Origin of the sequence: Mycolicibacterium xanthum (assembly GCF_019710635.1) — a bacterium.
Taxonomy (GTDB): domain Bacteria; phylum Actinomycetota; class Actinomycetes; order Mycobacteriales; family Mycobacteriaceae; genus Mycobacterium; species Mycobacterium xanthum.
Map to the genome: position 1 here is coordinate 1 of NZ_JAIFZS010000023.1, position 57671 is coordinate 57671.

Here is a 57671-nt window from a genome sequence, read left to right on the forward strand (position 1 = left end):
GACCCAGATCCGCCACAGGTACAACGCGACCGCGCCGGACACCAGCAGGGCGACCAGCCCGTCGAGCCTCGTCGCGTTGACCCCGAGCATGATGGCGACCAGCACCGCCGCGACCACGTTGAGCACCAGCGCGACACGTCGGCCGTCGCGGTAGGACAGGCGCGCGCAGGCCAGCGTCGCCGCCAGGAAGCTGGCGAACACGGCCACCGCGTAGAAGCCGACCAGTCGCTGTTCCCGCCCCCCGGCGGCGACCAGCATCCCGGCGGCCACCAACACCAGGGCCACACCCCACTCGGGAATCAGGAAGCGGTTGATCCGCCCGAAGCGGCTGGACACCAGCCCCTGCCGGCCGTCGCCGAGGGTCGCCAGCGCCTTGAGCACACCCGACCCGGCCAGATACGACGACGCCGCAGCCGACAGCAGCAGCAGGGCGCTGCACGCCTGGAAGGCCGCGAACAAGACCCCGTTCCCGGTCGCCTGCCGAGCGACTTCGGCGATGAACGTCGAATCCGCGGGCGGAAGGTTGGTCCCGAGGCGGACCGACACGGCCGAGAAGGCGATCGTCAGCACGCCCACGATCCCGACCATCAACCAGAGCGTCAGCCGCCCGAGCCGCCGCCGGCCACGATCGCCGAGCTGTGGCAGCTGGGCGATCGCGTTGGAGGGTGCCTCGACTCCCGTCGCGAGGGCCATCCCGAGCGGGATCGCGAGCAGCATCGCGCCCAGCCCGGGACCGAAGATCAGCGGGCCGCCCGCGTCGACGGGTGCGCGCTCGGCGGCCGAAGGAACCGCCGGGGAAACGAACGCGACCACGATCACGCACACCGAGACCGCGATGAACACCTGGGTGGCGATCGCGAAGACCACGCGGCCGCCCTGGCCGAGCAGCACGCCCGCGGCGACCAGAACGACCAGGCCCAGACCGATCGGCGTCCTCAGCGACTCCAGAGACGGCACATAGGCGATCAGCGCCGACGCCCCCGCGGCGCAGCTGACCGCGACGGTCAGCGTGAAGTCGACCAGCAGCGCGCCCAACGGGATGAACGCCCAGCCCTCGCCGAACGCGTGGGCGACGGCCTCGGGGCCGCCGCCGCCCCTCGGGAAGCGGCCGATCAATTGGTGATAGGTCGCCGCGATCACGCCGATGATCGCGATGACCGCCGCCATCGTGGGAACCAGACCCGAGATGTCACCGTCGAGCGCACGCAGCGTGGACTCGATCGCGTAGGCGACCGAGGACACCGGATCGGCCATGACGGTGAACGCGAAGGCCACCGGCAGCACCGTTCGCGCCATCCTCATGTGCGAGAGCGTAGCCAGCCGCCGGACCGCCCAGCACCGGGCGCCGCGACCGCCCGGAGCAGCGATGCCCTGACACGGGCTCGCAGGACCGGGGCATTTTTCGGCCCGCGCCGTTGCGCCGTGACATTCTTGAGGCGTGACAACCGATGACCGCGACGCGATGGGGCTCGGCGAGTACAGCGTCGACGAGGATGACCAACTTCAGCCGCAGGACACCCTCGTCGACCGCGGTGTCGACGACGTCCTCGACGAGGGCTATTCCCCGCCGGAACGGCCATACGGCCGCGCCGCCTTCGACCATGACGGGCGCGAAAGCCTGGACGAACTGCTCGCCGAGGAAGAACCCGACCCGCTGTCGCGCCTCAACCACCCGCTGGACCCGGAGGAACGGGAACGGTCCGACGAGGCCGAGCGCGAGGACGAGTTCCCGGCCCGAGACGAGGTCGGACGCGTGCGGTCGGGTCGGCTGGTCGCACCGGACCAGGGTTTCGGCGAGGACACCGACGCGGAGTTGTTCGCCAGCGATGTCGGTATCGACGGCAGCGCAGCCTCCGCCGAGGAGGCCGCCATGCACATCATCGACGACGAAAGCTAGCGTCGCGGGTCCATCATGATCGCGCGGATGTGGCGGGGCTGGGTCCGGACCGAACAGGCCGGCGGCTACGTCGCCTACATCAGCGGCACCGGCCTGCGCGAGTATGCGGAGACACCGGGCAACCTGGGCTGCCAGATGTGGACGCGCGACCTGGGCGACGGCCGGACCGAGGTCGTGACGGTCAGCTGGTGGGCGTCGCTCGACGACATCACCGGGTTCGCCGGACCCGACATCGACGCCGCGGTGTTCTACCCCGAAGACGATCGGTACCTGGTCGACCGCGAGACCCGGGTGTCGCACTTCGAGGTCGCCGCCGACCTCGACGGGTGACGGTCCCGGCGGTCAGGCTTTCACGCAGTCGAGCAACACGAACACCGGGCGCGCCAGCAGCTCGTCCCAGAAACCCGGTTCGTGGTCGGCCCCGGCGTCCGGTGGCAGCGCCGGCCCGTACACCCCGACGTCGGTGAATCCGGCCGACTGCAGTTCGCTGCGGTAGGCCTCCACCGGCAGGTAGTAGTTCTCGATCTCGAGCTCGGCGTCGGGAAGCCGCAACGTGAAGTTGATCGGCGCACCCTCGTAGACGTGGTCGGCAAGCCGCAGGCCCAGCCCGTACCTGCCGTAGTCGGGGGCCGGGCCGAAGTGGTAGAGGTCGGGGTTGACGGTGATGGTGACGAAGCGTCCACCCGTGCGCACCCGGCTGGCCAGGCCGCGGCACATCTCGGCCAGCTCGGCCCGGCTTCGTGCGTAGACCAACAGGAACGCCGCCGCCGCGAGGTCGAACTGCTGCGCTGGATCGATTACCCGGCGGGCGTCCTCGACGACGTAGTCGATGCCCAGCGGGTCGGCGGCCTCCTGTTCGCGGGCCAATCGGATCATCTCCTCGGAGACATCCAGCCCGACCACCCGCGCGGCGCCGGCCCGGCGCAGCAGGCGGGTGAAATGCCCATCGCCGCAGGCGACGTCGAGGACCGCGAGGCCCGAGACATCGCCGATGCGCTGCATCAGCGAGTAGGTGTCGACCTGGAAGATCGGCAGGGTGTTCTTGGCCCGCCGGTACAGCTCGGCGGTATCGCCCTCGTCGTAGTCGGTGACCATTTCGCCGAGCCTAGGCCGCCGGCGTCACGGCATGCCCTGAACCCGCCGACCGGCGGTGGGATCGGCGGGCGTCAGCGCAATGCGTGCTCCACCATCGGCCGCACCTGCTGCCCGAGCAGCTCGATGGTCCGGCACACGGTCCGCTGATCCATGCCCATCCACTGCACCCGGGCCACCAAGCGGGTGCAACCGGTCGCCCGGGCCAGCGCCACCAACTGTTCGGCACAGTCCTCGGGCGAGCCGATCACCACCCGGCCGGCCAGCAGCTCGGGGACGTCGTCGGCGGCGTCGGGATCGCCGACCACGTCGGTGAACAGCCCCCACCGGTCGAACACCCGGTAGCTGGCCTGCAGATAGGGCACCGCGTCGCGCAGCGCGGTGGCCCGGTCCTCGGCGACCACGATGTTGCGCAGCAACGGGAAGTCGGCCGGGCGGGGCTTACCCAGGGCCGCGAGTCGATTCCAGAACACCTCGGTCTGCTCGACGATCACCGGTTCGACGAGGTGTGAGGACGCCACCCAGGTGTCGCCGACGGCGGTGTCGGCCTGCTCGGCGGCGCGTTCGACCGAGCGGTTCACGCTGCCGCCCAGCCACAGCGGCGGCCGCGGCTTCCGCACCGGTCGCAACGCCAGGGCGGCGTCGCGCACCTGGTAGTGGTGACCGTCGAAGCTGACCCGCTCCTGCGTCCACAACCGCGTGATCAGGTCCAGCGATTCGGCGAAGCGCCCGACCCGTTCCCGGCGGTCCAGGCCCAGCAGCGCGAACTCGTCGTGCGCCCAGCCGGCCGACACGCCCAGGGTGAACCGGCCGCCGGTGAGCACGTCGAGGAACGCCGCCTCGGTCGCCACATGCACCGGGTGGTGGTACGGCAGCACCAGCATGCAGGTCGACAGCGTCATGCCCGCGGCCGCCGGTGCCAGGTGCGCAAGCGTCGGGAACGGCGGGAACCACGCCGCCGAGCCGTAGTTCATGTGCGTGCCGATCGTCACGCCGTCGTAGCCCGCCGCACGGGCGAGCGAAACCTGCTCGACGTGCTCGGCCAGCCGGGTGGCGAGCGGGTCGGTCGGGGGATGCTCGGGATTGACGAACAGCGTCAACTGCATGGAACCAACCTAGGTAGACCCGGCCGCACCTCACACCGTTACGCTGCAACTCCGGGCGCGCGCGGCGCCGCGACGCCACCTGCCGACGACGGAGGGTCATGCCGAGCTGGATAGCCGACCTGGTACAGCTCGACGGTGATGGCGAGACCTTCCGCAGCGCAGCGTCTTTCGGCACCGCCGGCCGTCTGTTCGGCGGGTTGATCGCCGCGCAGGCACTGGCCGCCGCCGGCGCAACCGTCGAACCCGAGCGGTTGCCCCAGTCGCTGCACGCGTACTTCATCAGGGGCGGCCGCGTCGGCGTCGATGTGCAGTACGTGGTCGAGCGCACCCGCGACGGCAGGTCGTTCAACACCCGCCGGGTGACCGCGAGCCAGGACGGTGCCGCCATCTTCGAGATGCTGGCCTCCTTTCACCGCCCCGAACCGACCACCGACTGGCAGCGGTCCGAGCAGCCGAGCCTGCCGTGGTCGGCCGCCGGCACGGCGACCCGGCTGCCGGAAGGCTGGGCCGACCACTTCGAGATCCGCGCCGGCGCCGGCGGCATGGACGACTGGCCGGTCCAGCCGATGTGGTTCCGCAGCCGCCACCCCATCGAGGACGATCCACTGCTGCGGGCGTGCGCGATGACGTTCATCTCCGACGTCGGCCTGGTGGCGGTGGCCCGGCCGCCGCGCGAGGCACAGCTCCCCCGCGGTGGCGCCGCCAGCCTCGACCACGCGGTGTGGTTTCACCGGCCCATCGATCCGCACCGGTGGCATCGCTACGAGGCGGTACCGGTCAGCCACCACGACGCCCGCGGCCTGGCCCGGGGATCGATCCTCGCCGAGGACGGCACCCTGGTGGCCAGCGTGGCGCAGGAGTCGCTGTGGCGGATCTGACCGCGCCCTAACACCGTTGCGTTCAGACTGCAGTCAGGGCGGATTCGTGCGAGTGGAGCCCGCCGCCAACGCAGTGCCAACGGGCCAGGGGGTGGGCCAACGGGCCAGAGGGCGGGACGGCGCTACCGTGGAGTCATGCGCTGGCGGGGAGTGCACCACATCGAGATCAATGTCCGCGACTACGACAGCTCGATCGAGTTCTACGACGCGATGTTCGGCTGGCTGGGCTATCGCAGCTTCTGGACCCTGGACATCGAGTACCGCTCGACCTACTACATGGCCCGCTTCCCGGCACCGCACAGCTACATCGGCGTCCAGCCCGCCGCCGGCGGGGAGACGCTGCGCCACACCGATCAGGCGGTCGGCATCAACCACATCGCCCTGTGGGCGCGAAGCCGCCGCGAGATCGACCGGTTCCACGACGAGTTCCTGGTGCCCAACGAAGTTCCGGTGGTGTACGCGCCCCGGGAGTACCCGGAGTACTCGCCCGGGTACTACGCGGTGTTCTTCGACGATCCCATCAGCGGCATCCAGTGGGAGCTGGCCCGGCTGCCCACCATCCCGTCGCCGACCGCCCTGTGGCGAACCTGGCGGGCGGTGCGTCCCTATCAGCGGGCCCACCCGGAATGGACGCATTCGGCGCCGCGGCAGGCGATGCGACCGCTTCCCGGACGCGCCGCCAGCAGCTGAGGTGACCCACCGCACGGGCAGGACCGGGCGCCGGGCAGGGCCCCCACCAGCAGTGATGCGATGGCGTCACTTCTGTTGATGCTATGCTGTCACCATGCGCACGACGGTGACCTTGGACGACGACACCGTCGCCGCGGTCCACCGCTTGATGCGTGAGCGCGGGGTGTCCTTCAAGAAGGCGCTCAACGACGCGATACGAGAAGGCGCCCGGCACCGTCCGGCGCCGGTACGGTTCGAAACCACGACCGCCGATCTCGGTGTGCCAACGGTCAATCTCGACAAGGCGCTACAGACCGTCGCCGAACTGGAAGACGAGGAACTGCTCCGCCGTCAGCGCCGTGGCGCATGAAGATCGTCGACGCCAATGTGCTGTTGTATGCCGTCAATTCGGCCAGCGAACACCACCGCGCAAGCCGGCGCTGGCTCGACGACGCCCTCTCGGGAAGCGACACCGTCGGCCTGGCGTGGGTTCCGATGCTGGCCTTCGTCCGGCTCACCACGAAGATCGGCCTCTTCCCGCGCCCGCTGCAACCCGGGGATGCACTGGCACAGGTGTCCGAGTGGTGCAGCGCGCCGGGTGCGGTGATCGTTGCGCCGACACCGCGGCATGGTGATGTGCTCGGAGCCCTGCTCGGCCGGGTCGGCACCGGCGGAAACCTGGTCGACGACGCACATCTGGCCGCCCTGGCGCTCGAGCACCGGGCCACGATCGTGAGCTACGACAGCGATTTCAGCCGCTTCGACGGCCTGCGCTGGAGCCGTCCCGAGGACCTGCTGTAGTGACCGGCCGCGCGCCGAGCACCAAGTCCTGGCGCGAGGCCGACGTCAAAACGGGAAGACGGACCGGCAATTCGATGACACGGCGCGGTCGCTGCCCGGCGAGCCGAATCCGGCAAGCCCTCAACCAAAACTCCGATGCAGCTGCGATGATCGTCCGGTGACCCCGCCACCGTCGATGGCGACCGGTCCCGTTCGAACACCCGACCGGTCCACGCCGATCCGACAGCCGGACCCGCTGTCCGGCCCACCCGCAGGTCTGCGGCGCCTGGTGCCCTCGGCGGCGCGCACCCGGATCATCGGCTGGATGCTGCTGCTGGTGATGGCCGCACTCGGCATCGCGACGTTCGTGACGTGGCGGCTGCTGGTGTCGGCCGTCAACCACCGGATGGACGAAGCGCTGCGCATCGAGGTGGAGGAATTCGCCGAGCTGACCGGCCCCGGCATCGACCCGGCCACCGGCACCCCGTTCACCAGCGTGGACAAACTCATCCGCGACGCCATCGCCTTCAACATCGCCCGGCCCAACGAGAAGTTCCTCGGCTACCTCGACGGCGACTTCCTGGTCAGGAGCCGTCAGCAGCCCGAAACCCCCGACGCGTTGTCCGACGACCCGGCGTTCACGCGCCGCGTCGCGACGGTCACCGAACCCATCGAGGGCACCTACCACGATCCTCAGTTCGGCGAGATCCGCTACCTGGCCATGCCGGTCACGCTGGCCGACGACCCGCACCGCGGCGTCATCGTCTCGGCGTTCTTCGGCGACATCGAACGCGCCGAGGCCGATCGGGCGGCCCGGCTGATGCTGGCGGTGGGCGGGGCCACCATCGCGGGCGCCGCGGTGGCGGCCTGGCTGATCGCCGGGCGCATTCTGCGCCCGCTGCGCGACGTCGCCGACACCGCCCAGCGAATCACCGACACCGACCTGTCGGCCCGCATCCCGGCCCGTGGCGGCGACGAACTGGGCAGCCTGGTGCGCACCGTCAACGGGATGCTCGACCGGCTGGAAGCCGCGCTGTCGGAGCAGCGTCGGTTCACCGACGACGCCGGCCACGAGCTGCGCACCCCGATCACCATCGTCCGCGGTCACCTCGACGTGATGGATCCAGCGGATCCCGATGACGTGGCCTCGACGGTGGCCCTGGTCGACGACGAACTAGACCGGATGAACCGGATGGTCTCCGACCTGTTGCTGCTGGCCCGTTCCGAGCAGCCGACGTTCCTGCGCTTGTCGACCGTCGACGTGGGCGCACTGACCCGGGACGTGTTCGAGAAGGTCAGCCGGCTGGGCGCGCACGTGTTCACCCTGGAGGGCGTCGCCGAGATGCCCGCCGTGCTCGACCCACAACGCATCACCCAGGCCCTGATCGCATTGGCCGACAACGCGTGTCGCTACACCCCCGACGGCGGGCGGATCGGCATCGGGTCGGCGGCACACGACGGCTGGCTGCGGTTCTGGGTCACCGATTCCGGGCCGGGCATCGCCGAGGCCGACCGCGACCGCATCTTCGGCCGGTTCTCCCGCGGCGGTGCGGGGGCCAGGCAATCCGAGGGCGCCGGTCTCGGATTGGCCATCGTCCGCGCGATCGCGGGGGCCCACGGCGGCACGGTGGAGCTGGACAGCGCCGGGCCCGGCGCCACCTTCGTCATCCGCATTCCCGTGAAAGGTGATCCATGGCCCGAATCCTGATCGCCGAGGACGAGCCCCGAATCTCGAGCTTCATCAACAAGGGGCTGTCCGCCAACGGATTCGCGGTGACCGTGGTCGCCGATGGCCGTTCGGCCTACGACTACGCGACCTCCGGTGACTTCGACCTGATGGTGCTCGACATCGGCCTGCCCGAGCTGGACGGCTTCGAGGTGCTGCGCAAGCTGCGAGCCGACGGGAACGCGATACCGGTGGTGGTGTTGACCGCGCGCGACAGCGTGCAGGACACCGTCGCGGGCCTCGAGGGCGGCGCCGACGACTACATGGCCAAACCGTTCCGGTTCGAGGAGCTGCTGGCCCGGGTGCGCCGCCGCCTGGTCACCGAGCGCGCCCCCGAGTCGATGGTATTGACCTGCGGCGGGCTGCAATTGGACCTGCGTACCCGGCGGGCCGTGGTCGACGGAAAGACCGTCGACCTCTCGGCGCGGGAGTTCGCCCTGGCCGAGACGTTTCTGCGGCATCCCGGCCAGGTACTCTCCCGTGAGCAGTTGCTCAGCCACGTCTGGGGCTATGACTTCGACCCCGGCTCCAATGTCGTCGACGTCTACGTGCGCTATCTGCGACGCAAACTCGGCGCCGACCGGTTCGTGACGTTGCGGCGGATGGGCTACCGGCTCGACGAGATCCCCTGACCCACCGCAACGCTCGATGCCCGCCACCGCTGGATGCGGTGGCGGGCATCTGGCGCCTCGCCGGCGTCAGCCGTTGGGTTCGGCGCCCGGCTCGCCCACGTGCACCGACAGCGTGGCGGTCCGGGTGGTGGGCGGCAGCTTCGTGGTGTCGACCACCAGGAACGCACCCGCATCCTGGGCCCCGTTGGCCAGCGTCTTGGGCGTGAGCGCGAACGGCGGTGTGTCGTTGTCGATCCCGACCAGCCCGTAGTCGCTGTCGTTGGAGATGATCAGCGTCTGTCCGCCGTCGGGCGTGACGACCCCTTCCACCTTGTCGTGGCCGAAGAACTTGCCGTCGGGATTGAGCTCGGTCAGCAGTTCGCCCAGATCCAGCTTCAGCGTCTTGGCCGCCACCTGGATGCCGGCGGCGTCGAGCTTGGCGACGGCCTGTGCGTCGGTGCTCACGCCGACATAGGCCTCGATCGGCGTGCCGTCGATCAGCAGACCGCCCGCGGCGGCGTCGTACCGGGCGCCCGGAACCGTCGAGTTGGGCCCGACGTCGGTGGCCCCGGAGATGTCGGCGACGTAGATCTTCTTGTTGCCGTCGGGGGCCAGCGCGGTGTCGCGCTCGTCGATCAGGAACTCGGTGTCGCTGAGCGCGGTGATCTCGGAGACGAGCACCTTGCTGTCCTGCGGATCGGCCAGCGGCAGCAGGTACATCCGGGATTCCCGGGTGTCCAGGTCGACGGTGACGATCCGGGTCAGCGGCACCTCCCTGGGCCGGCCGTCGATCCCGGGGGTGGCCAGCGCCGACTGCATGACGCCCACCAGCGTCGAGCCGTCCGGGGTGATGGTCAGCCCCTCCATTCCGCGGTTGGGGTCGCGCATAGCCAGCTCGCCGGGCAGCGAGCCGTCGTAGGGTGAGAGCCGTTCCAGCTCGGTGCCGTTGGCATCGAAGTGGATGACGAACGGGCCGTACTCGTCGGCCACCCAGAACGTGCCGTCGTCAAGCGCGACCAGGCCCTCGCTGTCCAGGCCGCGGTCGGAGTTGGGCATCGGGTTGCCGTGGATGTCGACCATGGTCTCCCCGCCGGTGTCACCGACGGCGGCGACCAGGCCGTTGAGCGGATGGCCGTCCGGGTCCTTGAGGACGATGGCCCGCTCCTCGGTGGCGACCCCGTCGGCCAGCGTGTACTTGATGATCTGCGGGGAGTAGTCGGTGACCGGCAGCACCTTCTCGTTGTCGATGCGGCCGTCCACGTTCGGGCCGCGGTCGGTGAGCCCGTAGATCTGGTTGGGGCTGCCGGGCACCGCGGCGATCGCCGAGCCGGCACCGCTGCTCTGTACCGGCACCCCGCCGACCACCGCCATCGGCGGGCTGGGAACCGAGAACACCTGCACCGCGTCGGTGGTCGTCACCGTCAGCTCGTCGGTGCCGGTGAAACCCTCGTTCGGGGTGTAGACGATGCTGCCGTCGCTCTGGTAGCTGATCTGCCCGTTGGCGGGCTGTTCGAACGCCACCGGCGTCAGCCCGCCGGTGGCGGCCAGCAACTGCGACGGCGTGATGGTCAGCGGTCGGCCCTTTTCGGTGCTGAGCCGCTGCTGCTCGCCGGCCACCTTGGCGGGCTCGCGTACGTCGGCGGCGGTCGGGTCGGTCGAGCACGCGACCACCGTGACCGCGAGGGCAACAGCCCCCGCGCTCCCCAGCAACTTTCGCCCGATGCGACGCTCCATGATGTCCTCCTCTTGGTGATGATCTGTGGGCCGGGATCGGTTCGCCCCGTCCGTCCCTTTCAGGGTCTCGTCACAACGTGAGAACCCCGGGAGCCGCAGATGAGCGATCTCTCATCGGACGCATCAGCCAGCGCTGGGCCAGCTCGAGCCGCTGAGCGGTGTGAATATGCCAGTCCGGGAGCCGGTTTCGGAACGGACCGGTGGACAGGCCGAGCACCACTGCGGCGATGCGGTGGCACAACCCGGTCGGTTCGACGCGTCGCCGGGCGTGCTCGAACGCGATCGCGCAGTATTCGCGCGCGCCGGGATGGCCGATACCCAGCACCGACAGATGGCCGATCAGCGTCGCCCATTCGTCGACGCGCTCGCCCGGGCCGGCGGTGTCGACGTCCAGCAGTGCGGTGATCTCACCGTGTCGTGCCAGCAGCTGGGCATGGTAGAAGTCGCCGTGCGCCGGAACCGTCGGCTCCGGCACGGTCTGCGACAACACCCCGTCCACGATGCGGTCCGCAGCATCGATGAGTTCGGCCGCGAACGCCACCGGTAGCTCGGGATCGGCTGTCGCACAGATACGCAACACCTGGGCGCTGCCCTCCACCCGCTGCAGCACCGAGCGCTGTGGCGCCAGTTCGAGTAGCTCGTCGGGCAGAGCGTCGAGCAGCTCCTCCAGATCCCCCGGGGTCGGTGCGGACCCGAAATCTCCTGTACCCGTGAGTGACTCGCGGACCATGACGCCGGGCGCCTCGGGAAGTACGACTATTCCGTCGGCGCGGTGGCCCAGCACGGGCGGCACCGGCAGTCGGCCGGCCAGCAGCCGGTGCCGCACGCACAGATCCGCCACGGCGGCGGGGCGTACCGCCTTGAGGAAGTAGCAGTGGGTGCCGTCGTCGACCTGCAGCACCGCCCGCTGGGCCGGCCGGTAGGCCCGCACCGCCAGGCGCGGTCGTGCCGAGATCGGCAGGCCGAGATCGGCCAGCAACGCGGCCACCATCGTCGGGTCTTCGGCGACCTGCAGCGCCGGCAGCGCCGGATCCTGCGGCCACCGCCACACCCCGACGTCGATCGGCTCGCCGCGGTACTCGCCGGCGACGACGGCGGCGCCGGCCGGGATGGTGCTTCCGCCGACCGCCACCAACGCCTCGCGGCCGCGGCCGCCGTCGGCGCGGCGCACATCGGCCACGTAGCGCGCACGCACCGCCCCGGCGGGTTGCACCCGGACGTCGGCCAGGGCGAGATCGAGCAGTTCGGCGTCGTACTCTCCCAGGGCTGCACCGAGCACGTCAGCGGCCTGCGGCCCCGACAACAACGTCAGGGCGCCCGTGTCTGTCTTCGTCATCGCGGTCACGGCCTTTCTCAACCGAAGGAAACGGCTCGACGCCCGCCAACCGCTGATGCGAATGGCGGGCGCCGGACCCTGCCTCATCGGGTCAGTCCCAGGAGTCGTCCCACGAGGTGTCATCCCAGGCCAGCACCGTCTGCGTGCCGCCGGAGAACCCGCGGTCGCCGAGGTCGGCGTTTGCGATGCCGGCTCCCAGCAGGGCGAAGCCGGTGAGGGCCGCGCCCGCGGTGACGACCTTCCAGGTGGCTGGGCTTTCCATGATCGATCTCCTTTGCTTCGTGTTGGGCGGGACCCGTTGTCCTGCCCGTCCTTCACAGGATTTCGTCCGTACGTGAAAGCGTGGGGAGGCGCGGATGAGCGCCTTCTCATCTGCTTCGAGGAGTTGATCCCTGCTGCTCGCTGACCGAGAACCCTCACGAGTCCACGACCGTCAAGGGCGACGAGGCGGTGAAACTCATCGACAGCATGCGCACCGACGGCTCGTACTAAGCCGCCCGGCAACGACTCACCGCCAAGTAGTCCGTCGCCGTTGCCATCGTCCGTGACGAGGCCGCGGAGTACGGCGCCGCCGAGGAGTCGTCGTCGTTCAACGAACAGCAGCGGCGCGACCACGACGTCGGCGGCGGCTACGAGTTCACTTTGGACCAGGCCGAGGTCGACACCCTCAACATCACCGGCAAGTGCTTCCTCATGCAGTCCGTGGCGGATCTCCCACCGGTGGCCGGTGCAGGACTGAACCTGCGTAGGCGTGAGCCGACGGGATCTGCGGTCCATCCTCCGCATCGGGCTCGATTTTCAGCAAATCTTGCAGGGATGCTGATAGCGATGCCTGCACATGGAGGATAATTCCAGCTGTAAGCAGCTTTCGAGCACCTTCAGCAAAATTCTTGGTGCGCCGTATATCGCCTACTCCCGGTTTCGCCCGGACCGGGCAGCCCCCAGGGTGCTGGGGTGAAATGTGCGCCCACAGCAACGTCGGTTGGGCCCTGAAGGGCGATCCAAAGGTGGTGGCCTGGCCTTGCGGCACTCCCGGTCACGCGGTGTCGGGCGAGCGTTCGATACACACGCCGTCAACCGGCCAGCACGGTCCCGGTGCAGACCCTTCCAAGAGGGCGCACAATGGGTTGGTCTATCAGGGAGCATAGATACGAGGGCTGGTTCATGGTCTCCGAGGATCTAACTGTGGCGCGCCTCCTAATCGCCGGGCTACCACGCACGACCCCGATGACGTCGGCTTGCCGCAAGTCGAGGGTCCATCGAGATAGTCGATTTCCCCGAACGTGGTTCAACAGCGGCCCGCCCGCCGGTGTACTCGGGACCGGGGGTGCCCGCTGTGGGCTGACCCCGCCAGGAAAGCTCGCCGAGTTCGAGCCGACCCGCGCTCCCCGCGGGTCATCGCCTACCGCCACGCCCACCGGGCCCTGGGCGGACCAAATCGTTCTTGTGGCCCGTTAGCGTGGAGATCGACGATGGCCCACTTGTCGCAAACGGACAACGTGTCGGCACACTTTCGCTGTTCGGCGGATTCACGCTCGAGGTGGCGGGCAGACAGGTCTGGCTGCCCAGACACTCCCGGCGGGTGCTCGCGTATCTGGCGCTAGCCACCAAACACCCCGCCGGCATCGACCGGAAACTCCTCGCCGAACGACTGTGGCCGGACTCTCCAGGGGACAGGTCTATGGCGAGCCTTCGGACAGCGCTGTGGCGCATCCGTAGGGAAGCACCGAATATCGTGCGCAGCGACCGTGAACACATCGCTCTCGATCACGGCGTCGTCGTCGATCTCGACCAGTTCCGGTGCCTGGCATCACGGCTCCTCAACACCGATTGTCAACCGCACCGCGACGAACTCCAGGGCCTGATCGACACACTCGACCTGTTGCCGGCGTGGGATGAGGACTGGCTCGTCGCGGCGCGCGGACAACTCAGACAGCAGCGTTTGATGGCACTCGAGTCCGCTGCCCAGAGGCTGTCGGCGCAGGGCAGTTACATGCAGGCCATCGAGCTGATACTGGTGGTGGTCGCCGCAGAACCGCTCCGGGAGAGCGCCCAGCGGATACTGATCGACGCCCACATGAGCCAGGGAAACATCGCCGCTGCGTCCACGCAACTGCTCGAATTCGCCCGTGAACTCTGGTTCGCGCTCGAGCTGTTCCCATCACCCGAGCTGCTCGGCAAATTGGGACTCAGCACCGGGCGTCTGGAGCATTTTCTGTCCGCGTGATCGACCAGTTACCAAGCACATCAAAATGTTGACGGTGCTGCATACGGCGGTTCCACACAATGGGCCACATGCGCCAGGACCTGCTGCCCATGCGCACACAGCGGTACGCCGAAGAACGGCCGAACGAGTGTGTGCTGTCGTTTCTCGACGCACAGTTGCGGGTGGCCGACTCACTGACCTATCGCGAGTTGGATCATCGAGCGCGAGCAATCGGCGCGGTTCTGCTCGAGCGCGGACTCAGCGGTGCGCAGGTCGTGCTGTCCTATCCCGCCGGTCTGGACTTCGCCACTGCGTTTTGCGGGTGCCTGTACGCCGGCGCGGTCGCAGTGCCCGCACCGCTGCCGCGCAGGAGTCGCGCGGACCAGCGGATGGCCGGGATTCTGGCGGACAGCGACGCGCGGTGCATACTGACGGATGCCGAGCACACTGCCGAGCTCGGCCAACAGGCAAGCGCCGCTGCAGGAACGATCGACGTCGTCGCCACCGACATGATCGCACCGCTGCCCGACGGCGGGGAGACCGGACTCGACGCAGACCGGCTCGCTTTCCTCCAGTACACCTCGGGGTCGACACGATCACCGCTCGGTGTGATGGTCCGACACGGTGACCTGGCGGCGAACCTCGACTCACTTCGCGAAGTGCTGGCGCCCGACCGCGAGTCGGTGGGGGTCAGTTGGTTGCCGTCGTTTCACGACATGGGGCTGATCGCTGGACTCCTGCTGCCGGTCTGGCTGGGCTACCCCGCCTTCCTCATGGCACCGACAACCTTCATCAAGAATCCGATGAGCTGGCTGCAGTCGATTTCCCGACACCGCGGAACACACAGTGGTGGACCGAATTTCGCTTATCAGGCATGCATCGACGCGGTCTGCGACACCCAGCTCGACGGGCTCGACCTGTCGAGCTGGAAAGTGGCATGGAACGGTGCCGAACCGATCCGCCCGGAGACCGTGGACCTCTTCCGTGCGCGGTTCGCAGCAACCGGCTTTCGTCCGCAGAGCATCGCACCCGGCTACGGATTGGCGGAGGCGACTCTCGTGGTGAGCGGCAGCGACGGCACAAATCATGCGGTGGAGTTGGCCGTCGACGAATCCGAACTGCGGGTCGGACAGGTCCGGCCACGGGACCCCGGAGATCCAGGAGTCAAGAGGCTGTCCGGGTCCGGCCGGCCGCCGAGCGGAGTGGAGGTGCGGATCGTCCGTCCCGATGCCCGACGGGTCATCGACGAAAACTCGCTCGGCGAGATATGGGTACGTAGTTCCAGTGTGGCACAAGGATATTGGTGCAAACCCCAGGATACCGCAGAGTTTTTCGACGCATACCTGGCGACAGGTGAGGGCCCATACCTGCGCACGGGCGACCTCGGCTTCCTACGCGATGGCGAGTTGTTCGTCATCGGCAGGCTCAAGGACACGATCGTCATCCGAGGGGTCAATTACTTTCCCCACGACGTCGAGGGCTGCGTCGATCACAGCCACCCGGCGCTCCAGCGGGACGCCGGTGCGGTCTTCGATGACGAGGCGTCCGGCCGAACGTCTGTCGTGGCAGTGCAGGAGATACGACGTGACGCCCTCGGCGCGATCGATCCAGATGAAGCGGTGGAGGCGATCAGGCGAGCGGTGGCCCGCGAGCACCAGCTCGCTCTGCAACGAGTGGTGCTGCTGCTTCCCGGCGGCATTCCCAAGACGTCGAGCGGGAAGATCCAGCGATCGCTGTGCCGGGACAAGTTGCACCGCAAGGAGCTACCCATCCTGACGGACTGGCGGATGCCGGAGCCGGGTCGCGTGTCGGTCGACATCGGCATGGAGTCACTCAGCCAACCCGGAATATTGGAGCGGCAACTCGTCGAGTGGTTGCAGAAAGAGCTGGCGTTGTCCGACCTGACATGGCGTAGCCCGCTCACCGACATGGGCATCGACTCGCTCAAGGGGGTGGAACTGGCCAACGCCCTGTCCACCGCGTTCGACCACAGCTTCCCCGCCACCTCGATCCTCGACCATCCGACCGTCGCCTCGTTGGCCACTCTCATCCGAAGAGTCAAACTGGGCGCCGACACGGATCTGCGGGATCGCACCGACGGCTGCTACACCGCCGAGCAGATCGACGCATTGGACGCGGATGAGCTGGCCAAGGTCTTGCAAGAGCGTGTCGACACCGTCCTCGACGGAGGCGGAGCATGACAGTGCCATCCGGGTTCGCGGTGATTGGATATGCCGCAAGATTTCCCGGCGCCGGCAATATCGATGAATTCTGGAACGTACTGACCGAGGCACGTGATGCGGTATCCGAGGTGCCGGCCGACCGATGGGACGCCGACGAGTTCTACGACACCGATCCGGATGCCGTGGGCAAAATGGTGGCCCGCCGCGCGGGATTCATCGACGATGTGACCGCGTTCGATGCGCCCTTCTTCGGGGTATCGGCGCGCGAGGCGATGTTCATGGACCCCCAACACCGGCTCATGCTCGAGACGGCCTGGTGGGCGCTGGAACACGCGGGGATCGCGCCCGCGGGACTGGCGGGCACGCGCACCGGTGTCTTCATGGGATTGTCCACCCATGAGTTCCTGGGAATGCTGATCCGCTACGGCGGCTACCAGGACGTCGACATCTACTCCGGCACCGGTACCTCCCCGGCCGCAGGAGCGGGACGGATCAGCTACCGACTGGGCCTGCAGGGACCATCCGTGGTGATCGACACCGCCTGCAGTTCGTCGCTGGTTGCCGTGCATCAGGCGTGCCGGGCCATCGAGGCCGGCGACTGCGACATGGCACTCGTCGGCGGCGTCAACGTGATACTGACCCCGATTCCGATGATCAACCTGACCAAGGCCCGAATGTTGGCTCCAGATGGTCGGTGCAAGACCTTCGACGCGACCGCGGACGGCTACGTGCGCGGCGAGGGGTGCGGCGTGCTGGTGCTCAAGCGCACCGACGACGCAGCACGTGACGGCGACCGGGTCCGCGCGGTCATCCGTAGCAGCGCCGTCAACCAGGACGGTGCCTCCGGGGGCCTGACCGTCCCGAACGGCATCGCGCAGCAGCGGGTCATCGCCGAAGCTCTGCGACGCGCCGGGGTCTCCGCAGCGGACATCGACTACCTGGAGGCACACGGGACCGGAACCTCTCTCGGGGATCCCATCGAGGTACAGGCCGCTGCCGCGGTGCTGGGCGAGGAGCGAGATCCCCTTCGCCCGTTGCTGATCGGCTCGGCGAAGACGAATATCGGGCATCTGGAAGCGGCATCCGGGATCGCCGGGCTGATCAAGGTCATTCTCTCGCTGGAACACCAGATGCTGCCGCGCCATCTGCACTTCAGGGAGCCCTCACCTTATATCCCGTGGGACCGTCTGCCGGTTCGGGTGGTGGAGCAGACCACCCCCTGGCCGCGCGGCAGCCGGCCGCGGCGGGCCGGAGTGAGTTCCTTCGGCTTCTCCGGAACGAATGCCCACGTGATCGTCGAGGAGTCTCCCCTCGCGGATCCGGCACCGTCGGTTGAGTCGCGAAAGCACCGCTACCAACTGCTTCCGCTGTCTGCGCGCACACCAGAAGCTCTGATGCAGTTGGCTTCTCGCTATGGCGACTGGCTCGCCGGCAATCCCGATGCAGAGTTGACCGACATCTGCCGTACGGCAGGCGCCGGGCGCTCACACTTCGAACTCCGGGCAGCGCTGGTGGCGGATTCGCAGACCAGGGCCCGTCGGCTACTCCGTGCACTGCACGAGGATCGCCCCGCCCCCGGCTTGCACCGTGGCGTGTGCGGTGACAGACCGAAGACGGCATGGCTGTTCCCGGGCCAGGGGTGCCAATACCCGGGAATGGCGCAGGCGTTGGTCGACAGCGAACCGTTGTTCGCTCAGACGGTGGCCCGGTGCGCGGCAGTGGTCGACGAGTTGCTGCCACGTCCGCTGCTGGAGGTGCTCTGCGACCCGCAGATCGACCCGGAAACCCTCCGCGATACCTCTCTCGCGCAGCCGGCGCTCTTCACGGTGGAGGTGGGGCTGGCGCGGCTGATGCAATCATGGGGTCTCCGGCCGGACGTGGTGCTGGGCCACAGCGTCGGCCAGTACTCGGCGGCGTACGTCGCGGGGATCATCAGCCTGGAAGACGGCGCCCGACTAGTCGCCGAACGCGGCAGGCTGTTCGGCCTGCTGCCCCGCACGGGCGGCATGCTGGCTGTCTTCGCCGACGCCGAGTTGGTCGAAGGATGCGCCGCGGAATTCCCACGGCTGTCGGTCGCGGCCTACAACGGCGCCAACACGGTGCTGTCCGGTCCCGGTGACGACCTCGCACAGATACAGGCCTCGTTGTCGACGGCCGGAATCCGTTGCGAACGACTGGCAACCAGCCATGCGTTTCACTCGGCATCGCTCGATCCCGCCCTCGATGAGTTCGAATCCTGCGCTGCTGGGTTCGACTTCGCACCGCCCGAGGTGGCGCTGATCTGCAACAGGACGGGTGAAGTGCTGCCGCGGAGCGCGGCACTGGATGCGCGCTACTGGCGTAGCCACGCCCGTCAACCGGTCCGGTTCGCCGACAGCGTCGGCACACTGGCCCAACTCGGTTGCTCGGTCCTGATGGAGTTGGGTCCGCAACCGATTCTTACCGCAGCCGCGATGCGGATCTGGCCGGACGGCGTATCCACACCGCAGACCATCGCGGCCATGCGCATCGATGCCGACGCCCACCGCTGCGTCACCGAGGCCCTTGCCAGCGCCTACACAATGGGTCACCAGCTCGATTTCGCCAGCCGGTGCAGCGATCGGCGCCCACCACTGGACCTTCCCACATACCCGTTTCAGAAACATCACTACTGGTTCACCACCGCCGGAGCTCCGGCGCCGTCGTCCACCCTGGACGCCGATGCACCCCAACCTTCGTCTACCGAACCCAGAACCGGGGACCGGCTCGCCGGTGTGCCGCCCGAGCAACGGCAGGAGCACGTCGTCGCGCTCATCCAAACCGAACTCGGCAATGCGCTCAGGATGCCGGCTGCCGATATCCCGCCGTCCGCGGAGTTCATGGCGCTGGGAATGGATTCGCTCATCGCGATGGAGCTGCGCCGCCGTCTGCAGCTCAACCTCGGCGCCGCAGTGCCCGCCTCGTTGTTCTTCAGCCACCCGACCGTGTCCTCGCTCGCCGAGGGCCTGCTCACCTTGTGGTCGACCGCCGACGCCGATCCGCGCACCATGCAACAACCCATATCCGCGGCGCCTCGTCCCGTTGCTCTGCCCGGCCCGCTTCCTCTGTCCCATGCCCAGGAACAGCTGTGGTTCCTGCACGAACTGCTCCCGTCCTCGAGTGCATACAACGTAGCGGTCCGTGTGGACGTCCCCGGACGGCTCGACCACGACCTGCTGCGGCGCAGCCTCGAAGCGGTGGTGGCCCGCCATGAAGTACTCCGGACGGCGTTCCGCAGCGAAAACGGCGTACCGCAAGCGATCCTCCTCTCTCCCCTGCCATTCGAGATGCCCGTCCTTCGATTCGACAACGATGACGAGGCCAGGGCAGCGGCGCAGCGGGAGGCGAGCACGCCCTTCGACATCACGACGGGACCATTGATCCGAGCGCGGTTGTTGGAGGTCGGCGACCAACGAAGTGCGCTTGTGGTCACGATGCACCATATCGTCACCGACGGCTGGTCGTTCCGCGTCCTGTTGCGAGATCTGGGCCTCATCTATCAGGCGCTCGAGCGTGGCGATCCCACAACACTTCCGGACCTGCACATCCAATACGCCGACTATGCGCAATGGCAACGCGACAGATTGCACGGCAAGGATCTCGACGCGAACATCGAGTACTGGCGCAACCACCTGGCGGGTGCTTCGCCCCTGGAACTCGATACCGACCGTCCACGCCCGAAGACGCCGACGTTCCGCGGCAACCGGATACGGTTCGATCTCGGTCAGGAACGTGCGCGCGCACTACGCGACCTGTGCCGCTCCGAGAACGTCACGCTCGCCGTCCCGCTGCTTGCCGCGTTCGCCATCCTCCTGCAGCGTTATTCGGGCCAAGACGATCTCGTGATCGGCACCCTGACAGCCAACCGCGACAGGATGGAGACCGAGGATCTGATCGGGTTGTTCGTCAACGCGCTACCGGTGCGGATCCACCTCGGCGGCGAACCCGATGTCGCCGAACTCGTCGACAGGGTCCGGCAGCGAACAGTCGACGCGCTCGCACACCAGGACGTGCCCTTCGATCTGATCGTCAATGCGACCGCGCCGGACCGCGACGCGAACCGTAACCCTCTCTTCAACACCCAGCTGGTGGTCCAACCGGACACCGGGGCTGCAGAACTCAGCGGTTTGGGCATCGACGTCACCGAGATCGACACGCAGACCGCAAAGCGCGATCTGACCCTGACCTTCTTCGATGATGATCTGCTCTCCGGCCACATCGAATACGCAACCGAACTTTTCGACGCCGTTCGCGTCGAACAACTGATCGCTCATCTCGAGAAGATCGTCGACGCCATGGTGGCGGATCGCCGACAGCGCATCTCGGCTATCTCCATCTTGACCGAACCCGAGCAGGCGCACTACCGCGTGGAAACTTCGGCACCCACCACCGATGCGCGGTCGATAACCGAGCTGTTCGAATCGACCGTCGACCGCGTACCGGAGGCGATCGCCGTAACCGCCGTGGACGGCTCACTGACCTACCGGCAACTCGACGACGCGGCCAACAGACTGGCGAGACGGCTGCAGCACCTCGGTGTCCGAACGGGCGCGGCGGTCGGACTATGTGTGGGACGAACGTCCTCGATGGCGATCGGGATGCTCGGAATCCTCAAAGCCGGCGGCGTCTACGTCCCCGTCGATCCTTCCTATCCCCAGGACCGGATCGAACACATGCTTGCCGATGCCGGCGTCGGACTCTCGTTGGACGAGGACGGCATCGACGGTGCCGATGTCGGGCGATACCCCGCCGACCGCCTCGACATCCGCACCGCAACAAACGATCTCGCCTACATCATGTTCACCTCCGGATCCACCGGACGGCCCAAAGGGGTCGCGATCAGCCACGGCAGCGTCGTCGAGTACGCCGAAACCCTCGGCCGAGAGGTCGGCATCCGACCGGACGACGTCTACCTGGAGACCGCATCGGTCTCCTTCTCGTCGTCCATCCGCCAGTTGCTCTTGCCGTTCGCAGTCGGCGCGCAGGTGGTGATCGCCACCACCGGGGAACGGCGCGACCCCGCCGCGCTGCTTCGCCGCATTCGCGGATCCCGGGTGACGGTCGCCGACCTGGTCCCGACGGTCGTACGCGGTGTCGTCGAGACGATGGCGGCCACCGTCCCCGAGGACAGGGCCGACCTCATCCCCGATTCGCTGCGGCTGTTACTCACCGCGAGCGAACCGCTCAGGGCTGCGGTCGTGCGCGGCTGGCGCGATCTGATGGGCCCCGCGGCGACGTGGATCAACATGTACGGGCAAACCGAGACCACCGGAATCGTCAGCCTGCACCGAGTGGGCGATCCCGACGGTCACGACCAGAGCATCGTTCCGATCGGGCGCCCCCGGGGCAACACCGGTATGTACGTCCTCGACCGCAGGCTTCGGCCGCTCCCGCCGGGGATCGACGGAGAGTTGTACATCGCCGGTCCGGCGTTGGCACGTGGATATCTCGGCCCACCCGAGATCACCGCGGCGAAGTTCGTCACCGCCCCATGGGACTATTTCGAGCGCTTGTACGCCAGCGGCGACATGGTCCGGCTGCGCTGGGACGGCACCATCGAGTTCCGCAACCGGACCGATCGGCAGGTGAAGATCCGCGGACTGCGAGTCGAACCGGCCGAAATCGACAGCGTGCTTCTGGCGCACCCCGGAGTACGGGAAGCCGTCAGCGCGGCCCAGCAGACAGCAGACGCCTCGAGTGTGCTCGTGGCCTACTACGTCCCCGAACACGCTCCAGTCCCGCTGGCCGAGCTGCGGGCCCACGTGCGTCGACACCTGCCCGAACACATGGTCCCGTCCACCTTCGTCGACCTGGAGAGGCTGCCCCAGACGCCCAACGGAAAACTCGACCGGACGGCGTTGCCGGTGGTCGTCGTCTCCCGCGACCGCGACGTGGAATTCGTCGCGCCACGCGACGGTGTCGAGGAATCGCTGGCCGAGATCTGGCGCACTACCCTGCACGTCGACCAGATCGGAGCCGCCGACAACTTCTTCGAACTCGGCGGACATTCGCTGCTGGCAGCGCAGGTGCGCGCACAGATCCACCGGGTGCTCGGGATCGAGCTGCCGTTGGAGGCGTTGTTCGAGGATCAGACCCTCTCGGATCTCGCCCGCCGCATCGAGACCGACACCGGCGCCCACGCTGACGAGGCGCCCGCACTGGTGCCCGCCGGACGCACCACCACGCTGCCTATCTCGTATGCCCAGGAGTTGATGTGGCACGCCGAACGTGACCGCCCCGGGTCGGCCGCGCACTGGATCGACGTCTCGGTTCGCATCGGCGGCAGACTGGACACCGGCGCACTCGTGGACGGCCTGCAGGAGGCTGCACGGCGTCACGAATTGCTGCGCACCACGTTTCGTCCGTCGGCCGGGTCGGTGTCGCAGGTGATTCTCGACCCGCACTCTCTCGATGTTCCGGTCCTGGAACACTTGCCGGACGCCGGCGGGACGAACCTCTGCCACGACATGGCCGACGAATGGCACGATCTGGACACCCGGCCACCCATCCGCCCCGAGCTGGTTCGGCTGTCCGACGACGAACACGTTCTGCGTCTGCGCGTGCACCGTATCCTGGCGGACGGCTACACCATGCGGTTGCTTTTGAGTGAAATCGGCGGCCTCGTCGCGACACGGCTGGGGTTCAACGACTTTCCGCTGCTCGACGGCGATCTGCAGTACGCCGACTACGCGGTTTGGGAGCGGTCGTGGCTGACCAGCACGGCCCTCACACGGCGTATCGATCACTTCTGCGCGCAGTTCGCGCGCTCGCAACCGCGCGACGTCCTGCCCACCGACCACCCCCGCTCCCACGCCAGTCTCGGAGTCGGGCGGCAGTTCGGCTTCGAATTCCCCGACGCCGCCGCCCACGCGGTACGGGCATTGGCCGTCCGCGAGCAGACCTCGCTGTATACCGTGCTGCTCGCCGGCTTCGCGGCAGCGCTTGGCCGATACGCGGGACAGCGCACAGTGGTGATCGGTTCGCCGATGACCCGTCGCAACCACCCGGCCACCCAGCTGATCCTCGGACCCTTCATGAACACCGTGCCGCTGTGCATCGATCTCGCTGATGCAGAAGATCTTTCGGCATTGGTCCGCGCCACCAGGGCGGCCATGGTGGGCGCGCTTGCCAACCAGGACGCTCCGTGGCAGCACGTGCGTGCCGCCCTGGTCGAGCAGCTCGGTCCCATTGCGTCCGGAATCGGCGAGATCGCTTTCCTGATGGACGAACCGACTCCCGACCAATTCGCAGTGGGCGGGTTCACCCTGACCCGCATCCCCGCCGAAAGGGTGGTCGCCCGGCGAGCATTGACCGTTGCCATGAGCACGCGAAATGACCAGCTCACCGGAACAGTCACCTACGACCGGGCATTGTTCGACACCACCACGATCCAGCACATTGTTGCCGATTTCGTTTCGGCGCTCAGCTTGTCGCCCGCCGACCACACCTGAGCCGAGGAGAACACGTGAACACACTCAAGGACGCCGATTTCGAGCACACCGGCCCAGCCCGGCCGGCCGGTCACCTGCTGCGCCAGCGCTGGCAACCCGTTTACGCCGCCGAAGACCTCGAACCCGGGCATGCGGTGCCGCTGAAGATTCTCCACGAAGAGCTGACCCTGTACCGCGGTGTGGACGGTGAGCCTCACATCGTCGCGGGCCGGTGCGCACACCGCGGGGTACTCCTGTCGGTCGGCATGGTCGAGGGCGACTGCATCCGCTGCCGGTACCACGGTTGGCAGTACGACGGATCGGGTCAGTGCGTCGACCAGCCGGCCGAACCGAAAAGCTTTGCCAAAAAGATCCGGATCCCGAGTTACCCGGTCGAGGAATACTTCGGGTTCATCTGGGTGTATCTCGGGCACGCGCCCGTGCCCGAGCTCCCGCGGTGGCCGGAACTGGAGGAGTACGGGCGTTTCCACGTGGTCGAATTGCGGAAGTGGAACTACTTCCACGACCTCGAGAACACCGTGGATGATGTCCACCAGTACTGGGTGCACAAGACGGGTGTCTATCAGGACGACGGCATGTCCGGTGAGATTCCCGAGATCACCGCGCAGACAGCCGATTTCGGTCTTGTCCAGGCCAGCAGGTTCTCCAACGGATTCGTCCGGCGGTTGGCCCTGCTGATGCCGAACACGCTGTACTTCAATTCCGGTGCGGGCGCACTGCGCGGGTTCAAGAGCTTTCTGTGGAACGTGCCCGTCGACGACGAGAGCCACATGATGTTCTTTCTGTTCATCGCCGCCCACCTGCCACCCGAGGTGGGCGCTCGAGTGGCTGCCGGCGTGCGGGAGGGCCGCAAGTATCTCTCGGGCCTGCAGCCGGTCGACGAGATCGTGCGTGCAGTCCTCAGCGGGCGAAAACGCTGGGAGGACATCGAGGAGCGCCCGGATCAGGTGCTGATCGAGGACGGCATCGTCCTGCTCGGCCAGGGCGTGCTCCCGGATCGTTCGCTCAACCGGCTCGGCAGCTCTGACGCGGCGATCATTCTGCTGCGTAGGCTCTACGCGACCGAACTGGCCGCGATCGAGAAGGGTGACGCGCTCACCAAGTTTCCCACCCCCGATGCCACCACGCTGGCACGGCTCGACGGTTGATCACAACAAGGTGAAAAGGCAGGCACTCATGACGACGATCCAGGACCTGATGGAACGAGCCTCGACCATGATCACGCAAAACCCGGACCAGGCCCGCGAGTTCAACGGCGTATACAAATTCGTGCTGGCGGGCACGGATGCCCGGACATTCATCGTCGACCTCACCGACAACCCGCGGGTCATCGACGGTGATGGCGCCGCACAATGCACCATCCACATGGAGACAACCGATTTCATCGACCTCGTCGAGGGACGGGCCGACAGACGCGCGCTGTTCTTCATGGGGAAGCTGACGGTGCAGGGCGACTGGGGACTGGCGATGAAGTTGAAGTCGCTCGACGAGATGATGAGCGACCGTAGATGACCGACCTTCAGCGCCGGGCACTTCTGGCCATCGAGAAACTCCGGGCGCGGGTACGCGAACTCGAGGGGGCCAGTCACGGCTTTGCGGTGATCGGCTATGCCGCGCGGTTCCCGGGCGCGGACACCGCCGACGAGTTCTGGACACTGCTGCGCGATGCACGAGACGCCGTCTCCGAAGTGCCCCCGGACAGGTGGGACATCGACGAGTTCTTCGACACCGATCCCGACGCGGTAGGCAAGATGGTGACCAGGCGGGCCGGGTTCGTCGACGATGTCACGGGGTTCGACGCTCCGTTCTTCGGGGTGTCCGCACGCGAGGCGACGTTCATGGACCCACAACACAGACTGCTGCTCGAGACGGCATGGCATGCTGTCGAGCACTCGGCCACGGCGCCATCGGACCTGGGGGGTACCAGGACCGGCGTGTTCATGGGACTGTCCACCCATGATTATCTGGGCCTGCTGACCGACGGTCTGACCTATGACCAGATCGAGGCATACCTCGGGACCGGCACCTCCCCGGCCGCGGCGATCGGTCGGATCAGCTATCGACTCGGCCTGCAGGGCCCGGCGGTCGCGGTCGACACCGCGTGCAGTTCATCGTTGGTGGCCGTTCACCAGGCATGCCAGGCACTGCGCAGTGGTGAGTGTGACATCGCGCTCGCCGGCGGGGTGAACGTCCTACTCAGCGCCGCGACGATGATCAACTTCTCCCGGGCCCGAATGCTGGCGCCCGACGGTCGCTGCAAGACCTTCGATGCCGCTGCGGATGGCTATGTCCGCGGCGAAGGCTGCGGTGTCGTGGTATTGAAACGCCTTGACGACGCCGTCCGCGACGGTGATCACATCCGGGCGGTGATCCGCGGCAGCGCGGTCAACCAGGACGGCGCATCCGGAGGGCTGACGGTGCCGAACGGCGGTGCTCAGCAAGAGGTCATCGCCGCGGCGCTGGAACGCAGCGGGATCTCGGCCGACGACATCGACTACCTGGAGGCGCACGGCACCGGTACCTCGCTCGGCGATCCGATCGAGGTGCAGGCCGCGGGTGCCGTTCTGGGCGGCGAACGACATCCCGGACGGCCGCTGCTGATCGGGTCGGTCAAGACGAACATCGGCCATCTCGAGGCCGCCTCCGGCATCGCCGGCCTGATCAAGGTCATCCTTTCACTCGAGCACGAAGCCCTGCCCAAACACCTCAACTTCCGCACTCCCTCACCGCACATCCCATGGGGAAGCCTGCCGGTGCGGGTTGTGCAGGACACTCTCGCCTGGCCCCGCAACGACCGACCTCGACTGGCCGGAGTCAGCTCGTTCGGATTCTCCGGGACCAACGCACACGTCATCGTCGAGGAGGCGCCGTCGTACCCTGCCGACTCCACCGACAGGGTGCGGCCGCCGGAGCGACCGGAGTCGTCGCGCTTCGAAGTGCTGCCGCTGTCCGCCCAGAGCCCGGAAGCCTTGGCGCAACTCGCCGTCAGCTACCGCGACTATCTTGCAGCCAATCCGGATGTTCGGCTGGCCGACGTGTGTTCGACAGCCGGAGTCGGCCGTTCCCACCTCGCGCACCGGGCCGCGCTCGTCGCCGATTCCACCCAATCGGTCGATGAATTGCTTGGGGCACTCGCCGAGGCCCGACCGATGACCGGCCTGGTTCGCGGTACGTGTGGCGATCCACCGAAGACCGCCTGGCTGTTTCCCGGCCAGGGCAGCCAGTTCGCCGGGATGAGCCGTGAGTTGTTCGATACCGAAGCGGTATTCCGGACGACGGTGACCGAGTGTGCCGACGTCATGGCAGCCGAGCTCGAACGTCCATTGCTCGATGCACTCTTCGACCCGCACGGCGGAGCTTCCCTGCAGCACACATCTTTTGCCCAGCCTGCACTGTTCGCCGTCGAGATGGGCCTCGCCCGGCTGTGGCAGTCATGGGGGCTCGAGCCAGATGTGTTGTTGGGGCACAGCGTCGGGCAGTATGCGGCGGCCTGTGTCGCCGGGGTGTTCAGCCTGGAAGACGGAGCGCGGTTGATCGCAGAGCGGGGCCGCCTGTTCGGCACCCTTCCGGCGGGGGGCCGAATGGTCGCAGCCTTTGCCGACGCCGACCGGGTCGAGCGGTGCACCGACGACTTCCCGCACCTGTCGGTGGCCGCCTACAACGGTGCCAACACGGTATTGTCCGGTCCTGCCGGTGATCTCCAGCGAGCGGTCGACGGCCTGTCGTCGGAGGGCGTGCGCTGCGAGTGGCTCGATACCAGCCACGCCTTCCATTCCGCGCTGCTGGACCCCGTACTCGACCGATTCGAGCGCTACGCAGAACAATTCGATTTCGGACCGCCGCAGCGGACGTTGATATGCAACCGCACCGGAACGGCAGTGAGCAGACAGACGCGGCTCGACGGTCACTACTGGCGGCGCCATGCCCGCCAGCCGGTCCAATTCGCCCAAAGCGTGCGCGCTCTGGCCGATCTCGGCTGCACCATGCTGCTGGAGGTCGGGCCGCAATCGGTGCTGTCCGCCGCCGCGCTGCGGGCGTGGCCCGACTCGGCGGCGCCCCGCGTGGTCGCCTCGCTGCGGCGCAACGGCGCCGACCGTCGCCAGATCGCCGATGCTCTCGCCGCGGCCTACGTGGCCGGTCACGTACCCGACTTCGGCTCGTGCGCGAGCGGAGCGCCTCATGAACTCGACCTGCCCACCTATCCTTTCCAGCATCGGCAATACTGGTTTCCCGCCGCGACCAGCGTCCCGGACCGCAGCGAAACGGTGCTCACCGAGACAGTTCAGCTCCTCGAAGAAGAGAGAATCGACGAGCTCGCGGAGCTGCTGGAGGTTCCAGACGACGACCACCACGCGATCGATCTACTCACACATGTCGCCGCCCAACACAATCGGCAACGCAGCACGCGGTCGATCGCCGATGCGCGATATGAGATCGGTTGGCAGGAACACCCGGCCGCCGGCTCGCCGACCGGGACCCACAGGGAAACAACCTGGCTGGTGCTCACCGAGGACGACGACGTGTCCGAGCCGATTGCCGCCGCGTTGGACGCACACGGCCACCGGTATCGGGTGCTGAAACTGCCGACATCCGACGTCGACGAACTCCACGAGGTGTTGGGCGGTGCCGCCGCCGACGAACCGAACCTCTGCATCCTGCATGTCGCGGGCATCGACCCCGTCGGAGCCTCACCGACCCGGTGCCTGCACCGCATGCAGCACAACATCCTGCCCGGAACCCGACGAATCTTCCGCGCCGCGGCCGAGGCCGGACTGCACACCCCCATCTGGCTGGTGACGCGTCGCGCACAACGAGTCGTCGATGCGGACACGGTGTCACCCGCACAGTCGTGTCTGTGGGGATTCGGTCGTGCCGCAGCCCTGGAGCTTCCGGACCTGTGGGGCGGACTGGCCGACCTCGCGGAGGACGGGATCGGCCAATGGTCGCGACTGCTCGGCCACATCACCACCGCACCGCCCGGCGAGACCCAGATCGCGTTGCGCGGCCAGGCGATTCACACTGCCCGGCTGATCCGGCGCGAGGAGCCGAAGACGACCGCCCCGCCTCGCCTTCGTCGGGATGCCAGCTACCTGGTCACCGGCGGCCTGGGCGCGCTCGGTCTGGAGATCGCTTCCCATCTCGCCACACACGGCGCAGGTCATCTGATACTCATCGGAAGGCGGGAACCCACCGAGGCGGCCCGACAGCGCATCGACACCCTGCAGGAACGTCACGGCTGCCAGATCCGGGTGCTGTCCGCGGACGTTTCCGATGCCGACGACGTCAGCCGCGTCCTGGCCACCGTGGGCGCCGAACTGCCGGTCCTGGCCGGCATCGTGCATACCGCAGGCGAGATCGGCACCGCACCGCTCCGCTCCCTGGAGGATGCCGAAACCGATCGGGTCTTTGCCGGGAAGGTCTGGGGTGCTTGGTATCTGAGCGAAGCGACCTGCGACATGGAGCTGGACTTCTTTGTCAGCACCTCGTCCATCGCCTCGGTATGGGGCAGCTTCGGTCAGACCGCCTACGGCGCGGCCAACGCCTTCCTGGATGGACTGGCCTGGCGGCAGCGGGAACACGGTGTTGCCGGGACCAGTGTGAACTTCGGACCCTGGTCGGCGGGCATGGCCGATCAGAACGCGCGCGAGCAACTGAACCTGCGTGGCATCAAGACCCTGTCACCCGCCGACGCGCTGGCCGGAATGGCCGAGCTCGTCGCGTCCTCGGCCACAACCGGGGTCGTAGCCCGGGTCGACTGGGCCCGATTCCTACCCATCTACCAACTCCAGCGCCAGCACGCATTCTTCAGCCTTCTCCAAAAGGAGATTCCCGCACCCGCCCCGACGCCGGCGCCGCAGACCCCCCAGACGACCGAGTTTGTCGAAAGGCTCGCCCTCGCCCCCGCCGAACAGCGCAAGAAGCTGGTTCTCGAACACCTTCGCCAAGCCGTCGCGGAGGTGACCCACATCGATGCGGTCGAGATCCGCGACGAGGCAGGATTCTTCGACCTCGGCATGGACTCGCTGATGGCCATCGAGCTGCGGCGCCGGCTCGAACAGGGCTTCGGCAGGCAACTCCCCGCGACACTCGCGATGGATCATCCACGGCTCTCCGACGCCGCGGAGTACCTGGTCGGCGAGGTGCTCGGGATCCAGGACCCGAAACCGATGCCACCTGGGCCGCGCGCGGCGGTCGGCGACGAGGAACCCGTCGCGATCATCGGAATGGGATGCCGGCTCCCGGGTGCAACCGACCCCGAGGCATTCTGGGAGCTGTTGGCCGGCGGCGCCGACATGATCCGGGAGATCCCCGATGACCGCTTCGACATCAACGAGTACTACGACCCCGATCCGGACACGCCGGGCAAGATCTACAGCCGGTACGGCGGCTTCCTCGACCGGATCGACGAATTCGACCCGGAGTTCTTCGGGATCTCACCTCGTGAGGCCGGGTGGATCGACCCCCAGCAACGACTGGTGCTGGAAACCGTGTGGGAGGGGCTGGAACGGGCAGGATATGCGCCCGCGGGATTGCGCGGCAGCCGAAGCGGCGTGTTCATCGGGGTGGGCGCCAACGAATACTCGCACCTGCTCGCCACCGGATCGGCCGAGTCCATCGAAGCACAGTTCATCACAGGCAACGCACTCAACGTCATCGCCGGCCGGGTCGCCTTCACGCTCGGCCTGGAAGGCCCGGCGGTCGCGGTGGACACCGCCTGCAGTTCGTCCCTGGTCGCGATCCACCAGGCCTGTCAGGCCCTGCACTCCGGCGACTGCGATCTGGCCCTGGCCGGCGGGGTCAACGTCCTGCTCAGCCCGGCCACCACGATCGCCACGTCACGGGCCCGGATGCTCGCGCCCGACGGACGGTGCAAGACCTTCGACGCCGCGGCGGACGGCTACGTGCGCAGTGAAGGATGCGGCGTACTGGTCCTCAAGAGGCTGAGCGACGCCATTCGCGACGGTGACCCGGTCAAGGCGGTGATCCGCGGCAGCGCCGTGAACCAGGACGGCGCGTCCGGTGGGCTGACAGTGCCGAACGGCGGTGCGCAACAACGGGTCATCGCCGCAGCCCTGGCACGTGCCGGAGTCGGCGGACGCGATGTCGACTATCTCGAGGCACACGGGACCGGCACCTCGCTGGGCGACCCGATCGAGGTTCAGGCAGCGGGGGCCGTCTTCGGCGTCGATCGCCCACCCGATTCGCCATTGCTGATCGGTTCGGTGAAGACCAACGTGGGGCACCTCGAGGCGGCCTCCGGTGTCGCCGGTGTGGTCAAGGTCGTGCTGTCGCTGGACCACGAAACCCTCCCCCGGCACCTGCACTTCCACAACCCGTCGCCACACATTCCGTGGGACCGTCTTGCGGTCCGAGTGGTGGACGAGGCGACACCGTGGCGGTCCAACGGCAGGCCGCGCCGGGCCGGTGTGAGTTCGTTCGGATTCAGCGGCACGAACGCACACATCCTGATCGAGGAGGCGCCGGCGAGCATCGCACCCGAGCCGGTACCGCGGCCGCAGACGCTCGGCGTGCTGGCGTTGTCGGGACGCACGCAGGAGGCGCTGGCGGCTTCGGCGCAGCGGTACGGGAAGTTCCTGGCCGCTCATCCCGACTGCGACATCGTCGAAGTGTGCTACACCGCGGGGGCGGGTCGTTCGCATTTCGAACACCGGGCCGCCATGGTCGTCGACTCCGCACAGGGTGCCGGCGAGCTGTTGCCGGGTGTCACCGAGAACCCACCCCGACCGGGTGTGGTGCGCGGGGTGTGCGGGGATCCGCCGAAGACCGCATGGCTGTTCACCGGGCAGGGCAGCCAGTACCCGGGGATGGCACGTGAGCTGTTCGACGCCGAGCCGGTCTTCCGCGACACCGTGATGCGTTGCGCGGATGCTGTCGACGGTATGCTGCCGCGTCCGCTACTGGAGGTCGTCTTCGACGACGGTGACGACGGAGTCGCGCTGCAGCACACCTCCTACGCACAGCCGGCGCTGTTCGCCGTCGAAATGGGTCTCGCCCGGTTGTGGCAGTCCTGGGGGGTCGAGCCCGATGTGGTACTCGGACACAGCGTGGGCCAGTACCCCGCAGCCTGCGTGGCCGGGGTCTTCGGCCTCGAGGACGGGGCGCGGTTGGTCGCCGAGCGCGGCCGGCTGTTCGGCAGCCTGCCCGAGGGTGGGCGGATGGCGGCGGTGTTCACCGACGCCGAACACGTGGAGGACTTCGCCGACGAGTTCCCCGCTATTTCGGTGGCTGCCTACAACGGCGCCAACACCGTGCTGTCCGGACCGGAAGCAGACCTGGAACGGATCGTGGCCGACTGCGCCGCAGCCGGGATCCGCACCACGTGGCTGGACACCAGTCACGCGTTTCACTCCGAGCTTCTGGAACCGGTGCTCGCCGAGTTCGAGACCTACGCGGCCGCGATGGTGTACGCCACCCCGACTCACCCACTGGTGTGCAACCGCACCGGTCTGGTGCTCGACGGATCGGCACCGCTGGATGCGCAGTATTGGCGGCGGCATGCCCGCCAGCCGGTGCAGTTCGCCGAAAGCGTTCGCACGCTTGCCCAACTGGGATGCTCGGTGTTGATGGAGATCGGCCCCCAGCCCGTCCTCACCGCTGCCGCTGCGCAGGCGTGGCCCGAATCTTCGGCCCCGCCGAACGCCATCGCGTCGCTGAGGAAGGGCCAGGGCGACTGCCGCCACATCGCCGGGGCGGTGGCCGCCGCATACGTCGCGGGGCACCGACCTGACTTTGCGGCGGTACATCACGGACCGCACCGCACCCTGCAGCTACCCACCTACCCCTTCCAGCACCGCCGCTGCTGGCCGAAGACCTCCGCCATCCATACCGACGGCGCCGGCGGATCGGGGATTCTCGGCACCGCACACGATCTCGCCTCCGGCGACACCGTGTACACCAGCCGGATCGGTGTCAGATCGCAGCCCTGGCTCGCCGACCACATCATCTACGGCACGGTGGTCGTCCCCGGCGCCACCTATGCAGCCATGGCCCTTGCCGCGGTGCCCACCCCGGCCGAGGTTACCGAGGTGTACTTCTACGAACCGATCATTCTGAGTGACAAGGACTCCCGGGAACTGCAACTCACCCTGCATCCATCCGACGACGGCGACGGGTGGACGTTCCAGGTACACAGCCGCCCCTACCGGGATCGAGACGCGGCCTGGTCGCTGAACGCCGGCGGTTCGGTCGCCGGTCACGTCGAGGACGATGCCGCACCCGCCCAGGTGGAATCCATCGACACGGTCCTCGAACGGTTGACCCGCACCCGTACCCAGGAACTGTTCGACGCCTTCGCCGACAATGAACTGGCCTGGGGACCCACCTGGTGTTCGTCGCTGAAAGGGCTGTGGGTCGACGGGGGCGAGGCGGTCGCAGACATCACCGTCGGCACCGAACTCGGTGAGCACATCGGCGCCGAACCCATCCACCCGGTGCTGCTGGACCTCTGCACCGGTATCGCCGGCGCCGCACTTCTCGCCGCCGCCGAACGCACCGGGGCGGCAACCGACCTGTTCCTGCCGCTGAGATACGGGCGGGTCACCGTCCGCGAGCGAATGCCCCGCCGATTCTATTGCCGCGCCGCCTGGCGGTCCGGGGGCGTCGACAGCGAGACACAGGTCTTCGACCTCGACTTCGTCGACAGGGACGGCCACATTCTCGGTGGCATTGGGGAATTCACCGTGAAACGGGCTCCGCGGGAGGCACTGTTACGCGGGATCGGCGGAGATGCGACGCGCTCGTTGTACCGCATCGGGTGGCGCGAGACCCTGCCGCACGCCGGCGACGGCACGTCCGGGTCGGGCAGCAGGTGGCTGGTCGCCGGATTCGACCGGCTCGCCGCCGAGCTTCCGGGGTCGATCAGCGTCGAGTTCGGCCACGACCGTGTCGGGGACGACGCGGTGGTCCTCGATCCCGCCGATACCGGTTGGTGGGGGCGACTGTTCGCCGCCGAACCGGAGCAGGGTCGCCGACCCACCGGGCTGATCTGGCGCGCCGCCGGCCGTTCCGGCACCGATGCGTCCGCAGTCGACGACGTCGACCTGCTCGAGAGTCAGGTCGGCGCGATACTCGTTGCCGTACAGGCGCTCTTGGCCCCGGACGCGATGACACTGCCCGGCGGGCTGTGGATCGTCACCGAGCGTGGAGTGGCGACCGAGCCCGGTGAACACGTGGACCCGGTGCAGGCGGCGATATGGGGCCTCGGCCGGACGATCGGCGCCGAGCAGCCGGGCCTGCGCTGCAGGTTGGTGGACCTCGACGGGTCCGCCGATGCGGTCGACCAACTTGCCGGTCTGCTCACCGCACCGGATCTGGAACCGGAACTGGCTTTGCGGCAGGGTAAATGGCTGGTGCCGCGGCTGCTGCCCTGGGCGCGCGCCGGGCAACTCGCGGTGCCCCGTGGGGAGGACTACGTGTTGGCACCCACCGAACGCGGCGTGCTCGACAACCTCCGCCTGGTGGCGACGGAGGTACCCGCACCCGGGGAGGGCTACGTTCAGGTACGCGTGCAGGCTGCTGGGCTCAACTTCCGGGACGTGCTCAATGCGCTGGGTCTCTACCCGGGTGACCCGGGACCGATCGGCGGTGAACTTGCCGGGATCGTCGATGCGGTCGGTCCCGGTGTCGACGAATTCCAGCCCGGTCAAAAGGTATTCGGGTTCGCGCCCGGCGCATTCGCCAGCCGGGTCAATGTGCCGGTCCAGTTCCTGGCGGCCACCCCGACCGGACTGGACGCGGTGTCGGCAGCGACCACGCCGGCCGCGATGCTCACCGCGCGGCTGGCATTCGACTGGGCCTCTCTGCGCGCCGGCGACCGGGTGCTCGTCCACGCCGCCAGCGGCGGAGTCGGACTCGCCGCGGTGCAATTGGCGCAGAAGCGCGGGGCCATCGTGTTCGCGACCGCCAGCACCTACAAACGGCAGATGTTGCGGGATATGGGTGTCGAACACGTCTATGACTCGCGGAGCACCGATTTCGCCGATCAGATACTCGTCGACACCGACGGATCGGGAGTCGACGTCGTGCTGAACAGTCTCACCAACGAGGGCTTCGTCGCGGCCACGGTGCGTGCGACAGCAGCAAACGGCCGGTTCGCCGAGATCGCCAAGCGAGACATCTGGTCCCCCGAGCAGATGGGCGAAGCCCGGCCTGACATCGACTACGAGATCCTCGCGCTCGACGAGGTCATGCAGGGCGACCCCGAACGCATCCGGCGCCTGCTCGCCGACCTGGCGGAGGAGTTGTCCCGCGCAGAGGTGACCGCGCTGCCGTTCGAGGTTTACCCGGTCACCGAGGCGAAAACGGCGTTCCGCCGCATGCAACAGGCGCGGCACATCGGCAAGATCGTTCTGCAGATGCCGCTTCCGCTGCAGCCACGCGGCGACCGCAGCTATCTCATCACCGGCGGCCTCGGTGCGCTCGGCCTGCACACAGCGGCCTACCTTGCCCAGCTGGGCGCCGGCGACATCGTGTTGGCGGGCCGACACGCACCTGACGATGCTGGGCGAGAGTCGATTGCGGAGATGTCGGACCGGTACCACTGCCGAATCCACCCCATGGTGGCTGACATCGCCGACGAATCGCAAGCCCGCGAGTTGGTGCAGCGGATTCGCGCGGAGCTACCTCCGCTGGCCGGCGTGGCGCATCTCGCGGGTGTGCTCGACGATGCGCTGATCCCCCAGCTCGACGTGGAACGGTTCCGCAAGGTGCTCGAACCCAAGGCGCTCGGCGCGCTGAATCTGCACAGGCTGTCGGTGGACGACGATCTCGAGTTCTTCATCGTCTACTCCTCGGGTTCGAGTGTGCTCGGTTCACCGGGCCAGGCGAACTACGCCACCGCGAACGCTCTGCTCGACGGGCTCGTCGCGGAGCGCAGGGCACAGGGCCTGGTGGGGACCAGCATCAACTGGGGCCCGTGGGCGAACAGCGGCATGGCCACCTCGGCCGCAGCGCGGGCCAACCTCGGCGCGCACGGACTGATCCCCCTCGAACCCGCCGCGGCGCTCAACGCGCTGGGCGAGGTGGTCACGCACGGAATCGGGCAAGCGGTGGTGCTAAAGGCCAATTGGCAACGCGCGGCGAAGCTGCTCGGCGCCAGCCGCCCGCCGATCCTCGATATCGTGCTCCCCAGTGCCGTTGCGGTGACGGCCGGGAACAGCGAGTTGCTCCGGCAGCTCTACGAAATACCGGTCGCGCAGCGCGGCAGCTTCGTCACCGAGCACCTGCAGCGCCAGCTACAGCAGATCCTCGGCCTGGCCCAACCACCGACCGCGAACAGCCGGTTCCTGGAACTCGGCATGGACTCCCTGATGGCCGTCGAGCTTCGCAACCGGCTGCTGGCCCAGTTCGGCAGTTCCTTCGTCATCACCGCCACCGCTGTCTTCGACTACCCGACAATCGGTTCGCTGGCCGAGTACCTTGCCGCTCAGACACCAGAGCAGGCCGGCGCCGAGGCGGTCGCAGGGCCGGCCGCATGACCGGCCACCGTCGGACGTAGCACCGGTCGCGACAAGGAGGTGCGCTGATGCTCGATATGTGCGAGGTCACCAAGGGCTACCGCGTTGGCGGTCAAAACGTACGCGCGCTCGACGGTGTCACGCTGACCCTGACCGGTGGAGAGTTCGTCTCGGTCGTCGGCCCGTCGGGCGCGGGCAAAAGCACCCTGCTCCACCTGATCGGAGCGCTGGACAGACCCGATTCCGGTTCAATCCGGTTTCAGGGCGAGGAGATCGGCGATCTCGACGACGAACAACAGTCGGAGTTCCGCCGCCACAGTGTCGGGTTCGTCTTCCAGTTCTTCAATCTGCTGCCGACGATGACCGCCTGGGAGAACGTCGCCGTGCCCAAGCTGCTCGACGGGTCGAGAATGTCGAAGGCCAAACCCCGGGCGATGGATCTGCTCGACCGGGTCGGGCTCGGCGATCGCGCCGAACACCGGCCTTCGGAACTCTCGGGCGGGCAGATGCAGCGGGTGGCGGTGGCACGGGCACTGATGATGGACCCGCCACTGATTCTCGCCGACGAGCCGACCGGCAACCTCGACACGAAGACCGGCACAGCCATCATGGCGCTGCTGACCGACGTCGCCCATCAGCAGGACCGCTCGGTCGTGATGGTGACCCACAATCTGGAGGCCGCGTCGTCGACGGACCGGGTGATCACCCTCCAGGACGGCCGTCTGGGAGCCGACACCCGCGCCGGTGGAGAGTACGCGTGATCCTCGACCGGCTTCGGCTGTTCAACCTCCGGGAGCTCAGGCGCCATCCCGGCCGTACCGCGATGTCCCTTGCGGTGGTTGCTATCTCGGCGACACTGCTGGTCGCCGTGTTCGGGATCGCAGGTTCGATCACCGGGTCCTCTGACCGGTTGGTGGCGGGCATCGGGGGAAACGCCAGCCTCGAGGTCTCCGGCGTCACCGACACCGGATTCCCCGACGACATCCAACGGGCCGTCGCCGCAGTGCCCGGCGTTGCCGCGGCGGTGCCGATGCTGCGGACCTCGGTCGGCAAACCGTCCGAACGCGTCGTGGTACTCGGCGTCGACCGCACCATCGAGGCGATGCTCAGCGATCTGCAACGCGCAGTACGGGATCAGATCGGTCCACTGCTCGAGGAGCCCAACAGGGTCGCCGTGGGGGCCGGCACGGGCCGTGCCGAGAACGACACGTTCCCACTGGGGAACGGACGGGTCACCGCCGCCGCCGTCATCACCGGCGCCGACGCCGAACGGATCAACGGCGCGAACTTCGTCGTGGGTCCCCTACCGTTGATCCAACGCCTGATGGGGCGGGAGGGGATGCTCGATTCCGTGCTGGTGGTCGCCGCACCGGATACCGACCTCGGTGCCCTGCGCGCCGATATCACCGAGGCGGTGGGCGGACGGGCCGTCGTCACCGAACCGACCTTCCGGTCCGTGCAGTCCGGGGGCGCCGTCGCGGTGATGAGGGCACTCATGTTGTCGGCCGCTTCGTGCGCGCTCGTCGTCGCCGGCTTCCTGGTCTTCAACGCGATGAGCATGGCGATCACACAGCGCCGCCCGGTGATCTCGCTGCTGCGCGCCATCGGGGCCAGGAAAAGACAGATCGTGGGCGACCTGCTGCTGGAGTCCGCGCTGGTCGGCCTCGTCGGCGGACTTCTCGGATCGGCACTGGGCGTGTTCATCGGCAAGCAGGCCATCGGCTCGCTGCCCGCAGCCCTGTTGCAGGGCTACGAGACCCGCACCGAATTCATCCTGCCCGGGTACGCGATCCCTGTCGGTGTGACGGCGTGCGTTGCGGTCAGCGTCGCGGCCGCGGCGCTGGCGGCGCGCCAGGTGTACAAGGTCGAACCCGTCGAGGCGCTGGCGCCCGTCGGGGCGTCGGCGGTCGATGCCGTCGGCGTTCCCGCCCGGGTGGTCGCGGGGATCCTCGGCGTCGGCCTGATCGCGACGGCCGCTGTGGTCGCCTCTGCCGACCTGGGCAGGCTCTCGGTGGCGTCGATCGGACTCGCGGCGTTCGGCGACATCGCCGTGTGTTTCGCTTTCGCCGCAGCCATCGTCGCCGCGGCCGCGGCCGTTGCACGACGGTTCGGTGCGCCCGGCGCTCTTGCTGCGGCGACGATCGAGCGAGCGCCACGCCGGGTGTGGGCGACCCTGATGACGGTGCTGATCGCGGTGTCGATCACCGTGCAGAGCACCGGTTCCAACGCCAACGCCATCGACTCGACAGACGCCAGTTTCGCCTCGCTGGGTGACGTTGACATCTACGTGAGTTCCGCCGGCCCGGGGGTCTACCCGACAGCGCCCATTCTGCCTCCACAGACCGAATCCGCGATCCGCTCGACCCCCGGCGTCGCCGACGTCACCCCGGGACAGATGGCGTATGCGACGGTGGGCAACAACCGCATCATCATTCAGGGGCTCGCCCCGGGCACCGTGGCTCCGCCGTCGACCGCGATGAGTCAGGCTGTGCGAGAGGAGGTCCTGTCCGGAAACGGGGTCGTCGTCTCCCGCGACATCGCCCGCACCCTCGGAGTGCGGGCCGGTGACGAGTTGAGCCTGCCCACCCCCACCGGTGTGCACGACGTCCGTGTCCTCGAGGTCGTGCCGTTCTTTTCGCTTCTCGGCGGCGTGCTGTCGATGAGCCTGGCCCAGCTGCGGGACTGGTTCGACCGTCCGGGCTCGACGATCCTCGCCATCACCCTGGCACCCGGCGCCGACCCTGCCGAGGTCGAACCGGCGATACGCGCCAAGATGCCGCCCGATGTCCAGGTCTACACCGGAAGCGACGCGGCCACGGCGGTCGGCGCATCGATGTCCCAGGGCGTCGCACTCATCGCCGTCATGGCGTGGATCGTGGTCTTTGTCGCCAGCGTCGCACTGCTCAACACACTGATGTTGTCGGTGCTGGAGCGACGCCGCGAACTCGGCGTTCTGCGTGCGATGGGTTCGTCACGCGGGTTCGCGTTGCGCACCGTCCTAGCGGAGGCCGCGGGCATCGGCGTCGTGGGCGCGGCCATCGGAGCGGCATTCGGCGCCGTCAACCAATACCTCAACGCGGCGGCGCTGACGAATGTGCTGAGCATCGACGTCATCTACCAGCCCAGTGTGCTTGCATTGGTGTTCGCCGGCGCCGCATTCGGTTTGACCCTGCTGGGAGCGATTCCCCCGGCGGTTCGCGCCGCCCGCCTTGACATCGTCGAAGCCGTGGCGGTCGACTAGGGTGACGATGAAGCGCCGCAACGACGTGGGGACCGGCCGGTTCTTCAGAGATCAGACCTATCACCATGCACTGCTTCGCGCATTGAACCAGGTGGTCACACACGGCGCCGACATCTCGGAGGTCCTGCAGGCGTCAACGCACATGCGATCCGGCGACGAGCAGAACTGGTACGCACAGTGGAGTGCGCTCGCCGAACGAAATGTGCTCCGCGCCGAAGCCGTTCACAACGCCAGGAGCCGCGGTGAGGCGCTGCTGCGAGCACACACCTACTACACGAGGGCCCAATTCTTTCTGCCGCCAACCGATCCCAAGCGTCCCGCGGCCTACCGGCGGTGCCGTGACCTCTTCTACGCCGCCCTGCAGACCCTGGGCACCGGCTACGAACGGATCGCCGTTCCGTATCTCGAGAACCATCTCGACGCCGTCTACTATCCCGCCCCTCACCCGGCGAGCGAGGTGTTGATCGTCTTCCACGGCGGTTACGACACGATAGTCGAAGAGTTGTACTTCTTCCTTGCTGCCGAGGCGAACTCGCGTGGTTTCTCGGTCCTGACCTTCGACGGACCCGGCCAGGGACAGCCGCTACGCGATCAGGGTCTGCGCTTCACCCACGAATGGGAGAAGCCCACTTCGGCGGTCCTCGACGCGTTCACCGCAGCCCACGGCCCACCGGAGAAGGTCGTCCTGGTCGGCCTGAGCTTAGGCGGCTGCCTGGCTCCCCGCGCAGCCGCGTTCGAGCCGAGAATCGATGGCGTCGTCTCCTACGGTGTGCTCTTCGACATGCACTCCGCCCTCTTGGACAGGACCCCGTCGATATTGCGAATGCTTCGACGACTCGGTTGCGACGGACTCGTCGACGCCCTGGCGCGCCGCGGCGCTGCCTTCGATCCCGGGGTGAGGTGGGGTCTTGCGAACGCGGAATGGACGCTGGGCAGCGTCGGACTGTCCGGAATGCTCGACGCCGCAAAGTCGTACACGCTGTCGGATGTTGCCGAGCGCATCCACCAGGACGTGCTGATCCTGGCCGGCACCGAGGACCAGTTCATCCCGCTCGGCCAGGTCGAGCGCTACCGGGAGTCGCTGATCAACGCTCGAAGCGTGACGACACGCGTCTACGACCGGGCGTCCGGCGGTCAGGAGCACTCCCAGCTCGGTGCTCCCACGCTGTGGCAGGCCGACTTCTTCGACTGGGTCGCCGAGAAGTTCGGCTAGCCCGGCGGTGAGTTCGCTCGGCACCCACGCCCGCAGACTGCCGCCAGGCGACCCCGACACACTCATCGTGGCGTTCCCGCACAGGGAGGGGTTCCCTGCCGGGTCGGGTACGCGGTCGCGGTGTTGTGGCTGTGGCTTACCGGGTTTTCGTAGCTGTCGGGGGCGGCAGTTTATGCTCACAGTAGGCACCACCGTGAACAGCGCACATCTCATCGAACCAGTCGTTTTGTCGATGGTCAGCCCTCTCCCATCCCACGACCAGGTAGATGTACCCGGCCAAGAGTGCCGCGGTGACGATGAACATGAACCAAAAGATCATGGGCCATCGCCGGTGGGGCAGTCTCGACAGATTCTGGGGCATTGCGGGCATCCGTATCCAAGCCGTTGCGACCATCTAGTCTTATCAGAGGAAAGTTATCGTTGCCGCCGACCTGAGCGCCAACGTGTTGGCAGCCCTGGCGGCAGCGGGCGCCGAATATGGCTCGGCGATTGTCTCAAGTGTTCGCCGAAGAAGGCCAGACGCCGCTGCCGGGCATCCTCGGCTCCAGGTTCCGCGTAGGCCATTCTGGCGATGTTTTGAATGACCTTCGAGGGTTCCTGGGTTCCCAAGTCATTCATGAAGCAATGTCCAACGTTGGGACACTCCTTGACGCTTGCGGCGTCGGTTGAACCGGACGGGCACGGGCTACTCCCAGCCGCCGGGCGACAGGTATTTCGCGTAGTGCGTGGGAGTAATGGCCCGCGGGACGATCGCCGGAGGGCGCATAGACTGTAGCAACCAGTGAGAAAGACCGACGGGGGCGTGACGTGCTGCTGGCAGTCACCCGAATCGCCATCCATGCACCACGGCAGATCATCGCCGTCGCGCTGCTCGTAATGGTCGGCGCGGCGATCGTCGGCATCCCGGTGACCAAGAGTCTGTCGGGCGGCGGCATGCGCGATCCGACATCGGAGTCGTCTCAGACCGCAAAATTGCTGTCCGACAGTTTCGGCCAGGGCGACATGACGATGGTGGTCAGCGTTACATCGAATGACGGGGTCGAGAGTCCCGCGGTTCGAGCGGTCGGCACCGACATCGTCCGACAGCTGCAGAACTCCCCGTACGTCAGCCAGGTGACGTCCGCATGGACCGCCCCTTCCACCGCCCTGATCAGTGAAGACGGCAAGACCGGGCTGATCCTGGCCGGTATCTCCGGCGACGATAACGAGGCGCCGAGGTACGCCAGAGAACTGACCGACGCACATGTGCATGACCGCGACGGCGTCACGGTGCGGGCCGGCGGCGAGCCCACGATCTATTGGGAGACCACCGACCAGACGCTGACGGATCTGATGCTCGTCGATTCGCTGGCGCTGCCCCTGAGTTTCCTGGTGCTGGTCTGGGTGTTCGGCGGTTTGGTCGCGGCCGCGCTGCCGATGGCGGTCGGTGTCTTCGCGATCCTCGGGACGATGGCGGTGCTGCGCCTGATATCGCTCTTGACGGATGTTTCGATTTTCGCCTTGAATCTGGCGGTCGCGCTGGGCGTGGCACTGGCGATCGACTACACCCTGCTGATCCTCAGCCGTTATCGAGACGAGATGGCCACTGGCGCCACCCGGCATGGGGCGCTGGAACGCACCATGACGACCGCGGGCCGCACCGTGTTGTTTTCGGCGATGACGGTGGCGTCGTCCATGGTGCCGATGGTGCTGTTCCCGCAATACTTCCTGAAGTCTTTCGCATACGCGGGCGTGGCCGTGGTCATTTTGGCGGCGACCGCGTCGATAGTGGTGACCCCCGCCGCGATCGCCCTGCTCGGCGAGCGCCTCGACCTGCTGGACATCCACAAGCTGTTACGCCGGATGCTCGGTCGCCCGGCCCCGGAACCCAAGCCGGTGGAGCAGACGTTCTGGTATCGCATGGCGAAGTTCGTCATGCGCCACGCGGTGCCGATCGGGGTTGCAGTAGTCGCCGGGCTGCTGGTGCTCGGAACGCCTTTCCTCGGAGTCAAGTGGGGCTTTCCCGACGACCGAATGCTGCCATCCTCGACATCCGCGCGCCAGGTCGGCGATCAGCTGCGCAACGACTTTGCCGTCAACCCGTTGACCAACATCACGATGGTGATGACCGACGCCGACGGTGTCGGCGTTGCCGACTTCGGCCGCTACGCGGCCGCGCTGTCGAAGGTGCCTGACGTCTCGTCGGTGTCTTCACCGGGCGGTACCTTCGTCGACGGCCGGCCCGCCGGTCCGCCGACGACACCAGCCGACGTCAGGGACGGCAGCGCGTTCTTGACCGTGACCAGCACCGCGCCGCTGTTCTCGGACGACTCGGCGGCCCAGCTCGACCGGCTACACGCAGTCTCCACCCCGGCCGGCACAACCGTGCTGTTGGGAGGCGTCGCGCAGGGCAATCACGACAGCGTGCATGCGATCACCAGTCGCCTGCCCTTGGTGCTCGGGATCATCGCCGGCATCACCCTCATCCTGTTGTTCCTGTTGACCGGCAGCGTCGTGCTGCCGGTCAAGGCCGTGTTGCTCAACATCTTGTCGCTGACGGCCGCGTTCGGTGCGCTGGTGTGGGTCTTCCAAGACGGGCATCTCGGCGCGCTCGGCTCGACGTCAACCGGCACGCTGGAGGTGGACCTGCCGGTATTGTTGTTCTGCATCGTATTTGGACTATCCATGGATTACGAAGTCTTTCTGATCTCGCGGATCCGTGAGTACTGGCTCGAATCGGACCGCACGTCGGCCGCCAACAGCGAGAGCGTCGCCCTCGGCGTTGCGCGCACCGGCCGGGTGATCACCGCGGCCGCGCTGGTGATGTCGATCTCGTTCGCCGCGTTGATGGCAGCGCAGGTGTCCTTCGTGCGAATGATCGGCCTCGGTCTCACGCTGGCGGTGCTGATGGACGCGACCCTGGTTCGGATGCTGCTCGTGCCTGCCTTCATGCGGGTGGTCGGCCGCCTGAACTGGTGGGCGCCCAAACCGCTTGCCCGGCTCCATGACCGGATCGGGCTCAGCGAGCCCGCAAGGCATGGCGCATCCGATGCTTTGCAGCCGCGCGAATCCGCGTAGCGGAGTGCCCCGGCATTGCAGGCCACCCCCCCAAGGCATAGGTGATTTCGTCTCCGGCTCAGGGTCAGCCCGTTGTCTCTGGATATCCTGGCGTCGGATTTTGGTCGACGATCCACGCGGGATGCATTGCGACCCAGCCCGGTATCGGGCTGGGTCGCCGGCATCGACGAAGGCTGTGGATTCGGCTTCAGCTGGTGGTCAGCGGGGTTGGCCTGGCGGTGGCCGCGCCGGGTGTTTCTTGGAGCAACAGTTCTCGAGCGTCGCTGCGGCGCAGCTTGCCTGAAGCGGTCTTCGGCAAGGTTCCGGCGGGGAACAATCGAACCTCACGCGGGGCATATCCAACATGGCGGTTCACCCTCGCGATGATGTCGCGGCTGATACGCAGGCGCACGTCCTGCCGGTCCACGTCATGCACTTCGGCGAGTACCGCGAAACCCTCTCGCTCGGCGTCGACACGCAGTGCGATCACACAGCCCGTGCGCACGCCGTCGACCATTTCGGCGGCACGCTCGATGTCATGGGGATACAGATTCGTCCCGGCCACCACGATCAGGTCCTTGGTGCGGCCGCACACGTAGATCCGGCCCTCCTCATCGAGGTATCCCAGGTCTCCGGTATCCAACCAGCCATCTTGCCCGGCGAGCGCAACGACCCCTTCCGCCGTGAGATAGCTGCCGGCGACCGCAGGGCCGCGAAGTTCGATGGCACCGATCTCTCTGGGCCCCCGCGCCGTTCCGTCACGGACGATGCGCACGTCCATGCCCGCGACCGCTGGTCCGACCGACACGACGTGCTGCGCGTTCGCCGAGTCATCCGTAACCGGCTGCGCGCAGTGCGCCTCCATGAGGGCCTGCCGGGAGACCGAGTCGACCCTCAGCTGTTCTTGCGAAGTCCCGATCGACACCAGCAGGGTGGCCTCGGCGAGCCCATAAGCGGGCGTCAATGCACTGGGTCGCAGGCCGAAGCGGGCGCCAACGGTGGCGAAGTTCACCAGATCGCTCTTGTTGATGGGTTCGGCTCCATTCACCGCGACCCGCAGCGATGAGAGGTCGATATCGGTGGGTTCGGCCCGCTGCAGGACACGGGCCAGCACGGAGTACGCGAAGTTGGGGCCCGAGGTGATGGTCGCACGGTGCCTGCTGATCAACTCGGCCCATACGAGTGGTCGGCGCAGGAACTGGTCCGCCGTGACGATGACGGTGTCCATACCGACCTGCATGGGGAACTGTACGAAGCCGATCATGCCCATGTCGTGAGAGAGCGGCAGCCAGCTGGCCATCACATCCCGATCGGTGTCGATCTCCAGCCGATCGCGCACTGCGACGCTGTGCGCGAAGAGATTGGCGTGACTGATCTCGACGGCTTTCGGCACGCCTGTTGACCCGGATGTCAGCTGGCGCAACGCGATATCCCCTTCGTCGGCCTCGTCGGCGTCGGCGGGCTCGATCGGGTTGGCGCCGCGCAGCGATTCGACCGTGCAAACGGCGATGTCGTGGGCCAGCAGGTGATCCCGCATCAGCAAGAAGGGCTCCGCGACGACGACAACGTCTGCATGGATCATCAGGATCGCCCGCACGGTGTCGTCCAGCCACACCGCCAGGTCGGTGCGGGGTGTCGGTTGCTGAAGCATCGTCAGCGCGGCGCGGCGCAGCCACACTGCCTGCGCGAGCGGTGCGACATCCGCTGCATCAGTAGCCAGCACCGCGACCGAGCCGTGGCGGCCGACTCCCCTGGCGGCCAGGCCGCCGGCCATCCTTTTGGCTTGGTCGTGGACTTCGCTCCAGCTCAAACGTATGGGATCCGCAATGGTGCCGGCGGTCAGGCCGTGCGGCGACGATGCCGCAGACCCGAGGATCTCGCGGGTCACGATGCTCATCGGATCAGCTCCTGCGCGATCTCCGCACCCGGTGCCGCCAGAGCCGGGCGCAACCGATGACGCTGACCTGCGGTCAGCGTGGTGGAAGCACAGCAATCGGTGGGCGTCATCCGGTCACGCCGGCCCTATCCAACCACTGCGCCACGAAGTCGACCAGATCGCCGACGCTTCGAATCTTCGGCAGCACCTCGGCGACGGTGATGTGCTCGAGTTCGGGATATTCCGCCCGCAGCCGATCAATGAGTCGAAGTTGCAGCAACGAGTCGTATCCCAAGTCTTCAGCAAGCCGGCTGGAACGGCCGAGCTTGGCGACCGGATAGCCGCCGACATCGGCGATCAACGCCAGTACCGCTTCCTCTCGGCCGGCCGGCGCCGGCGCGCGCTGCTCTGGCTCGGCGACGGGTGTGACAATGGGGGGCTGAGCCGTCGGCGGCGCAGCGGCGACCCCACCGTCCAACCAGAACCGAGTGGAGTTGTCGAAGACGTACGGTGGAATCCGCTGCAGCGGTTCAGCCGGGGCGCCATAGCACGGCGACAAGTCGAACGAGTACCCATCGCGCAGCATCGCCGCAGCTGCAGCCAGCAGCTCTGTTCCGTCTGAATCCGGCCCGCCGCACAGTGGTAGCAACCGGATCTGCGACGGCAGTCCACACTGCACGGCCAGGGCCAGCAGCGTCGAACGCGGGCCGGCCTCAACGACATAGCCAGCATTTCCAGCATTCCGGGCAGCCTGTACTGCGTCGAAAAATCTTACTGGTGAACAGATCTGGTTGACCCAGTAGTCGCAGTCCATTTCGTGGCCCTCGACCTCTCTGCCGAGCACGGTGGAGAAGAGCGAGAACTCCGAGGGGCCCGGAACAAGGCCTGACAACTCACGCCGGAATGGCGCCACGATGGGCTCCATCAGCGGCGAGTGAAAGGCATGGGACACCCTGAGGTTCCGCGCCCGTCCGCCCTGTTCGCAGACCGCGGCACGGACACGCGCCACCGCGTCGGCGGCACCCGAGATGGCCACCGAGCGTGGCCCGTTGACGGCTGCGATCGCGCACTCCGGCTCGGCTGCGACCAGCCCCTCAGCCTGCTCGACATCGAGGTCGACCGCGATCATCGCCCCACCGGGGGGCAAGGAGCCGATCAGACGTCCCCTGATTGCGATGAGCCTCGCCGCATCGTCGAGGGACAACACGCCCGCCAGACAGGCGGCGGCGACCTCGCCGACACTGTGGCCGACGCCGAAGGCCGGACGGATCCCGCTCTGCAGCAGTGTCTTTCCCAGCGCGTAGGACACCGCGAACAGCGCCGGCTGCGCGAAGCTGGTGTGATGCAGGCGGGGATCGTCGCCGAACATGACCGCGCGAAGGTCCGATGACAGATGGGGGTCGAGGGCGGCCGTCACGGCATCCAGATGTTCGCGGTAGCTGGGATTGGCGTCGTAGAGCGGCCGCGTCATGCCCGGATACTGGGTCCCTTGCCCCGAGCACAAGATCCCCACTGCGGCGGGAACCTTGCTCATCGGGGCGGACGATGCCAGCTCGGCCCGCGCGCCGGCGAGAAACTCACGCAACCCATCGACCAATTCGGCGCGGTCACCTTCCAGCACAACGCGACACCGATGCGATCGCTTCACGACGTTGGTGGTGTGGCACCAGGACGCCAGCCGTGGCTCGTCGATGGTCGGCAGCACGGTGGCGATCGACGCAACGTTGCGGCGCAAGGCCTGCTCGGAGGGCGCCGACAGGGTCAGGACACCGGTCCTACCCGGATGAGGTGCTGCCGCGACCGGCGCGGACTCCAGCACCGCGTGCGCGTTGCTGCCGCCGAGTCCGAATGAGCTCACCGCTCCCAATGCGCCATTGGCAGGCAATCTCTGCGGACTCTCGGCCAGACGCAGCCCGTGCGCGTCCAGCCGCAATCTCGGATTGGCCCGGTTGCCGAACACCGTCTGCGGCAGCGTGCGATGGTGCAGCGCCAGGCATGCCTTGATGAACGACGCAATCCCCGCGCAGCCCTCGGTGTGCCCGATGTTTCCCTTGACCGAACCCAGCAGGCATGGCTCGCTGCGCCGCGTCTTATGAATATCGCCCAGTGCGTTGGCCTCGATCATGTCGCCGAGAATCGTTCCGGTACCGTGTGCTTCCACGAAGTCGATCTGTCCGGCCTCGAGTTCTGCAAGGTCGAGCGCGCGGCGCATCAGATTCACCTGGGATTGCCGGTTCGGGGCAGTGATCCCATTGCTGCGGCCGTCGTGGTTGGCGACCGAACTCTTCACGACGGCGTAGATCGGCTGGCCGTCGGCAACGGCGTCGTCCAGTCGACGCAGCACCACCGCGGCCACGCCCTCACCCCGGCCGATGCCGTCGGCGCACTGCCCGAATGGTTTGCAGCGACCATCCGGCGCGGAAAGCCCGGCCTGGGTGTAGAAGATCGAAAGCGCCGGTGTCAGAAGCAGATTCGCACCAGCAGCGATGACAGTCTCGGATTCCCCGGACGCCAGGGCGGCACAGGCTTGGTGCACGGCCATCAGTGATGACGAGCAGGCGGAATCGATGGCCATGCTCGGTCCGGTGAGGTTCAGGTGGTATGAGATGCGGTTTGCCGTCATGAAGTAGCCGCTGCCCGTACCACGGAATACCGTGATCCCGGCGAAGTCGAGAATCTGACGGATGCCCCACTCGCTGGACATCATGCCGACGAAGACCCCGGTTGACGTGCCGGCCAGCGACCGCGGATCAATTCCGCCGTCTTCGAGTGCGCGCCATGATGCCTGCAGCAGTAGTCGCTGCTGCGGGTCGAGCGCCGCCGCCTCGATCGGCGCTATGCCGAAGAAGTCGTTGTCGAATGCGTCCACTTCGTCGATGAAATGGGCGCGTCGGGTGTTCATCGATCCGGCGACGCTGTCGGAGCGATAGTAGGCGTCGATGTTCCAGCGCTGCGAAGGCACTTCGGTGTCGGTGACGACGCCGTCCATGAGTAGTCGCCAGTACGCCTCCTTGTCGGGTGCACCCGGGAAGCGGCAGTCGATGCCGACCACGGCGATCGGTATCACGGCACCGCTCGCTCGGCGAGAAGATATGCGGCAATGGCCTCGATGGTCGGGTAGTCCCAGACGATGGTGGTTTCGACGTCGAATCCCTTCTCGTCCAGTAGGTCCACGCACAACGCCAGGCCGGAGGCGGAGTCGATCCCACAGTCGGCCAACGGCTTGTCGATGTCGATCACGCCCGGAGGAACGTTGACATATCCGGCGACCTTGATGGTCAGCCAGTCGACAAGTTCCTGATACTCCGAAGCGTGAGCGGTCATGGGACTCTCACATCCGGATCGCTGGTCGGCCCATCACGGCGTCACCGCCTCGTAGACAGCTGCCCCCACCGAAGAGATCCGCCGGCGCACGAAACCCTCCACCATCGCCCCGAACCGCGCACCGCCCGCGAGCGCCGCGCACCCGATCAGCGGCAGACCGACCACGATGGCGATCGTCAATCCGAGCACGAACGTTGCCAAGCTGACGGCCTGCGCAATCGTGCCGTATCGCTGAGCCGATCGAACGGTTTCACCCCACCGCCGAAACACCGTCCCGGCAAGGAGGTCGCCGGCAGCAAGGGTGGGAACAATGGGGGCCGCGTCTTGCGGGCACCGCCCCGATTCGCCCATCCGGCGCCCCACATCCCCGATCCGAGCCAGTTCCGCGTCACCGATCCCGGCTCTCCCGAACCACAGGAAAGGTTCGCGACGGCCGGTCAGCAGCCAGCGCAGCGTGGTCACCAATGTCGTCGCCTGCAGCCGCGTGTCGGTCGCGGCGATCACCCCGACGTGTCGCGCGCCCGCGGAGCGCAGCAGCGCGGACACCTCGATTGCCGCCGAGTACCACATGTTGCGGCAGGCGACCAGCGAAACGACCGACCGGTTGCAGACCACCTCGGGATGCGCTTTCAGCAGTGACCGGATGGGCAGCGAGGGTGCCAGGTACCACACCTGATAGGCCAGGATCACCAATTGCCCTGGTTCGGTACCGAAACCGCCCGCCGGCTCGATGAGATCCACCAGCGACTCCGGATCCACCGCTGCGGGGAACACCCCAAAGAATCGCCGGATCGGCCACGGGAACGGGAACTCGACGCGTGGTTTCACCGGCACCCACCGGATGTCCCACCCCTGGGCGAGCAGAGGAGCGGTCAATGCCTCGGCGACCTCGCGCAGCTGCCCGGTCTGCGAATACCAGTACACCACCGCGCGAGGGTGAGGCTGGTCGGCCGAGACGGCATCCGGCGCAGTGGTCATGGCTGGGCATCCGAGACCGAATCCGCCGTCACTGCGGTCAGATGCATGAACGAGACGACGAAACGCCCCGACTCCGGGACCATGCACAACAGCGTGTCGCCGTCCCTGATCAGGCCCTCCGTCATCATCTCGTCGAGGATGACGAAAATGGCTGCGCTGCCGATGTTTCCGACTCTCGTCAGGTTGCTGTACCAGATCTCCGGACCGCCGGCGGGGACGCCGCGCCGAGTGAATTCGCCCAACATCATGGACTTCATCCGTTCGCTCGAATAATGCGCGGGAAACCAGGTCACTGTCTCCGGGTCGAACTTGCCCATCGCGAGCAGACGCTCGTACTCGTCGATTCCAACGCGGACCAAGTGGGGCAGCAGGGAGAGCTTCTGCCGAAGAGCGAACGCACCGTCGGCGGCGGCGGCCGCAGTGCTCGGGTAGTCGCCCCAGGTCTTCTCGCACGCATTGTCGTTGCTGCCGAAGAACATGCACGCCTTCTCGGTGTTCGCGAACGACGTCAGCGAGATCCAGTCGACGCGAAGGCTGACCCCCGATGTCGCGGGCGCGCTCTCGACCACCACGGCACCCGCGCCATCGGAGAGCATGTAGCGCAAGAACGCGGTTTCCATCGGCAGCGACCCGTCGTCGTCGATCGCTCTCATTTCCTCGTAACGGGTGCTCTTGAACCCCCGAGACGCCAACTCGCTGGCCACGCAGATCGCGTTGCGTTTCTCGCCGATCGCCACCTGAAGATAGGCGGTCTTCATCGCCATCATCCCGCAACTGCAGATACCGTGCGCGGTCGCGATCTCGAGCGGACCGTAGCCCAACTCGCCGTGCACCATGCTGGCGTGGCCGGGGCCCATCACGTCCGGCATCGTCGTCGCCGCCGAGAGCAGTTCGACGTCGTCGGGGCCCAGCCCGGCGCGCTCGGCAGCGTTGCGGACCGCAGCAGCCGCCATCGCCGCATTCGACACCACGGTTCGCTGACTTTTGTCGATCGCGTAGTGGCGCGTCTTGATCCCGCAGTTCGTCAGGATCAGGTCCTTGAGATCCGAGGACGCGTGTCCCGCTTTTCCTATGTAGTCCTCGATTTCATCGTTGGGCACCGGGTAGCCGGGAAGAAACGAGCCGGTTGCCGTGATGTACGCACTCATGCCGATCTGGCTCCGATGGTCTAGTCGTCAACGAGGTGCTCAGCCGTAGGCCACTGCGCTCGGTTCAAGAAGACGAACTTCTTGAAATCGGAAAATGTGCGGACCCCGGCGATGCGCTCATCGTCGAGCGGGAGGCCGTACTTGGTCGACAGAATGTCGCCGATGGCGAGAACTCCGAGCGAATCCAGCCCCAGATCGGCAAGCGTGGATTCATCGGTGATTTCATCGGCGTCGACACCGTAGTGCGCGTGCAGGTACCCGATGATGTCACGTTCGACATCGTTTGCTAATGACATGACAGTCGCCACATCCTTCCCGCTAGACCCTTTGCCCGAACACGCTCACCACTGACGGCGTCTCGCGGGCTGCGAAAGGACCCGCTGAGCGGAACCGGGGGACTCAGCGCGTTGGGCAGTCGATCTGGGTTTGTCATCACGCAGACCTCCTCCTCAGTGATACGAACCAACAGCATGGTTGGTTCACCGCGGAGGCTACGGGCAGAAGCCGGTGTGCATCGCGCAGGCGATCACAACATCAGACGATACGCCGGTTCGTGTTGCTGGCGAAACGAGTCAGCGGCGGCCACATCCACTGATCTCGACCGACCAGACCGCACCCGCCTCGTGCTGCCCGATCCGCACCCTGCGACCCACCACGATGGCGCCGGCGGAGGCCCGCTCAATGGGGTCCGCGGTGCCTGCACACGCGGTAACCTTGGTGCGGATCTCACCGACGGATACCGGCGGGCACTGAACGGGGCCGATCCCCCGTTAGCCGCGTCCAGTCGGGAAGGACCGCGTCCAGCCGGGAAGGACGTAGCCATGGACCAGCGGACCGCCCCACCGACTTTTCCCACTCCTCCGGTTCCACTGGTGCGCGCACTCGAACGCGTCCGACACTATCTCTACCGCCTCAATCAAAAGCTCGTCCCGGCCCCGCTGGCCATGACCGAACTGATCATGGGTCACATGCCGCCGCAAGCCATCGCGGCGGCCGCCGAACTGCGGTTGGCCGACGCACTCGCCGATGGGCCACTGCCCGGAGACGAATTGGCCCGCCGCGTCGGCGCGAACCCTGCGGCGCTGGCGCGGCTGCTGCGAGCGCTGATCAGTCGCGGCATCTTCCGCGAGCTGCGCGATGGCCGCTATGCGCTGACTCCGCTGGCCGGCACATTGCGCTCGGACGCACCCGTTTCGTTGGCAAGCTGGGCGCGGTTTTACGGCTCACCAGAGTATCGCGAATTCTGGTCGTTGCTGGTAGACGCGGTGCGGACCGGGCAGTCGGTCGTCCCGTCGCTGAAAGGCACCGACCCTTTCTCCTACCTGGCCGAGAACCCTAAGCTGGCCGCGCTGTTCAACGACGGCATGACGGCCATCTCCGAGGTGACGGCGGCGTCCATCGTGGCGGCCTACGACTTCGGCAGGTTTCCGGTCATCGTCGATGTCGGAGGCGGACAGGGCCGACTGCTCGCGGCGATCCTTGCTGCCACGCCGAGCGCCCACGGCGTGCTCTATGACCTGCCCAATGTCGTCACCGGTGCGCCGGCAGTGCTCGAGCGGGATGGCGTCAATGACCGGGTGCGCATCGAGGGCGGCTCGTTCTTCGCCAGCGTGCCCGCCGGCGGCGATGCCTACGTTCTTCAAAGGGTCATCCATGATTGGGACGATGAAGCTGCGCAAACGATCCTGCGCAACATCGCGGCAGCGGCACCCGATCAGGCCACGCTGTTGCTGGTTGAGATGGTGATTCCCCGACATCACCGCGAGTTCGCCGGCAATTGGGCCGACCTGGACATGCTGGTCCTTGCCGAAGGCCGTGAGCGTACCGCAGAGCAGCATCGTGAACTATTGCGGCGCAGTGGCTTTCACCTAACGCGAATTATCGAGACGGCCTTGCCTTTCTGCATAATCGAGGCCTCACCCATCAAGCGGGATGCCTGACACGCGGGGGTTGATCTGCCCCGCAGGGACGCCGATCGGGATCAGTCGCTGTGGGAATGACGCCCTCGCCGGGCGGCACCTCGGCGCCGCATCCACCGACCTCTGCAAGCCGGGCGCCGGCGCTCGTCGGGCGTGCAAACGCCCGTACAGCCGAGCGTCCCACGGTTCGACAAAGCGCTGAGCGATGACCGACGACCAGATTGTCATCGTGGGCGGCGGTTCGACCGGTTGCACCCTTGCCCTGCACCTGGCCCGACGAGGCATATCCTCCATCGTCCTCGAGCGTCGGGAGGAACCCCTGGTCCATCCCGCCGCCCACGTGATCAACGCGCGCTCCCTGGAGATCTGGCATCAGGCATCACCCGCACTGACGGAGGAGCTTCTTGCACTCGCGACACCTACCGAGAAGTTGGGAAGCATCCGCTGGTGCTGCGGGTTGGCTCACGAGCCACTGGGTGAGATCGATGTGGCGGCGGACCCTCAACTACAGGAGCGGCTACGCACCTACAGTCCGTTTCTGATATCCCACATTGGGCAGCATCTGCTCATGCCGGTCTTCTGGGCGGCGCTCGAACGCGAACCACTGGTGAATTTTCGGCGCGGTACGTCGGTCGAGCGAGTCTGCGAGAGGGCCGGCCGCATGGTCGTCGACATCCGCCCTCGGTCAAGGCCGGCCGAGCGCCTCAGTGCCCGCTACGTGGTCGCAGCGGATGGGGCGAACAGCACCGTCCGCGAACGTGCCGGCATCGCGATGCAAGGCAGGGTCCTGACCCACATCGGCAGCGTGTTCTTCCATGCCCCCCGGCTGTTTGCCGCCGACACCCCCAGGCCACTGCTGGCTTGGATATACCAGCCGCGGTTTTGTGGCGCGCTTGTCTCGCATGCCGCCGATCACTACGTGTTGATGACGCCATACCTCCACCGGGACCAAGCGGTTGCCCGGGACAGCGACGCGTACTGGAACCGCGTGCTCCCCGAAGTCTTGGGCATGGGCCAGGGCTTCACCGTCCGCTCCACCGGCACGTGGACGATGACCTCGCAGATCGCAAGCCGCTTTCGGCGCGGGCAACTGCTACTCGCGGGCGACGCCGCCCACCGGTTCCCGCCGGCAGGCGGTTTCGGTCTGAACAGCGGCGTGCAAGATGCGCAGAACCTGGCCTGGAAAATCGCAGCGATCATCGACGCACAGGCGGATGACGCCTTGCTCGATACCTATGATCCCGAGCGGCGACCAGTCGTTGAGCGGTTCGCCCGGCAGAGCGTCAAGAACTTCTTCCGCCTCGACGAGGTCACCGCTCCACTTGGCATCACCAACCGGGCGATCTGCAAGGCGACCGAGGCCGTCGGCCAGCCGCCCCTCTCCTGGGTGCCGGGACGGCTCTTGGGATCGGCCTGTGACCGGGCGACGCGGCTGCAGACCAGGCGCACCAAGGTGCTACTGGCCGGAGGGGCCCGCGGCCGGCGCCTTCGTGCACAGATTTCGGCCACCATCCCGGGCCAACTCGAACACTTCGTGTTCCAGGGGCTCGAATTCGGCTATATGTATCGGGGCCCACTGATCGCACCCGGGCCCGACGACAATCCGCTCGAGCAGTCCGACATCGTTACGTACCGCCCCACCACAAGGCCCGGGGCACGACTGCCGCACGCCTACGTGCTTCACGAGGGTCGGCGGGTACCGGTTCACGACATACTCTGCCCCGCCGGGCTCACCCTCCTCACCTCGAGCGCAGTGCAATGGCGCGCTGCGCTGCGCACGCAGCGACACTCGGCCGCACTGCCCGTCTTGATCACCTGCCTTACCGCCGCGGACCCGCACGATCAGGGTGAACTGCTCGCGCTGTTCGAGGTCGGTCATCGAGGCGCCGTCCTGGTACGTCCCGACGGCCATGTCGCATGGCGAACCACCAAACCCGCCCCCGAGGGGAGTTCCGACCTCAACCGATTTCTCGAGGAGCGATGGCTGCCCTACTGGCAGCGGACGCAACAGCGACACGTCTGATGTTTCGAGCGACCGGCGGACGGCGTACGTTCGCCCGGCAGGCACCGGCGAGTGGCGAATTAGCGAGCGGCGCCGAACGCGGCAGCCCAAGCATCCCGTTGACTTGAGCCCCGCCGGGTTGGCAGATGCAGTGTGTGGCAGGTACAGGATTCGAACCTGTGTAGGCGTAAGCCGACGGATTTACAGTCCGCTCCCATTGGCCGCTCGGGCAACCTGCCTGGGTGAAGCGTGCGCTGCTAAGCGCGCACAGCAGGATACAACGAAGCCCCACCCCGGACACAAACCGGCGGGTGGGGGGCGGTGTGCACCGCTGTTCTCCGGGCGACGAAGATGGGGTCAGGCACGTACACCAGCAGGGAGGAACGAGACCAATGGCGGATTCATCGTTCGACGTCGTCAGCAAGGTCGACCGGCAGGAGGTCGACAACGCGCTGAACCAGGCGGCCAAGGAACTGTCCACCCGCTTCGACTTCCGCGGCACCGACACCACCATCGCCTGGAAGGGCGAGGAGGCCATCGAGATCGTCTCCTCGACCGAGGAACGGGTGAAGGCCGCCGTCGACGTGTTCAAGGAGAAGCTGGTCCGCCGGGACATCTCGATGAAGGCCTTCGACGCCGGCGACCCGCAGGCCAGCGGCAAGACCTACAAGGTGACCGGCAGCCTCAAGCAGGGCATCAGCAGTGAGGAAGCCAAGAAGATCACCAAGATCATCCGCGACGAGGGCCCCAAGGGCGTCAAGGCGCAGATCCAGGGCGAGGAGATCCGGGTCAGCTCCAAGAAGCGCGACGACCTGCAGGCCGTCATCGCGCTGCTCAAGGGCGCCGACCTCGACGTCGCGCTGCAGTTCGTCAACTACCGCTGAGCGCCCACCCCGCCGAATCCGAGGTCGTATCCGAAACCGCCCAGAACTGCGCAGCTTCTTCAGTTTCGGCGGGCCGGCGCCGCGTGGCACCGGGCTGACCAAACCCGCCCTGGGGCGCAGGCCAGCGACCTAATGTGATCGGCATGGCACCTGCGCAACGCGAACCCAAGGTCGTCGTCCTGGGCGGCGGATCCTGGGGCACCACGGTGGCCTCCATCTGCGCCCGCCGGGGGCCGACCCTGCAGTGGGTGCGTTCGGAGGAGACCGCCGCCGACATCAACGACAACCACCGCAACACCAAGTACCTCGGCAACGAGGTCGAGCTCGCGCACAGCCTGCGCGCGACGACGGACTTCTCCGAGGCCGCCGAGTGCGCCGACGTGATCGTGATGGGGGTGCCGTCGCACGGATTCCGCGCGGTGCTCACCGAGCTGGCCACCCAGCTGCGGCCGTGGGTGCCGGTGGTGTCGCTGGTCAAGGGCCTCGAGCAGGGCACCAACTACCGGATGAGCGAGATCGTCGACGAGGTCCTGCCCGGGCACCCGGCCGGCATCCTGGCCGGGCCGAACATCGCCCGCGAGGTGGCCGAGGGCTATGCCGCGGCGGCGGTGCTGGCCATGCCCGACCAGCATCTGGCGGCCAACCTGGCCCAGTTGTTCCGCACCAAGCGTTTCCGGACCTACAACACCGACGACGTGGTCGGCGTGGAGATGGCGGGCGCACTGAAGAACGTGTACGCGATCGCCGTCGGCATGGGGTATTCGCTGGGCATCGGCGAGAACACCCGCGCCATGGTGATGTCCCGCGCGGTGCGCGAGATGTCCAAGATGGGTGAGGCGGTGGGTGGCAACCGGGACACCTTCGCCGGGCTGGCGGGCATGGGCGATCTGATCGTCACCTGCACCAGCCAGCGCAGCCGCAACCGGCACGTCGGCGAACAGCTGGGTGCAGGCAAGCCGATCGAGGAGATCACCGGGTCGATGAACCAGGTCGCCGAGGGCGTCAAAGCCGCCAGCGTGATCATGGAGTTCGCCGACAAGTACGGCCTCCCGATGCCGATCGCCCGCGAGGTCGACGGCGTCGTCAACCACGGCTCGACCGTCGAAGACGCCTACCGCGGCCTGGTGGCCGACCGGCCCGGGCACGAGGTGTACGGCTCGGGCTTCTGAGCCGTCGTCAGTTGAAGTACGGGGTCGTCAGTTGAAGTACGGGTTGGTGCCCTCCGGGCGTTCCAACAGCGGGTTCACCTGGTTGACGACCCAGGTGGCCGTCGGGCTGATCACGAAGCCGGCCTGGTTTCGGCTGTCCACGCAGGCCAGTGTCGCGCCGTCGCCGCCGCAGCTGACCGTGCCGTAGCTCATCCGGGTGTTCGGCGGCAGCGGGTTGACCGGGCCGTCGTACATCGGCTTGGGGGCGGCGAAGAAGCCGGGAACCCCGCCCGAGATGCCGCTGATCATGTTCGCGTTCTGCGGTGCGCCGGGCAGCGGGCCGTTGCAGCCGTAGCCACCGGAGCGCTGCATCATGCAGGTCACCCCGGCGGAGGTGAACGCGTACGCGGAGCCGTCGTACACCGCGAAGTCGGCCGGGCTGACCGGCGGCAGGGCGTTGACGTTCGGCGGCGGGGGCGGCGGAGGCGGTGCGGGTTGCGCCGCGGCGAGACCCGGCGTGACGAGGGCGACGCCGGCCGCGGCGATGCACGCGGCTGCGGCGAGGATTCTGCTCAGCACGATCACAGCCTAGATGTCGTCAAAAGGGCCGGCAGTGTTTCACCTGCGAGGCCGGCACCGCTCGCCGAAACCTCGTTCCCCGCGAAAAATCCGGCGTCGGGGCAGCGTGGAACACAGTTTCGGCGATTTCCGGGCACAGTTTCGGCGATTTCCGGGGCGA

35 protein-coding genes, 1 tRNA gene and 2 pseudogenes are annotated in these 57671 nt (G+C 67.3%); 24 read left to right on the forward strand and 14 right to left on the reverse strand.

Going from position 1 to position 57671, the window contains the following annotated elements; all coding sequences use genetic code 11:
- On the reverse strand, positions 1-1302 hold a 1302-nt coding region (locus JDV09_RS11090; protein ID WP_221369182.1), incomplete at its 3' end, for an amino acid permease.
- Between the two features lie 160 nt (positions 1303-1462).
- Between JDV09_RS11090 and JDV09_RS11095 the strand changes: the two genes are divergently transcribed.
- Both JDV09_RS11095 and JDV09_RS11100 read left to right on the forward strand, forming a co-directional pair.
- Positions 1463-1897, forward strand: coding sequence for a DUF5709 domain-containing protein (locus tag JDV09_RS11095; protein ID WP_221369215.1), 435 nt, complete (start codon positions 1463-1465; stop codon positions 1895-1897).
- Between the two features lie 15 nt (positions 1898-1912).
- A complete protein-coding gene (locus tag JDV09_RS11100) occupies positions 1913-2227 on the forward strand; it encodes a hypothetical protein (RefSeq protein WP_221369183.1) in 315 nt (104 codons plus the stop codon).
- Positions 2228-2239: 12 nt separating this feature from the next.
- Here JDV09_RS11100 and JDV09_RS11105 read toward each other — a convergent pair whose 3' ends face one another.
- Together JDV09_RS11105 and JDV09_RS11110 are read right to left on the reverse strand one after the other, a co-directional pair.
- A complete protein-coding gene (locus tag JDV09_RS11105; RefSeq protein ID WP_221369184.1) occupies positions 2240-2992 on the reverse strand; it encodes a class I SAM-dependent methyltransferase in 753 nt (250 codons plus the stop codon).
- 71 nt (positions 2993-3063) lie between these two features.
- The gene (locus JDV09_RS11110; RefSeq protein ID WP_221369185.1) at positions 3064-4095 is read right to left on the reverse strand and encodes an LLM class flavin-dependent oxidoreductase; all 1032 of its coding nucleotides are present in this window, start codon (positions 4093-4095) and stop codon (positions 3064-3066) included.
- A 98-nt stretch (positions 4096-4193) separates the two neighbouring features.
- Here JDV09_RS11110 and JDV09_RS11115 point away from each other — a divergent pair, with 98 nt between their 5' ends.
- The 6 genes from JDV09_RS11115 to JDV09_RS11140 all read left to right on the forward strand — a co-directional run bounded on the left by JDV09_RS11115 (position 4194) and on the right by JDV09_RS11140 (position 8780).
- Positions 4194-4973, forward strand: a complete 780-nt coding sequence (locus tag JDV09_RS11115; protein WP_221369186.1) for an acyl-CoA thioesterase — start codon at positions 4194-4196, stop codon at positions 4971-4973.
- A 135-nt stretch (positions 4974-5108) separates the two neighbouring features.
- Complete coding sequence (locus JDV09_RS11120) at positions 5109-5663, forward strand: VOC family protein (protein WP_221369187.1); 555 nt, start codon at positions 5109-5111, stop codon at positions 5661-5663.
- Positions 5664-5757: 94 nt separating this feature from the next.
- Positions 5758-6012 (forward strand): ribbon-helix-helix domain-containing protein, encoded by a 255-nt coding sequence (locus JDV09_RS11125; protein ID WP_221369188.1) that lies wholly within the window; start codon positions 5758-5760, stop codon positions 6010-6012.
- The gene (locus JDV09_RS11130) at positions 6009-6443 is read left to right on the forward strand and encodes a type II toxin-antitoxin system VapC family toxin (protein WP_221369189.1); all 435 of its coding nucleotides are present in this window, start codon (positions 6009-6011) and stop codon (positions 6441-6443) included. Before JDV09_RS11125 ends, JDV09_RS11130 begins: the two co-directional genes overlap by 4 nt.
- Positions 6444-6600: 157 nt before the next feature.
- The gene (locus tag JDV09_RS11135) at positions 6601-8130 is read left to right on the forward strand and encodes a sensor histidine kinase (protein WP_308124089.1); all 1530 of its coding nucleotides are present in this window, start codon (positions 6601-6603) and stop codon (positions 8128-8130) included.
- Positions 8115-8780, forward strand: coding sequence for a response regulator transcription factor (locus JDV09_RS11140; RefSeq protein WP_221369190.1), 666 nt, complete (start codon positions 8115-8117; stop codon positions 8778-8780). Before JDV09_RS11135 ends, JDV09_RS11140 begins: the two co-directional genes overlap by 16 nt.
- A gap of 66 nt (positions 8781-8846) precedes the next feature.
- Here the strand turns inward: JDV09_RS11140 and JDV09_RS11145 are convergent, their stop codons facing one another.
- The 3 genes from JDV09_RS11145 to JDV09_RS11155 form a co-directional block, all read right to left on the reverse strand.
- Positions 8847-10493: an esterase-like activity of phytase family protein gene (locus JDV09_RS11145; protein ID WP_221369191.1), complete on the reverse strand. Its 1647-nt coding sequence runs from the start codon at positions 10491-10493 to the stop codon at positions 8847-8849.
- A gap of 70 nt (positions 10494-10563) precedes the next feature.
- Entirely contained in the window at positions 10564-11829 is a 1266-nt protein-coding gene (locus JDV09_RS11150; protein WP_221369192.1) for a hypothetical protein, read from the reverse strand.
- Positions 11830-11920: 91 nt separating this feature from the next.
- Complete coding sequence (locus JDV09_RS11155; protein WP_221369193.1) at positions 11921-12091, reverse strand: hypothetical protein; 171 nt, start codon at positions 12089-12091, stop codon at positions 11921-11923.
- Between the two features lie 275 nt (positions 12092-12366).
- On the opposite strand from JDV09_RS11155, the gene JDV09_RS27475 reads away from it, so the two are divergent.
- The 12 genes and pseudogenes from JDV09_RS27475 (at position 12367) to JDV09_RS11210 (ending at position 43674) form a co-directional block, all read left to right on the forward strand.
- Entirely contained in the window at positions 12367-12678 is a 312-nt protein-coding gene (locus JDV09_RS27475) for an LppA family lipoprotein (protein ID WP_221369217.1), read from the forward strand.
- 610 nt (positions 12679-13288) lie between these two features.
- Positions 13289-14056, forward strand: coding sequence for an AfsR/SARP family transcriptional regulator (locus tag JDV09_RS11165; RefSeq protein ID WP_221369194.1), 768 nt, complete (start codon positions 13289-13291; stop codon positions 14054-14056).
- An 89-nt stretch (positions 14057-14145) separates the two neighbouring features.
- Positions 14146-16236: an AMP-binding protein gene (locus tag JDV09_RS11170; protein WP_255605194.1), complete on the forward strand. Its 2091-nt coding sequence runs from the start codon at positions 14146-14148 to the stop codon at positions 16234-16236.
- Positions 16233-18902, forward strand: a pseudogene (locus JDV09_RS26755) (type I polyketide synthase); the annotation flags it as partial. The gene JDV09_RS11170 and the pseudogene JDV09_RS26755, both read left to right, overlap by 4 nt.
- Before the next feature lie 120 nt (positions 18903-19022).
- A pseudogene (locus JDV09_RS26760) lies at positions 19023-23687 on the forward strand (amino acid adenylation domain-containing protein); the annotation flags it as partial.
- 14 nt (positions 23688-23701) lie between these two features.
- Complete coding sequence (locus tag JDV09_RS11180; RefSeq protein WP_221369197.1) at positions 23702-24835, forward strand: Rieske 2Fe-2S domain-containing protein; 1134 nt, start codon at positions 23702-23704, stop codon at positions 24833-24835.
- The gene (locus JDV09_RS11185; protein ID WP_221369198.1) at positions 24804-25199 is read left to right on the forward strand and encodes an SCP2 sterol-binding domain-containing protein; all 396 of its coding nucleotides are present in this window, start codon (positions 24804-24806) and stop codon (positions 25197-25199) included. The genes JDV09_RS11180 and JDV09_RS11185 overlap by 32 nt, the downstream gene beginning before the upstream one ends.
- Positions 25196-36184 (forward strand): type I polyketide synthase, encoded by a 10989-nt coding sequence (locus JDV09_RS11190; RefSeq protein ID WP_221369199.1) that lies wholly within the window; start codon positions 25196-25198, stop codon positions 36182-36184. The genes JDV09_RS11185 and JDV09_RS11190 overlap by 4 nt, the downstream gene beginning before the upstream one ends.
- A gap of 47 nt (positions 36185-36231) precedes the next feature.
- Positions 36232-36924: an ABC transporter ATP-binding protein gene (locus JDV09_RS11195; RefSeq protein ID WP_372452897.1), complete on the forward strand. Its 693-nt coding sequence runs from the start codon at positions 36232-36234 to the stop codon at positions 36922-36924.
- Positions 36921-39404 (forward strand): ABC transporter permease, encoded by a 2484-nt coding sequence (locus JDV09_RS11200; RefSeq protein ID WP_221369200.1) that lies wholly within the window; start codon positions 36921-36923, stop codon positions 39402-39404. Before JDV09_RS11195 ends, JDV09_RS11200 begins: the two co-directional genes overlap by 4 nt.
- Before the next feature lie 7 nt (positions 39405-39411).
- The gene (locus JDV09_RS11205; RefSeq protein WP_255605198.1) at positions 39412-40617 is read left to right on the forward strand and encodes an alpha/beta hydrolase family protein; all 1206 of its coding nucleotides are present in this window, start codon (positions 39412-39414) and stop codon (positions 40615-40617) included.
- Positions 40618-41424: 807 nt separating this feature from the next.
- Positions 41425-43674 carry an MMPL family transporter gene (locus tag JDV09_RS11210; RefSeq protein ID WP_308124090.1) on the forward strand — a complete coding sequence of 750 codons (2250 nt, stop codon included), beginning with the start codon at positions 41425-41427 and terminating at the stop codon, positions 43672-43674.
- Between the two features lie 187 nt (positions 43675-43861).
- On the opposite strand, the gene JDV09_RS11215 is transcribed toward JDV09_RS11210, so the two are convergent.
- The 6 genes from JDV09_RS11215 to JDV09_RS11240 form a co-directional block, all read right to left on the reverse strand.
- On the reverse strand, positions 43862-45550 hold the full coding sequence (locus JDV09_RS11215; RefSeq protein WP_221369202.1) for a fatty acyl-AMP ligase: 1689 nt from the start codon (positions 45548-45550) through the stop codon (positions 43862-43864).
- Positions 45551-45656: 106 nt separating this feature from the next.
- A complete protein-coding gene (locus JDV09_RS11220; RefSeq protein ID WP_221369203.1) occupies positions 45657-48596 on the reverse strand; it encodes a type I polyketide synthase in 2940 nt (979 codons plus the stop codon).
- Positions 48593-48853 carry an acyl carrier protein gene (locus tag JDV09_RS11225; RefSeq protein WP_221369204.1) on the reverse strand — a complete coding sequence of 87 codons (261 nt, stop codon included), beginning with the start codon at positions 48851-48853 and terminating at the stop codon, positions 48593-48595. Before JDV09_RS11225 ends, JDV09_RS11220 begins: the two co-directional genes overlap by 4 nt.
- A 33-nt stretch (positions 48854-48886) precedes the next feature.
- Positions 48887-49831 carry a hypothetical protein gene (locus tag JDV09_RS11230; protein WP_221369205.1) on the reverse strand — a complete coding sequence of 315 codons (945 nt, stop codon included), beginning with the start codon at positions 49829-49831 and terminating at the stop codon, positions 48887-48889.
- Positions 49828-50979 (reverse strand): 3-oxoacyl-ACP synthase, encoded by a 1152-nt coding sequence (locus JDV09_RS11235; RefSeq protein WP_255605191.1) that lies wholly within the window; start codon positions 50977-50979, stop codon positions 49828-49830. Before JDV09_RS11235 ends, JDV09_RS11230 begins: the two co-directional genes overlap by 4 nt.
- A gap of 20 nt (positions 50980-50999) precedes the next feature.
- Positions 51000-51287, reverse strand: a complete 288-nt coding sequence (locus tag JDV09_RS11240) for an acyl carrier protein (RefSeq protein ID WP_221369206.1) — start codon at positions 51285-51287, stop codon at positions 51000-51002.
- 513 nt (positions 51288-51800) lie between these two features.
- Here JDV09_RS11240 and JDV09_RS11245 point away from each other — a divergent pair.
- Both JDV09_RS11245 and JDV09_RS11250 read left to right on the forward strand, forming a co-directional pair.
- Complete coding sequence (locus JDV09_RS11245) at positions 51801-52919, forward strand: methyltransferase (RefSeq protein ID WP_221369207.1); 1119 nt, start codon at positions 51801-51803, stop codon at positions 52917-52919.
- A 184-nt stretch (positions 52920-53103) separates the two neighbouring features.
- The gene (locus tag JDV09_RS11250; RefSeq protein ID WP_221369208.1) at positions 53104-54921 is read left to right on the forward strand and encodes an FAD-dependent oxidoreductase; all 1818 of its coding nucleotides are present in this window, start codon (positions 53104-53106) and stop codon (positions 54919-54921) included.
- A 135-nt stretch (positions 54922-55056) separates the two neighbouring features.
- Here the strand turns inward: JDV09_RS11250 and JDV09_RS11255 are convergent.
- A tRNA-Tyr gene (locus tag JDV09_RS11255) sits at positions 55057-55139 on the reverse strand.
- Positions 55140-55292: 153 nt separating this feature from the next.
- Here JDV09_RS11255 and JDV09_RS11260 point away from each other — a divergent pair.
- Together JDV09_RS11260 and JDV09_RS11265 are read left to right on the forward strand one after the other, a co-directional pair.
- The gene (locus tag JDV09_RS11260) at positions 55293-55784 is read left to right on the forward strand and encodes a YajQ family cyclic di-GMP-binding protein (RefSeq protein WP_221369209.1); all 492 of its coding nucleotides are present in this window, start codon (positions 55293-55295) and stop codon (positions 55782-55784) included.
- Positions 55785-55927: 143 nt separating this feature from the next.
- Positions 55928-56953 carry an NAD(P)H-dependent glycerol-3-phosphate dehydrogenase gene (locus tag JDV09_RS11265; protein WP_221369210.1) on the forward strand — a complete coding sequence of 342 codons (1026 nt, stop codon included), beginning with the start codon at positions 55928-55930 and terminating at the stop codon, positions 56951-56953.
- Between the two features lie 27 nt (positions 56954-56980).
- On the opposite strand, the gene JDV09_RS11270 is transcribed toward JDV09_RS11265, so the two are convergent.
- Positions 56981-57514 carry a hypothetical protein gene (locus JDV09_RS11270; protein WP_221369221.1) on the reverse strand — a complete coding sequence of 178 codons (534 nt, stop codon included), beginning with the start codon at positions 57512-57514 and terminating at the stop codon, positions 56981-56983.
- Positions 57515-57671 lie beyond the last annotated feature (157 nt).

Excerpts from the sequence above, each read along its gene's own strand:
- JDV09_RS11095 (WP_221369215.1), top strand. The coding sequence starts at position 1,463 with ATGGGGCTCGGCGAGTACAGCGTCGACGAGGATGACCAACTTCAGCCG.
- JDV09_RS11100 (WP_221369183.1), top strand. The coding sequence starts at position 1,913 with ATGATCGCGCGGATGTGGCGGGGCTGGGTCCGGACCGAACAGGCCGGC.
- JDV09_RS11105 (WP_221369184.1), bottom strand. The coding sequence starts at position 2,992 with ATGGTCACCGACTACGACGAGGGCGATACCGCCGAGCTGTACCGGCGG.
- JDV09_RS11110 (WP_221369185.1), bottom strand. The coding sequence starts at position 4,095 with ATGCAGTTGACGCTGTTCGTCAATCCCGAGCATCCCCCGACCGACCCG.
- JDV09_RS11115 (WP_221369186.1), top strand. The coding sequence starts at position 4,194 with ATGCCGAGCTGGATAGCCGACCTGGTACAGCTCGACGGTGATGGCGAG.
- JDV09_RS11120 (WP_221369187.1), top strand. The coding sequence starts at position 5,109 with ATGCGCTGGCGGGGAGTGCACCACATCGAGATCAATGTCCGCGACTAC.
- JDV09_RS11125 (WP_221369188.1), top strand. The coding sequence starts at position 5,758 with ATGCGCACGACGGTGACCTTGGACGACGACACCGTCGCCGCGGTCCAC.
- JDV09_RS11130 (WP_221369189.1), top strand. The coding sequence starts at position 6,009 with ATGAAGATCGTCGACGCCAATGTGCTGTTGTATGCCGTCAATTCGGCC.
- JDV09_RS11140 (WP_221369190.1), top strand. The coding sequence starts at position 8,115 with ATGGCCCGAATCCTGATCGCCGAGGACGAGCCCCGAATCTCGAGCTTC.
- JDV09_RS11145 (WP_221369191.1), bottom strand. The coding sequence starts at position 10,493 with ATGGAGCGTCGCATCGGGCGAAAGTTGCTGGGGAGCGCGGGGGCTGTT.
- JDV09_RS11150 (WP_221369192.1), bottom strand. The coding sequence starts at position 11,829 with ATGACGAAGACAGACACGGGCGCCCTGACGTTGTTGTCGGGGCCGCAG.
- JDV09_RS11155 (WP_221369193.1), bottom strand. The coding sequence starts at position 12,091 with ATGGAAAGCCCAGCCACCTGGAAGGTCGTCACCGCGGGCGCGGCCCTC.
- JDV09_RS11170 (WP_255605194.1), top strand. The coding sequence starts at position 14,146 with ATGCGCACACAGCGGTACGCCGAAGAACGGCCGAACGAGTGTGTGCTG.
- JDV09_RS11185 (WP_221369198.1), top strand. The coding sequence starts at position 24,804 with ATGCCACCACGCTGGCACGGCTCGACGGTTGATCACAACAAGGTGAAA.
- JDV09_RS11190 (WP_221369199.1), top strand. The coding sequence starts at position 25,196 with ATGACCGACCTTCAGCGCCGGGCACTTCTGGCCATCGAGAAACTCCGG.
- JDV09_RS11195 (WP_372452897.1), top strand. The coding sequence starts at position 36,232 with ATGCTCGATATGTGCGAGGTCACCAAGGGCTACCGCGTTGGCGGTCAA.
- JDV09_RS11205 (WP_255605198.1), top strand. The coding sequence starts at position 39,412 with ATGAAGCGCCGCAACGACGTGGGGACCGGCCGGTTCTTCAGAGATCAG.
- JDV09_RS11215 (WP_221369202.1), bottom strand. The coding sequence starts at position 45,550 with ATGAGCATCGTGACCCGCGAGATCCTCGGGTCTGCGGCATCGTCGCCG.
- JDV09_RS11225 (WP_221369204.1), bottom strand. The coding sequence starts at position 48,853 with ATGACCGCTCACGCTTCGGAGTATCAGGAACTTGTCGACTGGCTGACC.
- JDV09_RS11230 (WP_221369205.1), bottom strand. The coding sequence starts at position 49,831 with ATGACCACTGCGCCGGATGCCGTCTCGGCCGACCAGCCTCACCCTCGC.
- JDV09_RS11235 (WP_255605191.1), bottom strand. The coding sequence starts at position 50,979 with ATGAGTGCGTACATCACGGCAACCGGCTCGTTTCTTCCCGGCTACCCG.
- JDV09_RS11245 (WP_221369207.1), top strand. The coding sequence starts at position 51,801 with ATGGACCAGCGGACCGCCCCACCGACTTTTCCCACTCCTCCGGTTCCA.
- JDV09_RS11250 (WP_221369208.1), top strand. The coding sequence starts at position 53,104 with ATGACCGACGACCAGATTGTCATCGTGGGCGGCGGTTCGACCGGTTGC.
- JDV09_RS11260 (WP_221369209.1), top strand. The coding sequence starts at position 55,293 with ATGGCGGATTCATCGTTCGACGTCGTCAGCAAGGTCGACCGGCAGGAG.
- JDV09_RS11265 (WP_221369210.1), top strand. The coding sequence starts at position 55,928 with ATGGCACCTGCGCAACGCGAACCCAAGGTCGTCGTCCTGGGCGGCGGA.